Annotated in this window: 61 protein-coding genes, 2 pseudogenes and 1 riboswitch (2 of these 64 only partly in view); of the genes and pseudogenes, 16 read left to right on the top strand and 47 right to left on the bottom strand. The window is 46.6% G+C overall.

The window, feature by feature from the left end; all coding sequences use genetic code 11:
- Both QA442_RS05655 and QA442_RS05650 read right to left on the bottom strand, forming a co-directional pair.
- Window positions 1–902, bottom strand: the 5' portion of a protein-coding gene (locus QA442_RS05655) for a NupC/NupG family nucleoside CNT transporter (RefSeq protein WP_014665236.1). The gene continues 313 nt to the left of window position 1, outside the view; 902 of the gene's 1,215 nt are visible here — the first part of the coding sequence; its start codon is at window positions 900–902; its stop codon lies beyond the left edge, outside the window.
- 135 nt (window positions 903–1,037) lie between these two features.
- Window positions 1,038–1,274, bottom strand: coding sequence for a YuzB family protein (locus tag QA442_RS05650; protein WP_003222913.1), 237 nt, complete (start codon window positions 1,272–1,274; stop codon window positions 1,038–1,040).
- Between the two features lie 262 nt (window positions 1,275–1,536).
- Here QA442_RS05650 and QA442_RS05645 point away from each other — a divergent pair, with 262 nt between their 5' ends.
- On the top strand, window positions 1,537–2,604 hold the full coding sequence (locus QA442_RS05645; protein ID WP_095431826.1) for an NAD(P)/FAD-dependent oxidoreductase: 1,068 nt from the start codon (window positions 1,537–1,539) through the stop codon (window positions 2,602–2,604).
- A 223-nt stretch (window positions 2,605–2,827) separates the two neighbouring features.
- Here QA442_RS05645 and QA442_RS05640 read toward each other — a convergent pair whose 3' ends face one another.
- On the bottom strand, window positions 2,828–3,154 hold the full coding sequence (locus tag QA442_RS05640; RefSeq protein WP_095431827.1) for a YuzD family protein: 327 nt from the start codon (window positions 3,152–3,154) through the stop codon (window positions 2,828–2,830).
- 97 nt (window positions 3,155–3,251) lie between these two features.
- Between QA442_RS05640 and QA442_RS05635 the strand changes: the two genes are divergently transcribed.
- A complete protein-coding gene (locus QA442_RS05635) occupies window positions 3,252–3,587 on the top strand; it encodes a NifU family protein (protein ID WP_010886606.1) in 336 nt (111 codons plus the stop codon).
- 41 nt (window positions 3,588–3,628) lie between these two features.
- Here QA442_RS05635 and QA442_RS05630 read toward each other — a convergent pair whose 3' ends face one another.
- The 5 genes from QA442_RS05630 to cotNH form a co-directional block, all read right to left on the bottom strand.
- The gene (locus tag QA442_RS05630; protein ID WP_095431828.1) at window positions 3,629–5,602 is read right to left on the bottom strand and encodes a S9 family peptidase; all 1,974 of its coding nucleotides are present in this window, start codon (window positions 5,600–5,602) and stop codon (window positions 3,629–3,631) included.
- 108 nt (window positions 5,603–5,710) lie between these two features.
- Window positions 5,711–6,640 (bottom strand): homoserine kinase, encoded by a 930-nt coding sequence (gene thrB, locus QA442_RS05625; protein ID WP_279473826.1) that lies wholly within the window; start codon window positions 6,638–6,640, stop codon window positions 5,711–5,713.
- The gene (thrC, locus tag QA442_RS05620) at window positions 6,637–7,695 is read right to left on the bottom strand and encodes a threonine synthase (protein WP_040082516.1); all 1,059 of its coding nucleotides are present in this window, start codon (window positions 7,693–7,695) and stop codon (window positions 6,637–6,639) included. The genes thrB and thrC overlap by 4 nt, the downstream gene beginning before the upstream one ends.
- A complete protein-coding gene (locus QA442_RS05615) occupies window positions 7,695–8,996 on the bottom strand; it encodes a homoserine dehydrogenase (RefSeq protein ID WP_095431829.1) in 1,302 nt (433 codons plus the stop codon). The genes thrC and QA442_RS05615 overlap by 1 nt, the downstream gene beginning before the upstream one ends.
- 200 nt (window positions 8,997–9,196) lie before the next feature.
- Window positions 9,197–10,216 (bottom strand): spore coat-associated protein CotNH, encoded by a 1,020-nt coding sequence (gene cotNH, locus QA442_RS05610; RefSeq protein WP_014665243.1) that lies wholly within the window; start codon window positions 10,214–10,216, stop codon window positions 9,197–9,199.
- A 152-nt stretch (window positions 10,217–10,368) separates the two neighbouring features.
- Between cotNH and QA442_RS05605 the strand changes: the two genes are divergently transcribed.
- Entirely contained in the window at window positions 10,369–10,869 is a 501-nt protein-coding gene (locus QA442_RS05605; RefSeq protein WP_003243814.1) for a phosphatidylglycerophosphatase A family protein, read from the top strand.
- Window positions 10,870–10,895: 26 nt separating this feature from the next.
- Here the strand turns inward: QA442_RS05605 and nucF are convergent, their stop codons facing one another.
- From nucF to QA442_RS05590, 3 genes are read right to left on the bottom strand one after another with little or no spacing between them, the layout of a single operon-like run.
- Window positions 10,896–11,666: a 5' nucleotidase NucF gene (gene nucF / locus QA442_RS05600; RefSeq protein WP_071580815.1), complete on the bottom strand. Its 771-nt coding sequence runs from the start codon at window positions 11,664–11,666 to the stop codon at window positions 10,896–10,898.
- Window positions 11,667–11,694: 28 nt separating this feature from the next.
- Window positions 11,695–12,129 (bottom strand): DUF86 domain-containing protein, encoded by a 435-nt coding sequence (locus tag QA442_RS05595; RefSeq protein ID WP_014665245.1) that lies wholly within the window; start codon window positions 12,127–12,129, stop codon window positions 11,695–11,697.
- A gap of 23 nt (window positions 12,130–12,152) precedes the next feature.
- Window positions 12,153–12,428 carry a YutD family protein gene (locus tag QA442_RS05590; protein WP_003228682.1) on the bottom strand — a complete coding sequence of 92 codons (276 nt, stop codon included), beginning with the start codon at window positions 12,426–12,428 and terminating at the stop codon, window positions 12,153–12,155.
- A 113-nt stretch (window positions 12,429–12,541) separates the two neighbouring features.
- Here QA442_RS05590 and QA442_RS05585 point away from each other — a divergent pair, with 113 nt between their 5' ends.
- Window positions 12,542–13,174: a YhcN/YlaJ family sporulation lipoprotein gene (locus QA442_RS05585; RefSeq protein ID WP_095431830.1), complete on the top strand. Its 633-nt coding sequence runs from the start codon at window positions 12,542–12,544 to the stop codon at window positions 13,172–13,174.
- Between the two features lie 15 nt (window positions 13,175–13,189).
- Here the strand turns inward: QA442_RS05585 and lipA are convergent, their stop codons facing one another.
- Entirely contained in the window at window positions 13,190–14,086 is an 897-nt protein-coding gene (gene lipA / locus QA442_RS05580) for a lipoyl synthase (protein WP_003222888.1), read from the bottom strand.
- Window positions 14,087–14,320: 234 nt separating this feature from the next.
- Here lipA and lytH point away from each other — a divergent pair, with 234 nt between their 5' ends.
- Window positions 14,321–15,301 carry an L-Ala--D-Glu endopeptidase gene (gene lytH / locus QA442_RS05575; protein ID WP_014665248.1) on the top strand — a complete coding sequence of 327 codons (981 nt, stop codon included), beginning with the start codon at window positions 14,321–14,323 and terminating at the stop codon, window positions 15,299–15,301.
- Between the two features lie 27 nt (window positions 15,302–15,328).
- On the opposite strand, the pseudogene yunB reads toward lytH, so the two are convergent.
- From yunB to QA442_RS05540, 7 genes and pseudogenes are all read right to left on the bottom strand, one after another.
- Window positions 15,329–16,094, bottom strand: a pseudogene (gene yunB / locus QA442_RS05570) (sporulation protein YunB).
- 72 nt (window positions 16,095–16,166) lie between these two features.
- Window positions 16,167–16,472: a YunC family protein gene (locus tag QA442_RS05565; protein ID WP_015251300.1), complete on the bottom strand. Its 306-nt coding sequence runs from the start codon at window positions 16,470–16,472 to the stop codon at window positions 16,167–16,169.
- A gap of 64 nt (window positions 16,473–16,536) precedes the next feature.
- Complete coding sequence (locus tag QA442_RS05560; protein WP_071580819.1) at window positions 16,537–17,925, bottom strand: bifunctional metallophosphatase/5'-nucleotidase; 1,389 nt, start codon at window positions 17,923–17,925, stop codon at window positions 16,537–16,539.
- 19 nt (window positions 17,926–17,944) lie between these two features.
- Entirely contained in the window at window positions 17,945–18,766 is an 822-nt protein-coding gene (locus QA442_RS05555) for a sulfite exporter TauE/SafE family protein (RefSeq protein WP_014665251.1), read from the bottom strand.
- A 17-nt stretch (window positions 18,767–18,783) separates the two neighbouring features.
- Window positions 18,784–19,632: a DUF72 domain-containing protein gene (locus tag QA442_RS05550; protein WP_095432022.1), complete on the bottom strand. Its 849-nt coding sequence runs from the start codon at window positions 19,630–19,632 to the stop codon at window positions 18,784–18,786.
- Window positions 19,633–19,669: 37 nt separating this feature from the next.
- Window positions 19,670–20,017 (bottom strand): YunG family protein, encoded by a 348-nt coding sequence (locus tag QA442_RS05545; RefSeq protein WP_095431831.1) that lies wholly within the window; start codon window positions 20,015–20,017, stop codon window positions 19,670–19,672.
- 96 nt (window positions 20,018–20,113) lie between these two features.
- Entirely contained in the window at window positions 20,114–21,454 is a 1,341-nt protein-coding gene (locus QA442_RS05540) for an allantoinase (RefSeq protein ID WP_095431832.1), read from the bottom strand.
- A gap of 174 nt (window positions 21,455–21,628) precedes the next feature.
- On the opposite strand from QA442_RS05540, the gene pucR reads away from it, so the two are divergent.
- The 6 genes from pucR to QA442_RS05510 all read left to right on the top strand — a co-directional run bounded on the left by pucR (window position 21,629) and on the right by QA442_RS05510 (window position 28,402).
- Window positions 21,629–23,224: a purine catabolism transcriptional regulator PucR gene (pucR, locus tag QA442_RS05535; protein WP_014477890.1), complete on the top strand. Its 1,596-nt coding sequence runs from the start codon at window positions 21,629–21,631 to the stop codon at window positions 23,222–23,224.
- 144 nt (window positions 23,225–23,368) lie between these two features.
- Window positions 23,369–24,718 carry a uric acid permease PucJ gene (gene pucJ / locus QA442_RS05530; RefSeq protein WP_095431833.1) on the top strand — a complete coding sequence of 450 codons (1,350 nt, stop codon included), beginning with the start codon at window positions 23,369–23,371 and terminating at the stop codon, window positions 24,716–24,718.
- A gap of 4 nt (window positions 24,719–24,722) precedes the next feature.
- On the top strand, window positions 24,723–26,015 hold the full coding sequence (gene pucK, locus QA442_RS05525) for a uric acid permease PucK (RefSeq protein ID WP_095431834.1): 1,293 nt from the start codon (window positions 24,723–24,725) through the stop codon (window positions 26,013–26,015).
- A gap of 12 nt (window positions 26,016–26,027) precedes the next feature.
- Window positions 26,028–27,512 (top strand): factor-independent urate hydroxylase, encoded by a 1,485-nt coding sequence (gene pucL / locus QA442_RS05520; RefSeq protein WP_095431835.1) that lies wholly within the window; start codon window positions 26,028–26,030, stop codon window positions 27,510–27,512.
- Entirely contained in the window at window positions 27,512–27,856 is a 345-nt protein-coding gene (uraH, locus tag QA442_RS05515) for a hydroxyisourate hydrolase (RefSeq protein ID WP_095431836.1), read from the top strand. The genes pucL and uraH overlap by 1 nt, the downstream gene beginning before the upstream one ends.
- A gap of 420 nt (window positions 27,857–28,276) precedes the next feature.
- Entirely contained in the window at window positions 28,277–28,402 is a 126-nt protein-coding gene (locus tag QA442_RS05510) for a YjcZ family sporulation protein (RefSeq protein ID WP_014665279.1), read from the top strand.
- 186 nt (window positions 28,403–28,588) lie between these two features.
- Here QA442_RS05510 and pucE read toward each other — a convergent pair whose 3' ends face one another.
- The 7 genes from pucE to allC all read right to left on the bottom strand — a co-directional run bounded on the left by pucE (window position 28,589) and on the right by allC (window position 36,508).
- On the bottom strand, window positions 28,589–29,110 hold the full coding sequence (gene pucE, locus QA442_RS05505; protein ID WP_095431837.1) for a xanthine dehydrogenase subunit E: 522 nt from the start codon (window positions 29,108–29,110) through the stop codon (window positions 28,589–28,591).
- Entirely contained in the window at window positions 29,101–31,338 is a 2,238-nt protein-coding gene (gene pucD / locus QA442_RS05500; RefSeq protein ID WP_095431838.1) for a xanthine dehydrogenase subunit D, read from the bottom strand. The genes pucE and pucD overlap by 10 nt, the downstream gene beginning before the upstream one ends.
- Complete coding sequence (pucC, locus tag QA442_RS05495) at window positions 31,339–32,172, bottom strand: xanthine dehydrogenase subunit C (RefSeq protein ID WP_095431839.1); 834 nt, start codon at window positions 32,170–32,172, stop codon at window positions 31,339–31,341.
- Window positions 32,169–32,786, bottom strand: a complete 618-nt coding sequence (gene pucB / locus QA442_RS05490; RefSeq protein ID WP_095431840.1) for a xanthine dehydrogenase accessory protein PucB — start codon at window positions 32,784–32,786, stop codon at window positions 32,169–32,171. The genes pucC and pucB overlap by 4 nt, the downstream gene beginning before the upstream one ends.
- Entirely contained in the window at window positions 32,783–33,775 is a 993-nt protein-coding gene (locus QA442_RS05485; protein ID WP_095431841.1) for an XdhC family protein, read from the bottom strand. Before QA442_RS05485 ends, pucB begins: the two co-directional genes overlap by 4 nt.
- A gap of 227 nt (window positions 33,776–34,002) precedes the next feature.
- Window positions 34,003–35,253: a (S)-ureidoglycine--glyoxylate transaminase gene (pucG, locus tag QA442_RS05480; RefSeq protein WP_095431842.1), complete on the bottom strand. Its 1,251-nt coding sequence runs from the start codon at window positions 35,251–35,253 to the stop codon at window positions 34,003–34,005.
- A gap of 16 nt (window positions 35,254–35,269) precedes the next feature.
- Window positions 35,270–36,508: an allantoate deiminase gene (allC, locus tag QA442_RS05475; RefSeq protein WP_279473818.1), complete on the bottom strand. Its 1,239-nt coding sequence runs from the start codon at window positions 36,506–36,508 to the stop codon at window positions 35,270–35,272.
- A gap of 186 nt (window positions 36,509–36,694) precedes the next feature.
- Between allC and QA442_RS05470 the strand changes: the two are divergent.
- Both QA442_RS05470 and QA442_RS05465 read left to right on the top strand, forming a co-directional pair.
- Window positions 36,695–36,790 (top strand): annotated as a pseudogene (locus tag QA442_RS05470) (hypothetical protein); the annotation flags it as partial.
- A gap of 81 nt (window positions 36,791–36,871) precedes the next feature.
- Complete coding sequence (locus QA442_RS05465; RefSeq protein WP_251198667.1) at window positions 36,872–37,735, top strand: endonuclease I family protein; 864 nt, start codon at window positions 36,872–36,874, stop codon at window positions 37,733–37,735.
- A gap of 32 nt (window positions 37,736–37,767) precedes the next feature.
- Here the strand turns inward: QA442_RS05465 and QA442_RS05460 are convergent, their stop codons facing one another.
- On the bottom strand, window positions 37,768–38,871 hold the full coding sequence (locus QA442_RS05460; RefSeq protein ID WP_151257732.1) for an ABC transporter ATP-binding protein: 1,104 nt from the start codon (window positions 38,869–38,871) through the stop codon (window positions 37,768–37,770).
- A gap of 180 nt (window positions 38,872–39,051) precedes the next feature.
- Between QA442_RS05460 and frlR the strand changes: the two genes are divergently transcribed.
- Window positions 39,052–39,780 carry a transcriptional regulator FrlR gene (gene frlR / locus QA442_RS05455; protein WP_071580836.1) on the top strand — a complete coding sequence of 243 codons (729 nt, stop codon included), beginning with the start codon at window positions 39,052–39,054 and terminating at the stop codon, window positions 39,778–39,780.
- A gap of 24 nt (window positions 39,781–39,804) precedes the next feature.
- Here the strand turns inward: frlR and frlD are convergent, their stop codons facing one another.
- From frlD to QA442_RS05420, 7 genes are all read right to left on the bottom strand, one after another.
- Window positions 39,805–40,659 (bottom strand): fructosamine kinase FrlD, encoded by an 855-nt coding sequence (gene frlD / locus QA442_RS05450; RefSeq protein ID WP_279473816.1) that lies wholly within the window; start codon window positions 40,657–40,659, stop codon window positions 39,805–39,807.
- A gap of 13 nt (window positions 40,660–40,672) precedes the next feature.
- Window positions 40,673–41,575: a carbohydrate ABC transporter permease gene (locus QA442_RS05445; RefSeq protein WP_071580838.1), complete on the bottom strand. Its 903-nt coding sequence runs from the start codon at window positions 41,573–41,575 to the stop codon at window positions 40,673–40,675.
- Window positions 41,576–41,578: 3 nt separating this feature from the next.
- Complete coding sequence (locus QA442_RS05440; protein ID WP_014665294.1) at window positions 41,579–42,457, bottom strand: carbohydrate ABC transporter permease; 879 nt, start codon at window positions 42,455–42,457, stop codon at window positions 41,579–41,581.
- A gap of 57 nt (window positions 42,458–42,514) precedes the next feature.
- Complete coding sequence (locus QA442_RS05435; protein ID WP_279473815.1) at window positions 42,515–43,783, bottom strand: ABC transporter substrate-binding protein; 1,269 nt, start codon at window positions 43,781–43,783, stop codon at window positions 42,515–42,517.
- Window positions 43,784–43,863: 80 nt separating this feature from the next.
- The gene (gene frlB, locus QA442_RS05430; protein WP_014665296.1) at window positions 43,864–44,850 is read right to left on the bottom strand and encodes a fructosamine deglycase FrlB; all 987 of its coding nucleotides are present in this window, start codon (window positions 44,848–44,850) and stop codon (window positions 43,864–43,866) included.
- Window positions 44,851–45,055: 205 nt separating this feature from the next.
- Complete coding sequence (locus tag QA442_RS05425) at window positions 45,056–45,430, bottom strand: nucleotide excision repair endonuclease (RefSeq protein ID WP_069840299.1); 375 nt, start codon at window positions 45,428–45,430, stop codon at window positions 45,056–45,058.
- Window positions 45,431–45,532: 102 nt separating this feature from the next.
- Window positions 45,533–46,651 (bottom strand): NAD(P)/FAD-dependent oxidoreductase, encoded by a 1,119-nt coding sequence (locus QA442_RS05420; protein WP_014665299.1) that lies wholly within the window; start codon window positions 46,649–46,651, stop codon window positions 45,533–45,535.
- A gap of 158 nt (window positions 46,652–46,809) precedes the next feature.
- On the opposite strand from QA442_RS05420, the gene sspG reads away from it, so the two are divergent.
- Together sspG and QA442_RS05410 are read left to right on the top strand one after the other, a co-directional pair.
- On the top strand, window positions 46,810–46,956 hold the full coding sequence (sspG, locus tag QA442_RS05415; RefSeq protein WP_040081894.1) for an acid-soluble spore protein SspG: 147 nt from the start codon (window positions 46,810–46,812) through the stop codon (window positions 46,954–46,956).
- Entirely contained in the window at window positions 46,956–47,231 is a 276-nt protein-coding gene (locus QA442_RS05410) for a hypothetical protein (RefSeq protein WP_014665301.1), read from the top strand. The genes sspG and QA442_RS05410 overlap by 1 nt, the downstream gene beginning before the upstream one ends.
- Window positions 47,232–47,320: 89 nt before the next feature.
- Here the strand turns inward: QA442_RS05410 and sufB are convergent, their stop codons facing one another.
- The 13 genes from sufB to QA442_RS05345 all read right to left on the bottom strand — a co-directional run.
- The gene (gene sufB / locus QA442_RS05405) at window positions 47,321–48,718 is read right to left on the bottom strand and encodes a Fe-S cluster assembly protein SufB (protein WP_003222811.1); all 1,398 of its coding nucleotides are present in this window, start codon (window positions 48,716–48,718) and stop codon (window positions 47,321–47,323) included.
- 20 nt (window positions 48,719–48,738) lie between these two features.
- A complete protein-coding gene (sufU, locus tag QA442_RS05400) occupies window positions 48,739–49,182 on the bottom strand; it encodes a Fe-S cluster assembly sulfur transfer protein SufU (protein ID WP_003222809.1) in 444 nt (147 codons plus the stop codon).
- The gene (gene sufS / locus QA442_RS05395; protein WP_071580841.1) at window positions 49,172–50,392 is read right to left on the bottom strand and encodes a cysteine desulfurase SufS; all 1,221 of its coding nucleotides are present in this window, start codon (window positions 50,390–50,392) and stop codon (window positions 49,172–49,174) included. Before sufS ends, sufU begins: the two co-directional genes overlap by 11 nt.
- On the bottom strand, window positions 50,392–51,705 hold the full coding sequence (sufD, locus tag QA442_RS05390) for a Fe-S cluster assembly protein SufD (protein WP_014665303.1): 1,314 nt from the start codon (window positions 51,703–51,705) through the stop codon (window positions 50,392–50,394). The genes sufS and sufD overlap by 1 nt, the downstream gene beginning before the upstream one ends.
- 17 nt (window positions 51,706–51,722) lie before the next feature.
- Window positions 51,723–52,508, bottom strand: a complete 786-nt coding sequence (sufC, locus tag QA442_RS05385) for a Fe-S cluster assembly ATPase SufC (protein WP_003327022.1) — start codon at window positions 52,506–52,508, stop codon at window positions 51,723–51,725.
- 192 nt (window positions 52,509–52,700) lie between these two features.
- Window positions 52,701–52,838 carry a YuzK family famiily protein gene (locus tag QA442_RS05380; protein WP_014665305.1) on the bottom strand — a complete coding sequence of 46 codons (138 nt, stop codon included), beginning with the start codon at window positions 52,836–52,838 and terminating at the stop codon, window positions 52,701–52,703.
- Between the two features lie 193 nt (window positions 52,839–53,031).
- The gene (locus QA442_RS05375) at window positions 53,032–53,409 is read right to left on the bottom strand and encodes a carboxymuconolactone decarboxylase family protein (RefSeq protein WP_095431851.1); all 378 of its coding nucleotides are present in this window, start codon (window positions 53,407–53,409) and stop codon (window positions 53,032–53,034) included.
- Window positions 53,410–53,749: 340 nt separating this feature from the next.
- Entirely contained in the window at window positions 53,750–54,574 is an 825-nt protein-coding gene (metQ, locus tag QA442_RS05370; RefSeq protein ID WP_040081892.1) for a methionine ABC transporter substrate-binding lipoprotein MetQ, read from the bottom strand.
- Window positions 54,575–54,587: 13 nt separating this feature from the next.
- On the bottom strand, window positions 54,588–55,256 hold the full coding sequence (gene metP, locus QA442_RS05365) for a methionine ABC transporter permease MetP (protein WP_003228593.1): 669 nt from the start codon (window positions 55,254–55,256) through the stop codon (window positions 54,588–54,590).
- Window positions 55,249–56,274, bottom strand: coding sequence for a methionine ABC transporter ATP-binding protein MetN (gene metN / locus QA442_RS05360; protein WP_003242531.1), 1,026 nt, complete (start codon window positions 56,272–56,274; stop codon window positions 55,249–55,251). Before metN ends, metP begins: the two co-directional genes overlap by 8 nt.
- 105 nt (window positions 56,275–56,379) lie before the next feature.
- Window positions 56,380–56,486, bottom strand: a riboswitch (SAM riboswitch).
- A 114-nt stretch (window positions 56,487–56,600) separates the two neighbouring features.
- Entirely contained in the window at window positions 56,601–56,945 is a 345-nt protein-coding gene (locus tag QA442_RS05355; RefSeq protein ID WP_014665309.1) for an SCP2 sterol-binding domain-containing protein, read from the bottom strand.
- 106 nt (window positions 56,946–57,051) lie between these two features.
- Window positions 57,052–57,372: a thioredoxin family protein gene (locus QA442_RS05350; RefSeq protein ID WP_040081889.1), complete on the bottom strand. Its 321-nt coding sequence runs from the start codon at window positions 57,370–57,372 to the stop codon at window positions 57,052–57,054.
- Between the two features lies 1 nt (window position 57,373).
- Window positions 57,374–57,671 carry the 3' portion of a toprim domain-containing protein gene (locus QA442_RS05345; RefSeq protein WP_041521423.1) on the bottom strand. Its footprint extends 65 nt past the window's final position, so only the last 298 of its 363 coding nucleotides appear in the window; the start codon falls outside the window, past its right edge — the gene reads right to left on this strand; the stop codon is at window positions 57,374–57,376.

Raw genomic sequence — 57,671 nt, 5'->3', positions numbered from 1 at the left:
AAGGCGATAGGAGAAAACACATAGCCGAGAATGGATTCTAATGTGACGCCTTTTAAGCCGAACAAACCGAAAGCCCCGCCGAGAATACCGTTTACTACAGCGATTAACGCAACGAACGCTAGCAGCATCGCCCCAACATTTAACGCAATTTGCAGTCCTGTTGACGCTCCCTTTGCAGCTGCGTCAATGACATTGGCTGCGCCTTCGCCTTCATCCATTTTAAAGTCGCTATTTACGGTTTGCGTTTTTTCCGTTTCGGGTATAATCAATTTACCAAACACAAGTCCAGCTGGAGCAGCCATAAAGCTGGCCGCCAGCAAGTATTCAATCGGAATACCAAGAAGCGCGTACCCAAACAAGGTAGATCCCGCAACAGCCGATAGTCCGCTCGTCATAATCGTAAACAACTCAGAGCGCGTCAGCCCGGCAATCAGGGGCTTGATCACTAACGGAGATTCTGATTGTCCTACAAAAATATTGGCAGCCGCTGCCAGAGATTCCGTTTTGCTTGTTCCAAGGAGCTTCGACAATCCGCCGCCAATGACACGGAAAACGAGCTGCATGATTTTCAAATGATATAAAACTGCAATCAGTGCTGAGAAGAAAATGATAACGGGCAGTACACTTAATGCAAATGCCGGACTGTCGCCGACCTTTAAAAGCGGTCCAAAAATAAAACTGATGCCTTCATTCGCATAGTCAATCAGAAGCTGTACACGGCTTGAAAACCATAAAAAAACAGCGCGTCCCGCTTCCCATTTCAACACGATGTATCCAAACGCCACCTGTGTGCATAAACCAACAATGACGGTTCTTATCTTAATATTGCTTTTCTTTTCTGAAAATAAAAACGCGATAGCAATGATCGCAACTGCGCCCAGCAGTCCCCACAGAACATTCATGAATACTCGTACACCTCTTAAATTTTATTTAAAAAATATCTTTTATACGATAACAATAATATTTTTTGATGTCTACACATTTTTTTAGTTCTTTTGTACGACAAAATAAAAAAGGGCCTGTCCAGGCCCTTTTCTTTAAAACATTGGATTTTCTTCAATAAAGGTATATATATTCTCAACAAGCTCAGCAGGCGTTTCACCCATGACGACTTCTCCGTTTACCAGAGCGAAAAGCGATTCCATACATGTCCCGCAGTAGCTTAAGCAGCCGTATTCAAGGACATCCAGGTTGGGATCCTTCTCTAAAATCGCCCTAGCTTCCTGAGAGCCGTGAGCCAGATTGCTGACACAAAATTCAATCATTGGATTCATGCGGTTTCACCTCACATACATCCATTATCGCGAATTTTTTACGATTCGTCAAAGACAACGGACTGTTCAAAATTTATTATCGTAACATATCATTTCTTGTATAACGTTTTACTAATTTGCGCTTTCAGGCTAAATTGTAGGTTATTTTGAAACTATTATTGTGATTTTAGATCAAATTCGATATAATTCTAGATGTTATTTTACATAGTTCGTATTTTCTTCAATGTGTCTATCATACTCTTCGGATTAAAGGGGAATTCAAATGAAAAAATTGGTCTTGATCGGCGGAGGTTACGGGAACATGCGTGTTCTTCATCGCTTATTGCCAAACCAGCTGCCTGATGATGTTTCAATCACGTTAATTGACAGAAATCCTTATCACTGCTTGAAAACAGAATATTATGCCCTTGCCGCAGGCACAATTTCTGACCACCATATTAGAGTGTCATTCCCAGAGCACCCTCGCCTGGATGTCCAATACGGTGATATCACATCAATTAATATTGCACAAAAACAAGTGCTGTTCCAAAATCGTGAACCGATTTCTTACGATGACGCCGTCATCGGGCTCGGCTGTGAGGATAAATATCACAACGTGCCGGGAGCGCCTGAATTCACCTACAGCATTCAAACCATCGATCAGTCCCGTGAAACCTACCAAAAGCTGAATAACCTGAGCGCTAATGCCACCGTCGCCATTGTCGGAGCGGGCTTAAGCGGTGTTGAGCTTGCAAGTGAATTGAGAGAAAGCCGTGATGACCTGAACATTATTTTGTTCGACCGCGGTAATCTCATTTTATCAAGCTTTCCCGAGCGTTTGAGCAAATATGTGCAAAAATGGTTCGAAGAGCACGGTGTCCGCATTATTAACAGGGCAAATATCACAAAAGTAGAAGAAGGCGTTGTGTATAACCACGATGATCCGATTTCTACAGACGCCATCGTGTGGACTGCCGGCATACAGCCAAACAAAGTTGTCAGAGACTTAGATGTGGAGAAGGACGCACAAGGGCGTATTGTATTAACGCCTCATCACAATCTTCCAGGTGATGAACATCTGTATGTTGTCGGCGATTGCGCCAGCCTTCCTCATGCACCGAGCGCCCAGCTGGCAGAGGCTCAAGCAGAGCAGATTGTCCAAATCTTGCAAAAACGCTGGAATGGAGAAGCCCTGCCTGAATCAATGCCGCAGTTTAAGCTGAAAGGCGTCCTCGGTTCACTTGGAAAAAAAGCCGGCTTCGGGCTTGTTGCTGACCGTCCGCTGATCGGCCGTGTTCCGCGTATGCTAAAATCCGGCTTGCTGTGGATGTACAAACACCATAACGGTTAATGATAGAGAAGAACCGCTGATCAGGTCAGCGGTTTAAATGATTACAAACGGCTAAAACGGTTTTAGTTTTAGCCGTTTTCATCTTTTCAGCGTGTTTGAAAACCCTTGAAGTCTAGGAAAGGCGAGCATTGGAGCGGAGCGAATGTTTTCATTCGTGAGCACCAACGCACAGGCTTGACAACGAATGCGAGGGTTTGTCCACACGCTGGAACCGCTGATCAAGTCAGCGGTTTTCTATATACCCATGCTTCTCCATTTCCTCATAAACGTCTTTTAATTTTGGATTGCCTTCACCGACAATTTTGTCTTCTACGAGTACAAGCGGATAAAAATACTCGTCATTTCTGATTTTTTCCGCAAGCTCTTTCACATGTTCATTGTCTGGCGGCTCATGAATATCGATGTATTGCATCTCAAAAGGCTGATTCGGATATTTTCTTTTCAGCGCAGCCTCAAGCCACTCGTATGTATCCTTGGCTGTCGGCATATTGACACAGCTCGCACAAACGGTTTCTGCCCCGTACACGCTGAGCATGATTGGTTTCATCACTGCAAATGCCCCCTTCTCCTAGGTAAGTCCTTTCTTTAAGTATACAGAGCCAAAGAGCGTTTTTATAGAAAAAAACCGTTTTTGTGTTGAAGTCTGAATGTGCTATAATAGGGAAAGCAACTTTGCAAACCAAACAATAGATTTTTATTGTTACACTGAATATAATGGTTTTATGACGACGAAAGGAGCGAATGTCATGACTGAAGTTGAAATGAAAGAACAGGTGCAGGAAGTACTGGACAAACTTCGTCCGTTTTTACTTCGTGACGGCGGTGACTGTGAGCTTGTAGACGTAGATGAAGGTATTGTTAAGCTTCGTCTTCTAGGCGCATGCGGCAGCTGCCCAAGTTCAACAATTACGCTGAAAGCCGGAATTGAGCGCGCTCTTCTAGAAGAAGTGCCGGGTGTCGTTGAAGTAGAACAAGTCTTTTAATCAAGCAGCCAGGCTGACATTTAATCAGCCTGGCTTTTTTATTAGAGATATTGGTCAAACCATGAGCTGATATAATTCAGGCGCTTGATCCGCTGTCTTGGGTGTCCGGTGCGTGACAAATTGTGCGACGCTTTCGGAAAACGGACAAGCATCGTTTCCTTGCCCATTTTTTTCAGAGCGATAAACAGCTGCTCCGCCTGCTCGATCGGGCATCGGTCATCCCGCTCGCTATGCAGAATCAAAAGCGGTGTCTTAACGTTTGCTGCGTATTTTAAAGGAGACCGGTCCCAGAGCTTTTCTGTGTCCTCAAACATGTCATGCTCAAGCTGCCAGTCTGTAAAGAAATAGCCGATATCACTGACGCCGTGAAAGCTGATCCAATTTGATATTGAGCGCTGGGTGACGGCAGCTTTAAAGCGGTTCGTCTGCCCGACGATCCAGTTGGTCATGAAACCTCCGTAGCTTCCGCCCGTGACACCGAGCCGCTTAGGATCAATATGCGGATCTCGTTTGATAGCCTCATCCACAGCCTGCATCACATCGTCATAATCCTTTCCCCCATAATCTCCTCTGACTGCATTCACAAATTCCTGCCCGTAGCCGTGGCTTCCCCTCGGATTGATATAGACGACCGCGTATCCCTTCGCCGCCAGCACTTGAAACTCATGAAAATATGTATGCCCGTACATCATATGAGGACCGCCGTGTATGTTGAGAATAAGTGGATATGCTGTTTCACCTTCCATTTGTGCAGGCTTCATCAGCCAGCCGTTCACCGTCACACCGTCTTTTGTGACATATTGAATCTCTTCAGGTAGTGAAATCGCATGCTCACTGACAAACTTGTCATTCACGCCAGTCAGCTGTTTTTCTTCCTGTCCAAGCGGGATACTGTAAAGCTCACTCGGTCTGTCCGGCTTTGTCACACTGGCCATAAAGTGCTGTTCATCAGGTGAAAGAGAAAAGCTATTGATATACTCCTTTTCCAGACGAATCGGATACACAAGGCCTTCAATCGAAATATAATAGATTCCCGTGCTTCCTTGATCTGTGCCGATAACATAAAACCCTTGGCAGTCTTTCGTCCAAATCGGGCGCTGTTCGGCACCTCCAATCAATGAATCTCCAATCAGCGCATCCGCTAAATGAACGTCCAGCATCTCAGTCAGACATGTGAGGCGGCCTTGTTCGATATCATAGAGCCACGCCTTTGAGAGCGTTGCATTCTTATATTCCTTTTCATTTCCAAGCAAAGCAAGATACCTTCCGTCTGGTGAAAATGAACTTGATCCGAATGAGCCGCGATGAGGTGTAACCTGCTTAAGATCACCAGACGCCAGTGACATCATGTAAACATCATGCGGCTTGCTGGCATCATCCATTTCAGTTAAATTAGCTGAGAAAACAAGCCATTTGCCGTCAGGAGAAAAAGCAGGATCGCCATGATCGGCTTTGTGATTTGTCAGCTCCTTCATCTCGCCAGACTTGACGCTGACAAGCACAAGCTGGGCATACGCACCTCTCGTCAGCCCTTTGCCGTCCCGTTTATAGGAGAGACCATGAACTTCAACAGGTTCATAGCTGTCCTGCTCCAATTTTTCTTGATCATTAGCACTTTCTCCCTCTCCCAAATTGACTGTGACAAGAATCGATTCACCGTCCGGGGACCATAGCGGCTTTGACACGCCATATGGGATATCAGTCAGTTTTCTTGCTTCTCCGCCTTCAGTGCTCATGATATACAGCTGTGCTGCATCCCCTTCACGATCAGAAATAAAAGCAAGCGTGCGCCCGTCCGGAGACCATCTTGGGTCGGTGCTTCGCTTTTCTCCATGTGTCCAAGGAACAGACCCGCCTGTTTTTGTTTCATAGACCCATATATTTGATGTATACGAATCTTTCTCTTGGTTTACTTGTGACTTCACAAATGCGGCACGGGTGCCGTCTGGGGCGTATTGAGGATCGGTCACAGAGACAATCTCTGTGATGTTTTCTGCGGTTATCAGCTTTTTCATATTCATATCTCCTCCTTTTTACATGTATTTCGTTTTCCTAAATAAAAACTCCTTTATCTCCAGCAAAAAAAGCGCCCTCAGCTGAGGCTGAGAGACGCTTGGCATGATTTATACACTTTTTACTTGATATAAAGGGTTTCGCTCTATTATACTTCCCTCTTTCGGAACGGTCAAAGCGTCCACTTCACAATAAGGGAAATGAAGCGCGAGCTGTTCCTTCAGCTCTTCCCCCTTTCCTTTTTCGGTCATGACGAGAATTGTCGGGCCTGCCCCGCTGAGCGCCGTTCCATATGCGCCCTTCATCTCGGCGACGTGTTCTACTTTAGAAAGCTCAGGCACTAGCATCGCCCGGTACGGCTGATGGAATATATCCTTTTTCATCATTTTCCCGACGAGCGGCCAATCCTTGGACATGATCGCAGCAATGAGCATATTGCTGACAGCACTAGCTTTTACGGCGTCGGCATATGGAAACTCCTTCGGAAGCACGTCTCTTGCGTCTCTTGTCAGCACTTCGTAAAAAGGAATGACAACGACAACGTCAATGTCGGCATCCGGGACGCGGATCATTTGGGTCTCGTCATCCTCATGCAGGCCGATCACAAGTCCGCCAACGAGAGACGCTCCAGCATTGTCCGGGTGTCCTTCTTCTAAACTGGCTACATGCAGCTTGTCCGCTTCAGACAGCTTTAGGCCGCATAATTCATCAGCCAGTTCAATGGCCGCTACAATCGCCGCGGCGCTGCTGCCAAGGCCGCGTGCAAGAGGGATGTCGCTCCACACCTTCACATGGACAGGGGGCATTTCTTTTCCGTACAAATCTGCGGTCCGTTTAGCCACTTGATAGATCAGGTTATCTGTACCCGCCGGAATTCCGGCGACTGTTTCTGTTTCAGCTTCAAATGACCATTTGTCGCTTTCAAAGACGGTCAGCTTCAAATATCTGCTAAGCGCCATTCCGACTGAATCAAAGCCGGGGCCCAGGTTAGCCGTGCTTCCGGGAACAGTGACAGAGAACAGCATGTCGGCTTCGTTCATACACGGGCCGCTCCTTTTATATATTCAAGGATGCTTTCTTCATCAGTCGGCAATGTGACGGGCTTAATTTCGGAAATGTCGACCGCTGTGTTCGGATCTTTCAGTCCGTTTCCTGTTAACACAGCCACGACCTTGCTGCCTTTCGGAATTTCTCCGGATTTCACCTGTTTCAGCACTCCTGCGATAGACGCGCAAGAACCTGGTTCTGCAAACACGCCTTCTTCACGGGCAATCAGCTGATAGGCGTGAAGGATTTCATCATCAGTAACTTCGTCAATTTTCCCATCGGATTCCTCGGCTGCCTTTACCGCTTTGTCCCAGCTTGCCGGGTTTCCAATCCGAATGGCCGTCGCTATTGTTTCCGGATTTTCAATCACTTCATTGCGCACAATTGCCGCAGCGCCCTCCGCTTCAAAGCCGCGCATTTTTGGAAGGCCTGTGCCGTTTTTCTCATGATATTCCTTGAAGCCTTTCCAGTACGCAGTGATATTTCCCGCGTTTCCAACTGGGATCGCTAACACATCCGGCGCTTCCCCCAGCTGTTCGCACACTTCGAAGGCAGCAGTTTTTTGGCCTTCAATGCGGTAAGGGTTGACTGAGTTGACAAGGGCAATCGGTGATTTCTCACAGATGGAACGGACAATTTTAAGCGCGTCGTCAAAGTTTCCGTCAATTGCGATAATCTCGGCTCCGTACATGACTGCTTGAGCGAGCTTTCCAAACGCAATTTTTCCGTTCGGGATAATGACGATGCATTTCATGTTAGCGCGGGCTGCATAGGCTGCCGCAGCAGCGGAAGTGTTACCTGTTGACGCGCACATAATTGTGTCATTGCCTTCTTCTTTTGCCTTCGCCACAGCCATAACCATTCCGCGATCTTTAAATGATCCAGTAGGATTGACGCCCTCCGTTTTGACATGAAGCTCAATTCCGAGCTGCTCAGACAGCTTCGGCAGGTGAATAAGAGGCGTGTTTCCTTCATGTAAAGTAAGCGCCGGTGTTTGATCTGTTACAGGTAAAAATTCTTTATATTGATGGATAAGTCCTTTCCACATTAGCTCCAACCGTTCCCTTCTACACGATATGTGCTTTTGACTTCTTGAACGACTTCCAAATCATTTAGGTTTTGCAGGATATCACTGAAATCAGCTTCTGATGTATGGTGTGTGACAATTACGATTTCTGCTAACTCATCATGGCCTTTAATTGGCAGTTGAAGAATTTTCTCAAAGCTCACGCCCCGTTCTGAGAACACAGACGTAATTTTCGAGAATGAACCAACCTCATCTTTTACATGAATTCTTAAAAACTGCTGTGCGTAAATGTCAGACGGCGATTTCATGTTTTTCTCATATTGCGGTCCGACAAAGCTGTTGCCTGTTACGCCGAGGCGCATATTTTTCATGACAGCGACAAGGTCAGAAACAACGGATGTCGCTGTCGGCATGCTTCCGGCTCCCGGTCCGTAGAACATCGTCTCACCGACAGCCTCCCCGTATACATAAACGGCGTTAAACTCATTATGAACAGCAGAAAGCGGATGGTGGTCAGGAAGCAGTGTCGGCTGTACGCTGACTTCGATTTTGCTGCCGTCACGCTGGGCAATCCCGATCAGCTTCATTGTATAGCCGAGACGTTTGCTGAAGCTGATGTCCTCGTCTGTAATTTGGGAGATCCCCTTTACTTTAACGTCTTCCAGATCCACGTTCATCGAAAAGCCGAGGCGCGCCAATATCGCCATTTTCCGTGCGGCGTCAAGCCCTTCCACGTCTGAAGTCGGATCAGCTTCGGCAAAACCGAGATCCTGGGCTTCCTTGAGCACTTCCTCGTAAGGGCTTTTCTCTTTGATCATTTTTGTTAAGATAAAGTTCGTTGTGCCGTTCACAATTCCCATCATTTTTGTAATCCGGTCTGATGAGAGGCCTTCCTCTAACGTGCGCAGAATCGGAATCCCGCCGGCAACACTGGCTTCAAAGTAGATATCGCATCCATTTTCCTTCGCTTCAGCAAGCAGCTCGGAGCCGTACACAGCCATTAAGTCCTTGTTTGCTGTGACAACATGCTTTTTCGATCTCAGCGCGTCGACCAAATATTGTTTTGTCTGCTCAACTCCGCCGATCACCTCGATGATGACATCAACATCCGGGTCATCAATGACATCATATACTTCTGTCGTAAGCACTTCTTTCGGCAAATCTACTTCTCTCTTTTTCTCTACATCTTTTACAAGCACTTTTTTTATCGTAACCGGACAGCCGACCTGATGCATAAGCTTATCCTGATGATCTTGAATAATTTTAACGACACCGCTTCCCACGGTACCTAAACCTAAAAGCCCTACACGAATCGCTTTCAAAAAAACTCCACCTTTCTTTTGATTGTCCTCTTGAAAAAGACAATTGTTAACTCAACACAGACATATAAGTTACAAACATTATATAAGCCCGCTTCTGTTTTGACAAGACAGCGATAGGCTGAATTTTTCGAATGTAAACGCTTAACACATTGATATGACAAGATTCTTTATTTTCTAATTATTTTTGTCAGATTTTCTCCTCACCCTGAGCTGCCTTTGCCGAGCCAGCTGACGCGGGGAACAAACAGCTTCTGCGCCCGCATATTCATGAATTCCTGCGCTGTATTGAGAAATTGTTCATAACGCTCACAGTCATTAAGAATAAAGTCAAGCTGTTCTTCAAAATAATGCTTTTCTGATTCTGAAGACATGTAATAGCTTTCCACAATTTCAAAATAATGAAGCGGAAAAAGCAGACGGCTGTATAAAAGGCGTTTCGAAAACGAAGACAGCGGTGTGACTTGCTCGTATTCCTGCAAAAAGAGAAAGCCCTGCTGTTGAAAATCTTGTCTGTGATGCAAAAACGTATGTCTCATATATTCAGCCATATCACGGGAAGCGTGGTCAAACACCCAATCCGCCGGAATCCTGATCAGTGATTCAGGTGACCATGTATGCCTTTCCATCCGCTGATGGCATATCGTTCCTGAATCAGCGGCTTGGGGCTTGTCATCCAGCTCAGTGTCCACTAAATATTGGATCGCGTTTTCTGACAGTCCTAAATAATATGGAAATGACTCGATCATTTTTTTATCGAATGGCTCGTGAGGAGGGCTATGAACCTTTCGCTGCCAAAACACCTCCAGCTGATCAATGCGTTTTCCCCACAGATCCTTCCACTGGCCGATTCTTCCGGCTGCCTTCACCTCATACGGATACCCTCTGCCTTTTCGATGAAATTCCGCCAGCTCCGCTCCAATGGAGAACGCCCTGTTTGAATAAGGGGGGGCCGCCTTCAGCAGAGCGTACGTTTTTTCTTCATGTTCAAATGTCAGCTCGCCTTCTTTTGTAAAGATAAAAACCGAAACGTATGGGTCACTTTGTTCTTGTAAATACTGACTCATGTAATAAAGCTCCGCCAGCTCTGTATCTGAGAATTGGGAAACGGGGACTATCAGAAAGAATGAATTAGGCGTCTGAAAGCATTGATATGTGTGCTGGTACACGGAGAGCTGCCTGATGTGAATGCCGTATTTTTCTTTTATTGTACCTTTCACCATGATCACCTGCCTGTTGAATTAGGGCTCATCACATCGTAGTCATACACAGCCGGAATTATGAATACATATTTTAATCCGAACAAGGCGCAAGAAAAAGTCGTAAACTTCTCAAACATTTTGTATAAACTAGTAAAAAAGATTGGGTGAAGCTGATGTCAGAAAACGAACAATTCAGTCAGATGGAAGCTAAAGCAAGAGCACGGATGAAGGAGCGCGGCGTAGAGGTATCAGATATTGCCGAGCTTGTCTTTTTTCTGCAGAAAAAATATCATCCGGATTTGACCATTGATGAATGCACGCTGAACGTCAATCGTGTTCTCGCAAAACGCGAGGTGCAAAACGCGATTTTAACGGGCATTGAATTGGATGTTCTTGCTGAGCAGAAAAAACTGTCTGAACCGCTGCAAACGATGCTGGAAATAGATGAAAGCCTATATGGAGTAGATGAAGTTCTGGCATTTTCCATTGTAAACATTTACGGATCGATCGGGTTTACGAACTACGGTTACATCGACAAAGAAAAACCCGGAATCCTTAAACGATTAAATGATAAATCAACCGGCGAATGCCATACCTTTCTGGATGACATCGTCGGCGCGATTTCCGCCGCGGCCTCAAGCAGGCTCGCACACCGCGCGCGGCACACAGAATAAGGGCACCCTTTTGGGGCGCCCTTTTTTCAAATGTATGGAATCCATTCAGTCAGAGAGTCAATGGCGTGAGTCGGTTTTTCCATTTCGTCTGTCATATGCTCTCTTTTCGTTACGCCCGTGTGAACGAGCAGCGTATCCATACCCGCGTTAATGCCGGCCATAATATCAGTCGCGTAGTTGTCGCCGACCATGAGTGTTTCAGACACTTCTGTGCCGAGAACGCGCATCGCCTGCTCCATAATGATTGACTCCGGCTTGCCGATAAATACAGGCTGTACACCTGTAGAAACGGTTAACACAGATGTCAGTGAGCCGTTTCCAGGCAGAAGCCCTCTTTCAGTCGGGATCGCAATATCTCCGTTAGTGGAAATAAAGCGGGCACCATTTCTGATTGCCAGGCAGCCGACAGCAAATTTTTCGTATGTAATGGAACGGTCGATACCAACAACGACAAAGTCCGCGTTTTCTCCGCCAAATGTCAGGCCGTTTTCTTCAATCGCCTGGCGGATTCCTTCCTCCCCAATCACATATACAGACGCGTCTTTTTTCTGCTGGGCAATATGCTGGGCAGTAGCCATGCTTGTCGTGAAAACCTGCTCTTCTGTTGCCGGAATATCAAAAGACATCAGCTTGTCCGCCACCTGCTTCGGTGTGCGCGAAGAGTTGTTTGTCACGAAAAGATAAGGAACGCCGCGATCTTTCAGCGTTCTGACAAATTCACACGCTTCCTCGATTTTTTCCGTGCCATTGTACATCGTTCCGTCTAAATCAATTAAATACCCTTTATATGTTTTCATTTTCAACACTCCTGTGGCTTTCCAGTTGTTATTTAAACGCGGAAACAGGTCCTAGCTCTGTTTCCAAATAGCTTCTGATCCGTTTCGGGAAGTCTTGAAGGGCTGCTTGATGCGCCTTGATCAGCCTGTAAAGCTCGCCGCTGTCAGCGAGCAGGTACTGTTGAACCAATGTTTTGCGGTAGGCGATCAATTTCTTGAGCTCAGTTCCCTCTTTTTCCGTGACAACTTTTTCATCAACAAGTATGTCCATAATGTCATCATAGCTGCCCGGGTCCCGCATAATAAAACCGTCAATCATGTCATTGCCTGTATCAAGAATGCATTCGATTAACAGATGGCCTATACGCTGAAGCGCCAGTCCCCCGAATTCAGTCTGCCAGTCTGTTTGTGAGTTAAATAGCGCCAGCTGGTGCTCGAAGAACCCCAGTGTTTTCTCTATTTTGTTTCTGTCAACAAAATACATGACAGCATCCCCTTTGTGTATATTTATTTTCTGATCCGTTTCAAGACAAAATACGCACAGCCGAAATTGCAGTATTCGTAAATATATTCATCTAATGTGCTGATTTTCGTTTCGAAGGTTGCCTTTTGATTCTGGTCGTCAAAGAAGCCCTTGAGCCTAAGCTGACCGTATCCCCAGTCTCCCACAATATAATCGTATTTATTTAATATATCGGAGTAGCGGGCTTTAAAAGCCTCTTCGTTGAAGCCGTCTTTGAAATTGTGCACCAATTCAAATTCGGCATTTTGAATAAGAATCATGATTTCACCTCTTTTTCACTCATTCCTATCATAATTCATTGCCCCGTCCCCATCAATTGCTAAAGAATAAATCATGCGATTTGGCTACCCTACACATGAGGAGGGATTGATAAATGAAACGAACTGCCATCAGCCTCTGCCTGCTGACCGGACTTTTATCCGGATGCGGAGGCGCAGGATTGGATAATTCCGAGAATGTCCGCAATCAGACACAGAATCAAACCAAACCCATTCATGTGTCGGATCGCAACGAGGCTTTTAACAGGCATGATGAGAACGAACAATTTGGCTATGTCCGCTATCAAAAAGAACAATTTGACGGCGAACAGCAGAAAACGCCGGTGATGAACCGGGAAGAAACCGCTCACATGATATCAAGTTTAACGGTTCAGCTCCCCCATATTCAAGATGCTTCAACATTGGTGACTGACCGAGAAGCGCTTGTCGTATACAAAACCGATTCTAAAAACCGGGAGCTGACCGCCGATCAGGTCAAAAAAACAGCGGCTTCTGTCATACCGCGATACTATCATGTGTATATTTCCGATAATCCAAACCATATGCAGTCCATCGAAAATTACAGCAATCTCGGCTCTGGTTCCAGAGATATCAGAGAGATCATGTCGGGGACGATTCAAGAAATGAAAACCTCCCCGCAAGGAAGCCCCGTCTCAGAGAATGAAAATGCCAACGGAGAAACACACCAGGACATGAAAATCGATAGGAATGACAAAAACGCCAGATGATCTGGCGTTTTGGCATTACGCTTGTGCTTGACGCTTTTTAGATGCTTCGTTTACCTGTTCATCCGCATGGTAAGAGGAGCGGACAAGCGGACCGGCTTCGCAATGGCTGAAGCCTTTTTGCATCGCGATTTCCTTTAATTCTGCAAATTCATCAGGGTGGTAGTATTTTTGGACTTTCAAGTGTTTTTTCGTCGGCTGCAGATATTGGCCGATTGCCATAATATCCACGTTGTTCGCCAAGAGGTCGTCCATTACTTCAATAATCTCTTCTTTGGTTTCGCCGAGTCCGATCATAATACTTGATTTCGTCGGAATGTCAGGCTGCATTTCCTTCGCACGGCGCAAAAATTCCAATGAACGATCGTACGTCGCACGCGCGCGGACTCTTGGCGTCAGGCGGCGAACCGTTTCGATATTGTGATTCAGGATGTCTGGGCGTGTATCCATCAAGGTTTTTAGGTTATCGTAGTTTCCGCCCATATCAGACGGTAGCACCTCAATTGTTGTGAACGGGCTTTTTCTGCGGATTGCACGGACGGTTTCCGCGAAAATGCCTGCCCCGCCGTCTTTCTGATCGTCACGCGCCACAGCCGTAATGACCGCGTGCTTCAGATTCATAAGCGCGACTGAATCCGCTACGCGTTCCGGCTCTTGCAGGTCAAGCTCAGTTGGAAGTCCTGTTTTGACAGCGCAGAAACGGCATGCTCTTGTGCAAACAGAACCTAAAATCATAAATGTCGCTGTACGTCTGACCGCCCAGCATTCATGAATATTCGGGCATTTTGCTTCTTCGCATACGGTATGCAGGTTGTTTTCCCGCATGAGTTTTTTGAGCCCTGTATAGTTTTCATTTGTATTTAATTTGATTTTGAGCCATTCGGGCTTTCTGAGGTGTTCGTCTTTCTTTGCCAATTCCCATCATCTCCAATATCCAATATACTCAATTTCTGACACGAAACATTCTGAAAACGAGAAAGGTGCAGGTTTTATTTCTGCAACAAAAATAATGTTTTTCTAACTAAAGAAAGTCTTTTCTTTAGACACTTTAACATAGGAAAAATTTCTCGACAAGGGAAGATGATTACTGACATTTTTAAGCCGGGTTGCTGCAAACTATGTGTATTCAATATGAAAGGAGATTATTTTGTGAAAGTTTTGTTATCCGCTCTTCTTCTCCTTTTGTTTGCCTTTGAGCCTTCTGCGTCTGGAAAAAAGCTTTCAGATCCAGTGCTGTCGAAACGGATGGAATTATATCATAAAATCGAGGCTGTGACGCAGATCCCTTGGTATGCGCTCGCCGCTGTTGATCAATACGAGGAAAATGTGCGGAGCAACCGGAAAGATCTGCCCGACAAGGCAGGAATCATCAGCATCCATATACCCGATGACATCTGGAGCGGGCCTGAAAACCCAAATCCGAAAGACGATGCGCCGTTAAGCATTAAAGTGTTTGACGGAATCGGAATGGATGGCGATGGAGACGGGAAAGCAGAGGTCAGCAACGATGAAGATATTTTGTATACGTTCAGCCAATACTTGCTGTCGTACGGCACAGATGAGGACAACATCCGGATTGGGCTTTGGCATTATTACCGGCGCGATCAGACAGTGGGGATCATATCTGAATTCATGAAGCTGTTTAAAGCCTACGGCCATATTGATCTGGGCGAGCATGCATTCCCGCTTCCGATCAGAACCGATTACAGCTATCGAAGCACGTGGGGAGATGCCCGCGGCTTCGGAGGAAGACGGATTCATGAAGGTACGGATATCTTTGCTCATTACGGCCTTCCTGTCAAATCCACATGTTACGGCGTTGTCGAAATGAAGGGCTGGAACCGCTTCGGAGGATGGAGAATCGGCATCAGGGACATTAACAATACGTATCATTATTTTGCCCACCTCAATGGGTTTGCCAAAGGGATTAAAACTGGACAAATCGTTGAGCCCGGCCAAGTGATCGGATCAGTCGGAAGCTCCGGATACGGTCCTCCGGGAACCGCCGGGAAGTTCCCGCCTCATCTGCACTACGGCATGTACAAAGACAATGGAAGAACCGAATGGTCATTTGATCCATACCCGCATTTGAGGGCGTGGGAACGATATGAATACAAAAAAAAGAAGTAACAAAAAGCCGCCTCTTCGACAGGCGGCTTATTTGCTGCTTTTTTCTTTTTTTGAATCGGCACCGTCTTCTTCTTTGCTGCTCGGAAGCTGGACAGAAGGCGTGACACCCGAGCCGCCGCTTCCATTATAAAACTGCGGCACTTCGCCCTGCACTGCTTTAATCGATACAGGAACATTATTTGTGACGACAGCGGTTTTGCTAGCAAATGGAATGATGACCTTCACTTTAATTTCGACAAAGATGCTGATATCAATAAGTGCGTTATTTATGCCATAAGGCTTGATTTTGGTTTTGACATCTGTAAAAGCGTCACCGATTAAATTGAACCGAACCGGGATTTTCGGCCCGAGGTTTCCAAGAAGGCTGTTCGGTTACCTGTCCCAGCGGAATGTTGATCATAATGTTTTCACTGGCGCCGCTGTGTCCGGTATGGGTTTCCATCTCTTTCAGATGAGCCTGAAGCTGCTTTGTCACTTTTGTTTTTACACTGTTTACAACCTGTGTATTAAAATCGATTGTCGTTAAGTTTCCGTTTTCATCAGAATTCATTTGAAACATATCTTTCATATTTTCACTGTCAGACATATAGTCCTCAATCGAATCCTGGATCACCTCTGTCGCGATACGCTTTGTTTCCATCTCGCCGATGTCCATTAAAACAGGTTTGATCGAGCCATTGATCATCCAAAGGCTGACCGTTGTTGACAGGATAAAAAAGACAACTGACAGGAGCATCACGTAACGGAAAGGCAAAGGTCCTCTCTTGCGAAAAGGGCCGCGATATCTTGGCAAGAAAATCCCCCCTTACATATCACAATGTATGCTTGTAAGAGGGGACATAGTAATAGCCGGGGCCAATTTATTTTATTTCACCATTTTTAAAAGCGCTTCTCTGCCGCTCATGCCGACTTGAATGCCAAGATCTTCCGCGGCGTACGTGACGGATTCTAAAGGTGCGTCTAACAGCTGGTCAATGGTGCGGACACCAACTGCCCGCCCCGCCACGATGCCGCGCTCCTTTAATTTTTCATTCAGCAGCGCCACATCGAGCGCGCCGCACATAATGTATCCGTGATCATTGGCGACGGCCATAAAATTCGTTTTGGGAAGCTTTACTGTCACAGCTGTAAAAGGCTGTCCTTCTATCATGATCGGTGTCAGATTTACCACGTCAACCACTCCCTTCATTCATCACTTTATGATGAAGGGCACAGCTTGTTGTGGGCTGACAGCCTTATTGCGCGAGCTTCCAAGCGAGCAGATCCCGCAAAAATTCCGGCATAAAATATTCTTTTTCTGCCGCGTCGCGAATCAACGGAAACAGTTTGCCGAGCGTAAACATATCAAGCACCGCAACGGAGTATTGTTTATGTTTTTCAATATCTTCCCCGTTCAGCGTGATGCGGGTGACATGCGTGATCCCGTCATCGAGCCGTTTCGTTTCTACCTCAACACCGGCATACACCATTTTCCCCATCACTTCTCCGCGGAAGCCGAGCCCTTTGATCCGGAGCTGTTCCACCTGTTCGGAAGCGGCATGGACAATGGTTTCCTTCAGTTCTTCTCCCGTCAGGCGGACAGCCACCGGGTTGATCGGATGCGGACAGATGCGGTGCAGATCCAGTTTCGTCACAGGGCCTGCTTTCAGCGGACCGAGAATGACACCTGAATTCACCATACTGATGTCCGTCTCGCACCATTCTTTTAACGCGTACGCCAAAAGCAAAGGCAGCTCTGATTCTTCAAACCACTTCACCTCAGCATCTTGGGCAAGCTCCGCAACGGCATCGGAGAGCTTCTCCTCGGCTTCACGTTCTTTTTCATTAAGAAACGCTTTTGTTTCTGCGGATTCTCCTGTCCATTCCGCCATGTTCTGCACAGACGCTGTTTTGCTGATGATGCTTCGCTGTACACTGTCCACCGTGATTTCTACACAGCCGACATAATGCCCGTATTTCTCAGCACTGGCAAGCAATACCCCGTTCACCACTTGTCCGTCTTCAAGCAAATGATGGGTGTGCGATTCGAGAATGACATCAATCTCAGGTACCGCTTCAGCCACTGCTTGATCATCAAGAATGCCTAAATGCGACAGCAGGACGATGATATCCGCCTGCCCTTTCACTTCCTGAATGGTTTCCTTTACGCTATCAAGGGCATCTGTTACTGTCCATCCCAGCTTGTCGTAAACGGGATAATACGGCACAGTTACGCCTAAGAAAGCAATGGACATACCGTTTTTCAATGATTTGATATGGTAAGGCACCGCCCAGGACGGACGGTTTCCGTTTTTATCAAACAGGTTGGAGACGATAACAGGAAATTCAGCATGATCATATAAAGCAGCAAGCTCTTCATGCGGAAGCGTAATCCCTTCGTTATTGCCAATCGCCGCTCCATCAATGTGAAGGCGGTTTAAGAGATCGACATTGGCTTTTCCGAATGTCGCCTCTGTCACGAATTGAAAACGATCAAGATGATCGCCAATATCAAATACGAGCGTCTCTTCGCTGTCTGATTGATGCTCTTTTCTTTTCTGCTCGATATAATCTACAATTTTCGGCCAGTTTTCAAAATGGCTGTGCAAATCATTTGTATGATATAAGCGGAGCTTCTCCTTCATAATATCTCTCCCTAAACGTTCAGCTGAAAATGCCTTCATAAATGAGCTGGCAGCCGATCAAAATCAATACGATCCGCATGATCATAACGATCGTTTTCGTCTGCATTTTTCTGTTGATGGCGGCGCCAAGCTTTCCGCCGAACCAAGCGCCGGGCACAAGCGCGAGGGCGTACAGCCAATTGACGTGCCCGGAAATAATATGTGAAACAGACCCTGTCATAGAAGACAGGAAAATAATAAACATGGATGTTGCGACCGCAACCTTCGGCGGAAACAAAAATAACAGCATCATCGCCGGAACCATCAGTGATCCGCCGCCTATTCCGAAAAGCCCGCCTAAAAAACCGACAACAAAGGCAATGGCAATACCGACAGGGGCCTGATATGAGTACGTATAAGGCTCACCGGCATCATCCTGAAATGTCCGGATAATCCCTTTGTGCGCTTTGTTAATGGGCCGGGCTTTCGCTTTCAGCATTAAGGATAATGAAATCAGAATCATAAAAATGCCAAACCAAACGGAAAATGAGTTTGAATTGAACAGCTTTGACACATAAGCCCCGATTATGCTGCCGGGACCTGAACCGATAAAGAAAATGAGCCCGCTCTTATAATCAACGATTTTATATTTAATATAAGCCAAAGTTGAAGAAAGACCCGTAAAAATAATGACCAAAAGCGAAGTTCCAATCGCAACCTGCGGCGTCACATCCTGAAACAGCGGCGTCACTGTGCTTAAAAACATCAAAGACGGCACAATGACAATTCCGCCGCCAAGCCCGATCAGACTTCCTACCGTACCTGCGATTAATCCCAGGACGACCAAAATCACAAACGACATCAGTAAAAACCTCTTTTCTAAAATAAATCGAGCTGTCTCGGAGCAAGTCCGCTGTACTCGATATCAAGCAGTTCAAGCATCTGCTTGCCGTTATCCGCCGCGTCACCGCCGGAATTATTGTTGAACAGGACAAAAACATCCTTACATTGCTGCTGCAATTCATTCAGGTGCTTTTTCCAATCCTCCAGCTCCTGTTGGTTGTAGCGGTATAGGTACCTGACCTCGCGCCAGTTTTTCCCGCCGTCAGGCTTCATCCAGCCCTGCTTGTTGCGTCCGTGAAACCTGACGAGCGTTTTGTTTTCATCGGTCGCGCGCAGCACAGTCGGAACGCTGCCTTCTCCGATTTGCGGTTCATCACAAGCACTGTGAATCCAGCCTTCCGCTTTCATAAATGAAAGCGTCTGCTCATAAAACGGCGGCGAGAACCAGGAACGGTTTCTGAATTCAAGCGCACAAGGAATATCCCCCATTTGGTGCTTGCACCATCTCAAATAGGCGACATTCTCCTTCTTGCAGTCAAACCACGGCGGAAATTGAAACAGCACCATGGCGAGCTTGTTGCTATGTAAATATGGTGTTAAAGACACCTTAAACGCATCAAACATCTCCTCTTTTGAGTCAAAGGGAATTTCACCGCGCTGATGCCCTGTCATGCCCTGATATGCTTTCACGATAAATTGGAAGGTTTCGGGCGTTTCCTTGACCCACTTTTCATTATTGCGAGCCGGCTGAATCGCGTAAAAGCTCGCGTCTAATTCCACGATCGGAAAATGGGAGGAATAGGCCTGCAATTTTTTCTGGCTGGCCGTCTTCGGCGGATAGATGCTGTCATGATCCCCCCATCCCGTCAGTCCGATATAAATCACACTCATTCACCTCTCTTCCAGTTTATCACACGTGTTTTCAGGTTTCCTCGGAAATGCTGTTCATATGGCGGGAAAATGCCTCACGCAAATGCTGATATTGTTCCTCATTCGTATCTAAAAACGCCTCTTCTCTGGAGGAAGGAATGTGCTGATATTCAATAGGCGCCTGAAACTGCTCACTCGTAAAATCGTACATCACACCATGGATGCTGTTATAAAAATGCCAGCTCTCACCGACTCTTGTTTTCAGAATGGCGCCGCCGAATTGATCCTGAATCACCAATGACGTCACACCGCATTGGCCGCATGACGGGCATTCTTCCGTCCATTTAGAGCTCGTATGGCGAGACCAAGATTGCTTAAGTATGTATTTGACATGCTCCACTGCCTCCGCCTCCTTTTAAAAAAGATACCACGTTGATGAAATTTTAAAAACAAGAACGGCAGAAATCAAAAAACCCGGCGGTAAAATCCGCCGGGCTTACGAAGGAACGACCAGCGCTCCGTCAATTCCGCTGACTTTTTCCCCATCATTGTACACGCACCGGCCTTTGCTGTAAGTGGCCGAAATACGGCAGGGAAATGTATGTCCTTCGTAAATGCTTATTTTATGCTTTGCAAACATCGATTCTCTTGTGACAGTGTACGGCTCCATGCTGACGAGCACGAAATCCGCATCACACCCCGCCTCGAGCCGTCCTTTTTTCTGAAGGCCAAATCGTTTTGCAGGGGCCGCCGCTGTCCATTCTGCGATGGTTTCAAACGGAATCTGATGTTCAAGCGCCAGTTCCAGCATGCCTAATAAAGTGAACTGCCCGCCGCTGATTCCGCCCCATGATAAAAACAGATTGTCCTCCCGCTTTAAGGATGGACGGCAAGGGGAATGGTCTGAGGAAACCATGTCAATGTCCCCGGCAATGAGCGCCTCGATCAGCGTCTCTTTTGATTGCCGTGACCGGAGCGGAGGCGCGCATTTTGCAACAGAGCCCTTTTCCCGTAAATCGTCATGGCTGAACAAGACATAATGCGGGCATGTCTCGACCGAAACATCAAGCCCTTCCTGTTTCGCCTCTCTGATCAGCCGGACCGCTTTCGCCGTGCTGATATGGACAAAATGAACCGGACAGCCTGTCACCCTCGCATACTGAATCGTGCGATACACCGCTTCAGCTTCGGCTTCCTCCGGGCGGGAGGCGGCGTACGCATCCGCATCCACCTTTCCTTTATTGGCCAAAACCATCTGCAAGTAGCTTGTGATCGCGTCACTTTCCGCGTGGAGAGCGAGGATTTTTCCTGCAGCCGCGATTTCCGCCATACCTTTGAGCAATGTCCGTTCGTCAACAGAGCGGAACTCATCAGTGCCTGACTTTGATAAAAACGCTTTAAACCCGATCGCTCCCGCTTCAGCCATTGGGCGGATGTCCTCGATATGGCCAGGCACAAGACCGCCCCATAGCGTAAAATCCACGGCTGATTTTTGCCTGCCCAGCTCAGCTTTTGCGAGAAGGTGCTCTGCCGTCACGGTTGATGGAATGCAGTTGAGCGGCATATCAAAATAGGTGGTGCAGCCGCCTGCGGCCATCATTTGAGAACCTGTTTCAAATCCCTCCCAATCTTCCCTGCCCGGTTCATTAAAATGAACATGGCAGTCTATCGCACCAGGAAACACGTATGTCCCGTCTGCCTTGATGATTTCCGCCCCGCTTGCTTCGATGTCAGAACCTATCTCGGCAATGACACCGTTTTGAACTGCAATATCAGCTTCTGTAACGCCATCTGGCGTAACTGCCTTTGCACCTTTTATGACCATATCGTAAGCCATATTGATCCCCCCATGTAAGGATGACGATTTTTCATGTCAGTTTATGTCACACAACCAGTTCTATTTTCAACAGTTTACTGCTACTATGATCGTATTACATCAGCAAAACCGCTAGAATTCCTATTGAAAATTATTCATCTTAACCAATGTTTTTACAAAAAAGGAGAATGCGCTATGAATATTTTTGATGTGATGAAAATACCGGCTTTTGAAAACGCCAATTTAATCGCTGGAAAAGCAGGAGGGGAAAGGGAGGTTCAGCATGTCAACATGATGGACGCTCCGGATATCGCAGACTTTTTGCATAAGAATGAATTGCTCGTCACCACCGCCTATCACCTGAAGGATCACCCGCATCAATTATCTGAACTGATTCGGCAAATGGCAAAACGCGGCTGCGCGGGCCTCGGCATTAAAACAAAGCGCTATCTGGAAGATATCCCGAAGGAAATCATCGAACTGGCCGATTCATATGCGTTCCCGATCATTGAGCTTCCGGAACACATCCGCCTCGGCGATATTGTGAATGCCACTCTCAGCCATATTCTCGATATGCGTTCTAACGAGCTGCAGCAAGCCATTTACGCGCACAAAAAATTCACAAACCACATTATGAGCGGCAAGGGGCTGCAATCTCTGCTCAAAAAGGTGTCAGACCTCCTTCAGCTTCCCGTGCTGCTTCTAGACCAGCATGCTAAAATGCTGTCAGCGTCTCATCAAATTTCAGTTGAAACCGAAAAACTGAAAGGCACCCTGAATACCGTATCCGGGCCATTTTTCACTTGTTTCTCTACAATCTCAGATCAGAAAACATATTCTGTCCTGCCTATTTATAATCACGAAAAAAATTGCGGATATCTGCTGATACCAGACATGGTGCAGGCCGGCGACAAAGGATTGATCCTCACGATTGAACAAGCGGCCAACGTCATTTCCTTTGAACTGCTGAAGGAAAATGCGCTGAAACAGTTCAGCCGGCGGGCGCGCAATGAGTTTTTTAACAATTTTATTGAGCGGTCATTTTCTTCAGACGACGAAATCAAAAACCGGGCAAAAGAATTCAAGCTGCGCTGGGACCAAAAATACATGTGCATTGCCGGTAAACTCGATCGCAATGACGAATCAATCAGCTTTACAGAAAATCAGCTCGCTTCCGACAGCGTATTCGAATTTCTCGAAGGTGAATTATCGGCCTTCCCGTTTCCGCCTCACTTCTTTATGAAAGGAAACGTCGGCATTATTCTCATCGAGGCGACAGACAGCTGGAGTGAAATGCACGCCTCGGTGATCAGCTTTTTAGAACAGTTCCAAACACAGGTCAGCGCTCAATTTAAACGAACCGTGTCCTTTGGCATCAGCAATATCTGCCAAAAGCTCATTGATGTTCCCGACGCGTTCACAGAAGCTTCTGATGCTCTGCAATCGGGGCATTTGTCTAGAAGCACCGCATTTATCCAGGTGTATCACGCAAAAGATGTGCCTGAGCTTCTGCGCTTGCTCCCGGTTGAGGATTTGAAGAAATTTTACAACTCCACGCTTCAGAGCCTTGCTGAAAAACAGCAGGAGGATCAAAGCCTTCTTCATACGCTTTCCGTCTATTTAGAGACACACTGCCAAATTTCAGAGACGGCCAAGCGTCTGTACGTTCATCGCAATACGGTCATTTACCGCCTTGAAAAATGCGAAGAGCTGCTTGGAAAAAGCTTAAAAGATCCAGAAACAACGATGCGTTTGCGGCTTGCCTTACGTATGCAGCGGCTGATCAGCTAACGTTTGTCACATTCTCTTACAAAATCAATCATTTTTCGTCACTTTCAGCAATCACACCTGTCTTTTTCGGCTACTGTATCCAATGACACTCCTCAATCGGCACGATATCATGTTACTAAAGTTCACATACGAGGAGGGACTATGATGAAAAAAGGATCGTTTACGGTGTTTACGCTTGGCCTGCAGCATGTGCTGGCCATGTATGCAGGTGCGATTTTGGTGCCCCTGCTTGTCGGCAGGGCACTGAATGTAACAACTGAACAGCTGTCCTACCTATTGGCGATTGACCTGTTAACGTGCGGCGTCGCGACGCTTTTGCAAACCTTGCGCGGAGCATACATCGGCATCGGGCTTCCCGTCATGCTTGGCAGCTCATTTGTGGCCGTCACCCCGATGATTGCAATCGGCGCCAATTACGGCATTCACACGATTTACGGTTCTATCATCGCGGCCGGTGTGTTCATCTTTTTGTTTGCTCGTTTTTTCGGCAAACTGACTGTGTTATTTCCTCCTGTCGTAACAGGTACGGTTGTGACATTGATCGGCCTTTCACTAGTTCCGACAGGTGTGAAAAATATGGCTGGCGGCGAAAAAATAAACGGCAGCGCCAACCCCGAATACGGTTCGCTCGAAAACCTTCTTCTCTCTGTCGGTGTCCTTGTTCTGATCTTAGTCCTCAACCGCTTTCTCAAAGGATTTGCCCGAACACTGTCCGTCCTGATCGGAATCGCCGCCGGAACAGCGGCGGCAGCGATCATGGGCAAAGTCAGCTTTTCTTCTGTTACAGAAGCACCATTCTTCCAAATCCCGAAGCCTTTTTATTTCGGAGCTCCTGCGTTTGAAATTGGCCCGATCTTAACGATGCTGATCGTCGGAATCGTCATTATTGTGGAATCAACCGGCGTTTTCTACGCAATCGGAAAGATATGCGGCAGACCTTTAACTGAAAATGACCTCGTCAAAGGGTATCGCGCGGAGGGAATCGCCATTCTCATCGGCGGGCTGTTCAATGCCTTTCCTTATAATACCTTTGCGCAAAACGCCGGCTTATTGCAGCTGACGAAGGTAAAAACGAGAAACGTCGTGATTACCGCAGGCTTTATCCTTGTCTGTCTCGGACTGATTCCGAAGATTGCTGCCCTTGCTTCTGCCGTTCCTGCTGCTGTGCTTGGCGGCGCAACCGTCGTCATGTTCGGCATGGTGATTGCCTCCGGCGTCAAAATGCTCAGCACAGCGGATCTCACAAATCAATACCACCTCCTGACCATCGCATGCTCAATCGCACTCGGCATCGGCGCCAGTACCGTCCCCGGGATTTTTGCTGAATTCCCCGCTCCGATCCGGATTCTGGTCAGTGACGGCACCATCACTGGCAGCCTGACCGCTATCTTTTTGAATCTATTTTTCAGCTTGCGCGGCAAAAAAGACAAAACAGCTCAGAAAACTGAACTTCCGGTATTAGAACATACACTCGCATTAGAAAAAGAGGTGTAAAAAGATGAAGGAACAGCACAATGCCTTTCAGCTGATGATGCTGGGGCTTCAGCACATGCTCGCCATGTATGCGGGAGCCATTCTCGTTCCGCTGATCGTCGGAGCGGCGATCGGACTGAATGCGGGGCAGCTGACGTATTTAATTGCGATCGATTTGTTCATGTGCGGGGCGGCGACTCTTTTGCAGCTCTGGAGAAACCGGTATTTCGGCATCGGCCTTCCCGTTGTGCTCGGATGCACGTTTACCGCAGTCGGCCCGATGATTTCTATCGGCAGCACTTACGGTGTCCCAGCGATATATGGTGCCATTATCGCCGCAGGGCTGATTGTCGTCTTAGCCGCAGGCTTCTTCGGAAAGCTTGTCCGTTTTTTTCCGCCTGCCGTAACCGGATCAGTCGTCATGATCATCGGTATCAGCCTGATCCCGACGGCAATGAATAACCTGGCCGGAGGTGAAGGAAGCAAAGAATTCGGCTCACTGGACAACGTCCTCCTCGGGTTTGGCGTCACAGCTTTTATCTTATTGCTGTTTTATTTCTTTAAAGGTTTTATCCGTTCCATAGCGATTTTGCTCGGTATGATCGCAGGAACAGCGGCTGCATACTTCATGGGAAAGGTCAATTTCTCTGAGGTCTTGGAGGCATCTTGGCTTCATGTTCCGTCTCTGTTTTATTTCGGACCGCCTGCCTTTGAATGGCCGGCTGTTGTCACGATGCTTCTCGTTGCGCTTGTCAGTCTCGTCGAATCGACTGGTGTTTACTTTGCGCTTGCCGATATCACAAACCGCAGACTGTCGGAGAAGGATCTGGAAAAGGGCTACCGGGCGGAAGGCCTTGCGATTATGCTAGGCGGCTTATTTAACGCGTTTCCCTATACAGCCTTCTCGCAAAATGTCGGCATCGTACAGCTTTCAAAGATAAAAAGTGTCCACGTCGTCGCCACCACAGGAATCATGCTGATGGCGATCGGGCTTGTTCCAAAAGCCGCGGCACTGACTACAGTGATCCCCAACCCAGTTCTCGGCGGCGCAATGATCGTCATGTTCGGCATGGTCATTTCGTACGGGATCAAAATGCTGTCCAGCGTCGACTTCGATTCACAAGGCAACCTGTTGATTATCGCCTCTTCCGTCAGCTTGGGGCTTGGCGCTACAACTGTTCCCGCGCTGTTTTCATCACTTCCGGGCGCCGCATCAGTCTTGGCGGGAAGCGGAATCGTGATCGGCAGTTTGACAGCCATAGCACTGCACGCTTTTTTTCAAGCCAAACAGCCGAATGGCTCAGACATAAAAACGTAAAGGAAGATGCCAATGCTCACAATGGATGACCTGAACCAAATGGACACACAAACACTGACAGACACACTTGGCTCTATTTTTGAACACTCTTCATGGATTGCGGAGAGATCCGCGGCATTACGGCCGTTTTCGTCCCTTTGTGATCTTCACCGCAAAATGACGGGTATTGTAAAAGCTGCGGATCGCAAGACACAGCTTGAGGTAATCAATAAGCACCCTCGGCTCGGAACAAAGAAAACAATGAGCAGTGAGTCGATAAAAGAGCAGCAGAACGCAGGGCTCAGCAAACTGGAACAGCAGGAATACGAGGAGTTTTTCAAGCTGAACGAACACTATTATGATCGCTTCGGCTTTCCTTTTATTTTAGCGGTAAAGGGAAAGACGAAACAGGACATTCATCAAGCCCTGCTGGAAAGGCTTGAGAACGAACGGGAATCGGAGTTCCAGCAGGCCCTTATAGAAATTTACCGAATCGCCCGCTTTCGCCTGGCTGACATCATCACTGAAAAAGGAGAGACGCAAATGAAAAGAACCATGTCTTATGGCAAAGGAAATGTATTTGCATACCGAACGTTTTTAAAACCGCTCACTGGAGTGAAGCAAATCCCAGAATCATCTTTTACCGAGAGAGACAATACAGTTGTCGGCGTTGATGTGACATGCGAAATTGGCGGAGACGCTTTCCTGCCATCATTTACAGACGGAGACAACACTCTCGTCGTGGCAACGGATTCAATGAAAAACTTTATCCAGCGCCATCTCGCATCCTATGAAGGAACGACAACCGAGGGGTTCCTACAATATGTAGCTCACCAATTTTTGGATACCTATTCTCATATGGACACGATCACTCTGACTGGCGAAGACATTCCGTTTGAAGCAATGCCTGCATACGAGGAGAAAGAGCTCACCACAAGCCGCCTTGTCTTCAGAAGATCACGCAATGAACGAAGCCGCTCTGTGCTGAAAGCCGAACGCAGCGGGAATACCATCACGATTACAGAACAATACAGCGAAATCATGGATCTTCAGCTCGTTAAGGTGAGCGGCAACTCCTTCGCCGGCTTCATCCGGGACGAATATACGACTCTTCCCGAAGACGGCAACCGCCCCCTGTTTGTCTATTTAAACATCAGCTGGCAGTATGAAAACACCAATGACGCATATGCTTCTGACCCAGCCCGCTACGTCGCGGCTGAACAAGTCCGCGACTTGGCGAGCACCGTTTTTCACGAGCTCGAAACCCCTTCAATCCAACACTTAATCTATCACATCGGCTGCAGAATATTAGCGAGGTTCCCACAGCTCACTGATGTCAGCTTCCAATCACAAAATCACACATGGGACACAGTCGTTGAAGAGATCCCGGGGGCAAAAGGAAAAGTCTACACCGAACCGCGCCCGCCATTTGGCTTCCAGCGCTTTACCGTGACAAGAGAAGACGCCGAGAAAGAAAAACAGAAAACCGCTGAAACCGCAGGGAGCCTGAAAGCCTGATGGGAAAGCTGACCACCCATATTTTAGATTTAACCTGCGGCAAACCAGCGGCGAACGTCAAAATTGAATTGAAGCGGCTGGGTGAAAGTATAATGAAAGAGGTGTACACTAACAAGGACGGAAAAGTCGAAGTCCCTCTGCTGGCTGCTGAAGAGTTGGTGTCCGGAGAATATGTGATGGAATTTCATGCAGGAGACTATTTTGCGAGTAAAAACACGAACGCAGCCGATCAGCCGTTTTTAACCATCGTCACCGTCCGTTTTCACATTGCAGATCCAGATGCGCATTACCATATCCCGCTTTTGCTGTCGCCGTTTGGTTATCAGGTATATAGGGGGAGTTAACGAAAAAGCCCGCCGGTGAGGCGGGCTTTATTTGCATTTCAATAAACTTTTGATCCTTAGGACAGTACTTGAAGTGATCCCACACGTAGTGAAACAACTGCCTGAATAACCCCCTCCAGTTTTTTTCATCATAATCACCCATAGAAAAAATATCCTGAAACCCTTTCATTTATAAATCGAGGTTTCAAACTGATAAGACAGCTCTTAGCAGCCGAACTCCCTTTCCCAATCCTATAAACAGACCGCTTTTTCTCTCCAAAAATACTTTGAATACAATTGTTCGGTTTTAATAGTTTTGATCATGCGGTCTCTCTTACACCTTCAGACAAAATATTCATTTTTTCTTTTTTAGACTCAAATCTATGTCGAAAATGATCGTTTGGCATATCTTATTCTATCTCCACTAAAGGAGGTGACTTTATGGGATTCTACAATTCTGGCGGAAACTCTGGTTATTCAAGCGGTCTCGGCAGCTCCTTCGCTTTAATCGTAGTGCTATTCATTTTGTTAATCATTGTTGGAGCTTCTTTCTTTAGCGGTTATTAAGTTTGACTTTGCCTATCCTCTGCGGTATCAGCACCTCCCTGTCCGGCAGACGCCATAAGAAGTTTTTATGGCGTCTTTGCTATGTGAAGCTGGAGCTATCAATTCTACGAAATGTACCGTATGTTTTCCCACACGCTGTCTGACCGCTTTTTCATAGTAAAATGTCAGGCTAAAAAAATCCGGCTTTTAAAAGCCGGACTCCCGTCTATCTCCGTTCAACTCTTCTCTAATCCTGCAAGCAGACCGCATAATCCCGCCATACCCGGTACACCGGCACAAATTCCCCGCCAGCCCCTCTTCTATGTCTTCGTCAGCCGGATGCGGGTTTTCCTCAAACAGCGCTTTAAGGGCAATCGTCATGCCCGGGGTGCAGTAGCCGCATTGGAAGCCGCCTTCCTCTAAGAAAGCGGTTTGGCAGATATCCAGCTCTTTTTTATGAATTCCTTCAATTGTTGTAATGGAATGGCCGTCCACTTGGTAAGCCATCGTCATGCACGCATTGGCCAGCCTTCCGTCGATAAGGATAGAGCACGCTCCGCAGCGGCCGATTCCGCAGGACACCTTTGTCCCGGTCAGCTGAAATTCCTTTCTAAGCAGGTCACTTAGACGTGTCGCAGGAACGGCTGCAACCTCATACTCCTGTCCATTCACGGTCATCCGCAACTGTTCCTTTTTTACAGAAAACGGCCCGGCCTCTTTTACGTCCATTCTTTCATCCCCTTCCTGTCTATCGCGTTAAGAAGTTCTTCTCTTGAAATGGGCAGCTTATTTATCCAGCATCCGACCGCATCATGTATGGCCTTTACAATAGCTGGAGTGATGGCGATCGTTCCGATTTCGCCAACACCGCGCGGTCCATATGCATCACCCTTCATTAAGTCCTCTATTGCAATCACCTTCATGTCAGGAACATCTTTGACTCCGGGGATCAAATAGTGATCTAGATTTTCCGCGGCATAACGGCCGTCCGTCATTTTCGCTTCCTCCATCAGTGTATAGCCGAGTGCCATGGCAGCGCCGCCTTCAATTTGACCTCGATAACCCTGCGGACTGACAACCGGACCTGCTGCAATAGCATGCTCACAATCTATCACTTTGACATCGCCTGTTAACAGATCTACCTCCACCTCAACGGCAGCCGCTCCAAATGAGTAAAGAAAATGGCCGCCCACTACAGGATCAGGCGTTGTTGGAAAGTCAAATGCCGTTTCCTCTGCCAAAGGGCCTTTTTCAGCCAGCTCCTTATACGTCACCACGAGCGCCTTCGTGTTTTTTTCACGCAATCCTGCAGCGCCGAGCATAAGGTTTTCCGCTGAACAGCCATTCCATTCTGCCGCCCGTTTTTTCAACTGAGCTAGAAACGGCTTCTTCAAACGCTGGATCGCATGCCACACCATGCTTGTGCCGCGGGATGCTGTGGAGGAGCCTGACTTCGGCACTTTTGCGGTATCCCCAATAACAACGGAAATATCCTCTACGGCACAACCTAACTCCTCCATGACAATCTGTTCAATCGCTGCTAGAATCCCCTGTCCGCATTCTTCAAATCCAAACGAAGCAGTGATTTTGCCTTCACTCGAAAGAGACAAACGGCCTCCTGCCGCATCCATTCGGCCAAACCCCAGCCCGCCGCCGTGCATTGTAATTGCCGCTCCCGTGCCTCTTTGCAGATACCCGCATTTCCGGCTTGTTCTTGTAAGAATGGGAGATTTAGAAATAGTGTCCAGCACTTGCGCCGCTCCGTCAGTTGGTGCAATCCGATGCTCAAGCGGCCCCAAGTCATGCGGATTTCTGATATTTTTTCCTCTCAGCTCCAGCGGATCAATGCCGAGCATGCTGCTGAGACGATCTAGATGGGTTTCGAGTGCAAATGTGATTTGGTTGCCGCCAAAACCCCGAAATTCTCCAGCCACCCCGTTGTTCGTAAATACAGATATTCCTTCAGTCCGGATATTCGGAATACGGTACGGCCCCGCGGCGTGCTCGACAGAAAAGTCCAGAACTGCCGGTCCGAGCGTAGCATAAGCGCCTGTGTCCGCCACAATTTTCACGTCATGCGCCAATAGATTTCCTGCATGATCCGCACCCGTTTTTATCGTAATCTTCATCGGATGGCGCTTAATGCCAGAACGTACAGATTCCTTTCGTGTTTGATGAACTTTGACCGGACGTCTGCTTTTCAAGGCCAAAAGTGCAGCATACGGCTGGATATTCAGTTCATCCTTCCCTCCGAATGAGCCGCCCATCGGACTTGACACAACCCTGATCTTCTCTTCAGGAATGTCAAAAATACGGGCAAGCTGGAATCGGTCTTTATAGCCGTGCTGCGTGCCTGCATACATCGTAAAGCCTCCATCATCCTCCGGAACGGCTACGCCTCCCTCCGTTTCCATATACGTATGCATCTGCCGCGGCAGCTCATAGGTTTCTTCAAGGACTGTGTCAGATGCTCGAAAACCCTGTTCTACATCACCGTTTGAAAAAAACGCGCGGTGCAGGATATTCCCGTCCTCGTGCAGTCTATGCGCGCCCGGCTGAAGCGCTTTTTCAGGTGAATCAATGACCTCCAGTTCTTTATACTCAACGCAAATCAGCTCCAGCGCAGCCTCCGCGATTTCCTCCGTTTCCGCAGCAACTGCGGCGATCGCATCTCCGACATGCCGCACCCTGTCCTCGCATAAAACCGGCTGATCAGGGATGACAAGGCCAAATCGGTTTAAGCCGGGAACGTCTTTATGCGTGACGACGGCCCGCACGCCTTCCACTTTCTCAGCTTTCATGGTGCAAATTGACACAATCTCTGCATGAGGATAAGCACTTCTCAGCACTTTGCCATACAGCATTCCTGGAAAGCTGAGATCGGTCATATATTTCAGTTCCCCTGTGACCTTTTCCCTTCCATCCGGCCTGACTCTTGATGGTTTGTTGATGATCATTTATTCCCCTCCCTCAGCCATCAGCTCTGCCATGATGACGTTGGCAGCGGCTTTTTTTCTGTATGCCGCTGACATAAAATCATCTGCGGAAAACGGCAGCTCATGGATAAGTGTTTTGTACAGCTCATGCGGGTCCCACCCTGATGCCTTCCATTTCTCTTCGCTGTCCAATAATCTTTCAGGTGTGATATCGGCATGGCCAGCGGCGAGACGAATGCCGCCGTCTTTCAAAAAACGTCCGGCTGCAACAGCAACCGCTCCTGTAAAAGCCTGACGCCTCCCAAGCTTGCGGTAAAATACACGCTCTCCCGCCGCCCGCGGGACGATGACACGCGTGACGATAGCCGTTTCAAAGTCTCCATCCACAAGCCAAGCGCCTAACGGCAGCCTGATCTGTTCCTTTTGATACACGATAAGCTCAGCATCAAGCACAAGCAAAAGCGGAATCAAATCACCGATTTTACTCGCTATGTTTCCGCCAATTGTCGCCTGGCTGCGGATTGCAGGTGCGGCGACAGCGGAAGCAGCCTCACTGAAGCAGCTAATTGCGCTCTTGATCAAAGGGTTCTTTCTGCATTCACTCAGTGTGGTCAGCGCCCCGATCGACACGTGGGTGTCACTGACGCTTATCCCTCGCATCTCGTCAATCCCTTCAAGGCTGACAAGGTGCTGTTTCGGCAAAATTCCTTTGTCCCACTGAAGCTGAAGCAGCGTGCTTCCCGATGCGGCACATACATCCGGAGCAAGCTGCTGCAAAAGCGAATAGGCCTCATCAAGCGCTGACGGCCTCCACAATTGAATATTCATCCTTTCTTTGGTCACTTGGCCGTTCAAGCCATCGCCCTCCTTACCATGTCATATTCCTCCGGTGTATCAATATCGTCCAACTCACCGCTTCCCTTTGCCTCCAAAACCGCACCTGCTCCAAGCTGTCCGCTTTTCAGGAGCCTGCGAGCCCCTTCATCTCCCTTTAGCCCCTTTACATAAGGAAAACAAGCCGATGAGAAGTAAATTGGCGGGGTGAACGCCCCTAAAAATGATGATACGGCAAATGACTCAGGAGCCAGTTCCACAAGGGCATTGAGATGATCAATGGAAAGAAAAGGCTGGTCGGCTAACAAAATGACAACGCCGTCCGCCCCCATGCTTTCTGCTTTTCGCACCCCGCTGCTGATTGAATGCCCCTGACCCTTTTCCGCGTCTGGACAAACATGCAGGCTCCAGCGTTTTTGAAAAGGCGGTGCTTGATATGGCGATCCTATCCACTCAAGGGAGGCATGCTTTGTCCGCTCGACGACCAGCACATGATCAAGGCGGGACGACAGAGCAGTTTTCATAGAAAGTGAGCCGATGGTTTCTCCTTTTAGCGGCAAAGCCAGCTTGTTTTGGCCCATTCTTTTGCTATTGCCGGCAGCGAGAAATACCCCAATCAGATAGGGGCTTCTCATACAACCGCCACCCGTTTTCTTGTTTGAATGATTTCTGCAACTACACTTACCGCAATTTCCTCGGGACCTTCCGCACCGATGTCCAGCCCGACCGGACTGTAAAAGTGAGACGGAGGCTGTTTTCCGTTCAGCAGCCGTTTTGTACGATTTGCCGAACCCAACAGTCCAATATAATGGAGATTTTGAGAAAATAAGAAGTTGATGATCATTTGATCGTGCTGATAATGATGGGTTGCCACAACTGCTGCATCATGCGAAGAAAATTGGAATTCGCTGAGCATTTGTTCCGGAAAAGCGGTGATCAGCTGATCCGCTTTTGGAAAAAGAGAGGATGTGCAATAAGCGGGCCGCCAATCCGTCACGATAACAGAAAACCCTGTATCAGCCGCCAAATTGGCCAGCGGTACAGTATCCGGTCCCGCCCCGAACAGAATGAGACGCGGTTTCGGTTCAATTCGCTGAATAAACATGTTAGTTGGCGGATCGAAATGCGGTAAATGAAGCGTTGAAACAGTACGTTGAATATTTTGCAGAGGCGCGTCCGGCCAGTTCCCAAAATGCCCATTCTCCGTCAGAAATAAATAATGGGAGGATTCAATCTTTACAATAGAAGTGACAGCTTTGCCTGAATGAAGGCATTCCCTCACTTTTTCATAGTGGCGCCTTTTTCCCTGAGTGATTCGCTCCGCATGAACATGAATCATGCCGTTACACCCGGCTCCCATGCCCGAGGACAGATCATCCTCCGCCCGCATGTCGTAGGGAAGCAGCGCTGACGTGAGCTGATCGCCCAGCGCACTGATTCGTTGGCATAAATCTTCTTCCACGCACCCGCCGCTCAGCAAGCCAATCCGCTGGCCGCTTTTCTTAAAGAGCATAGAAGCGCCTGCTTTTCGATAAGCGGAGCCTTCAACCTGAACAATGGTCGCCAGCACAGCCTCCTCCTGTTCTTCCAGGAGCGCGTCTAACACCGTGTGGAAATTTCCCAATGCTGCATCCTCCTCTCAAAAATTGCTGTGAGAAACAACGAGTTCCGCGTGATTGTATGGGTAACTTGTATAAAGAATAGATGATGGAAGAGAAAATGACTCATGATTTGTCAGAAAATGAAACACATAGAAAGAGGATTTGTAAAAAGAGTCAAACGAAGAAAATCAAATTGGAGAAAACACGAAATGATAGCTTAAAAAGCTTGCGGAGGTCCGCAAGCTTTTCTTTACACCGCTGCCTGTCGGCCAGCGTTTTCATATACATCAAGCGCCGCTTGGAGCGCCTTTCCTGCTTCGATACCTGCATTATGCCTGAGAAGCACAGCCTCTAAACCGGCAAGCACGAATAACACATTTTCTTTTCTGCAGCTGTAGCCCATCGTGCCGATTCTCCAGATCTTCCCTGCGAGCGGGCCGAATGAGCTGGCGATTTCGATGCCGAATTGTTCGAGCAGCACTCGACGGACAGACTCGCCATCGATGCCGCCGGGAATTTCAACACAGGTGACAACAGGCATTTTGCAGCTTGCATCTCCAAACAATCTTAGCCCCATTGCCTTTATTCCTGCCGCTAATGCGGTTTCTTGATATTGATGCCGCTCAAAACGGGCCTCAAGGCCTTCTTCAAGCACCAGTCTGACACCCTCACGCAAGGCGTACAGCATCGTCGTCGCTTCTGTATGATGATTGAGCCGTCTTTCGCTCCAATAATCCTCAAGCTGGCTCAAATCAAAGTAGTTGCTTGTAATTGGCCGATTTTCCGAAAATGCTGCCCTGTCAGCTTGTGTCGCAATCCCGCGCTCCACCTTTTTGCGGGCTGCAATCACGTCCGCCACCCGCTCATTATATGTAATCGGCGCCATTCCTGATGGCACAGACAAACATTTTTGCGTCCCGCCGATGGCAGCGTCAATCTTCCATTCATCGACTTTGACCTCACAGCCCCCGATCGTTGCGACTGCATCGACGATAAACAATGCATCCTCAGTGCGGCAGGCTTCACCGATCGCTTGCAGCGGGTGAATCCGTCCTGTCGATGTTTCTCCATGCACCATCGCCACAATTTTCGGCTTCACTTTTTTTATCTCCCGTATGATGTCCTCCGGGTCAAAAACCGTTCCCCATTCGCACTCAAGCGTATGAACATTAGCCCCATACCGCTCGGCGATTTCAGTCAGCAAGTAACCGAAACGGCCGTAAATGGGAATGAGCACATCATCTTCCGGCTCTATTACGCTAGCCAGCACTGCTTCAATACCCGCCCGTGAAGTGCCGTCAATCGGGTATGCCCAGCGGTTTTTCGTTTGAAACAGCTCCCGAAGCATCTCCATCGTTTCATTCATAATACCGGTAAACGCCGGATCAAATTGGCCAACAACCGGGGTGCTCATTACTCTTAATACCCGCGGATCAACCTCAACAGGCCCCGGCGTCATAATCGTTCTTAACGGGGTGCATAATTCTCTTCTGCCTGACACAGCCATTCCTCCTTTATCAGTAAGCCAGTTTGTGTAATAAATCAGTCAGTGCGCGGACGCCGATCTCAAGCTGTCTGGCTGAGGTATATTCCTTCGGCGAGTGGCTGATGCCGCCCCGGCTTGGCACAAACAGCATACAAGCAGGATAACGCCTTCCAATCATTTGCGCGTCATGCCCAGCTCCGCTCACCATTTCCTCACAGCTGAAGCCGTTTTCTAATGCTGTTTCAAAAGCCACAGCCTTCAGCCTTTCATCCATCGGCACAGGCTCTATCCGCATATATTCATCAATCACGGCGCGAATTCCTTTTTGATGGCAAATACCATTGATCAAAGCAACCATGTCTTTATGAAACTGCTCCAGCACGTGCTGATGCTGATGGCGAATATCGATTGAAAACTGGACGCGTCCCGGTATGACATTGGCTACATTGGGCTCTGCCGTTATTTTTCCGCATGTCAGACGGAGCTCCTCCGGCTGCTCCTCCGACCGCAGCAGCAGCTCATGAATGATACGGCTGCTGGCTGCGAGCGGGTCCTTGCGCCATTTCATGGAGGTGGTTCCCGCGTGATTGCATTCCCCTTCCAGCGTGACGAGATATCGCCTCTGCCCCGCAATACTTGTCACAATGCCGAGATCCCGGCCTGACATTTCCAACGTCTGCCCCTGTTCAATATGAAGCTCAACAAAAGCGCTGATATCTGTCCGATATGCCGGCTGAAACACGCCTTTGCCAAAACCGCTCTCATGCATCGCAGTTTGCAGCGAGACTCCTGATTCGTCTCTTGGCTCTGCTCCATCCTGTAATGAAAAAACACCCGTCATATTCCCTGATCCCCAATAGGTCAGTGGAAAACGGCTGCCTTCCTCCTCACATAAGGATACCGCTTCGAGTGTTTTTTTCGGCGCTCCATAGGCCTCTTTGAGCTGCTTTATCGCAAGCATTGCCGCCAAAACACCATAGGCGCCGTCGTATTTCCCCCCGTTGATAACAGTATCGATATGTGAACCGGTTACAATGACTTCATCCGGAGACTGGGTGCCCGAAAGCCTTCCAAAAACATTCCCGACATCGTCGAATCTTGTCTCAAGCCCGAAAGAAGACATTTCTGTTTTCACGGCAAGCTGTGCGTCCATCCACTCTTTTGTGTATAAAAGCCTCGTTACGCCGCCGTCCGCGGACGCACCGTATTGGGCGAGCCATTCAATATAATCTGTGATGCTGTTTTTTACTGAATGCTTTTGCTTTTCCATGTACTCCCCCCTCTGGCCGTTATAGTGACTTCATTATAGAAGGAGGAACATGATAGTTCATTGGCATATTAACCAAAAAAACGTTTATTTTTTGGTCACAGTATCTAGCAATCAGGTTCACCCTACCTGTCAGAAAGCGTCAAACTGCCTTTCATATGTACGAGCTAGGCTTGCGGGAGAGGCGGTAAAAACAGAAATGGCGGCAGCTCGCAAAAACAGGACCTAAAGATATGCGAACAGGAGATTTCCGCCTCCTCCAAAGGAACTAATTTACAATTTTAATGAAAAATATACAAAATGACACTTCTATCCTTTATGTCAATTTTAGATAATAGACATGATCTCATAAAAGGAGGGCAAGTGATGACAAAAAAAGCATGGTTTCTGCCGCTCGTCTGTGTATTACTGATTTCCGGATGGTTTGCGCCGGCAGCTTCAGCAAGCGGGCAAACCGCATTAAGCCTTAATGACCGATTGGCGTCTTCCCCTTCAGGGACAGGTAGTCTTCTCTCATTAGCCCCCGCTGCACCCTATGCTGACACAGATACCTATTATGAAGGGGCTGAAGGCAAAACAGGAGACTCGCTAAAAAGCGCCCTGCACCGCATCATCAGCGGACACACGATGCTGTCCTACAGCGAGGTGTGGAACGCGCTGAAAGAAACCGATGAAGATCCGGCTAATCCGAATAACGTCATCCTGCTCTATACGAATGAATCGCGGTCCAAAAACCTGAACGGCGGCAATGTCGGCGATTGGAACCGCGAGCACGTCTGGGCGAAATCCCATGGCGATTTTGGTACGAGCAAGGGACCTGGTACTGATATTCATCATTTGCGCCCGGCTGATGTTCAAGTTAACAGCGCCAGAGGAAACATGGATTTTGACAATGGCGGCACTGAATATGCAAAGGCACCCGGAAATTATTATGACGGCGATTCATGGGAGCCCCGTGATGATGTGAAAGGCGATGTTGCCCGCATGCTGTTTTACATGGCTGTCCGTTACGAGGGTGATGACGGCTACCCTGACCTTGAGCTTAATGATAAGACAGGCAATGGCTCAGCTCCTTATCATGGCAAACAATCTGTCCTGCTCGAGTGGAATAAGCAGGATCCGGTTGACGACCGTGAGCGGAAAAGAAATGAAATCATTTATGAGAAATATCAACACAACCGCAACCCATTTATCGATCACCCTGAATGGGCGGATGAGATTTGGCCGTAAGAAAAAGGTGCTCCTAAAAAGGAGCACCTTTCCTAATACACAGCCTCTTCTGTTTCCGCATCGAAAAAGACGACGTGATCCATTTTCACTGTGAGCTGGATTGAATCGCCTGCTGCGATTCGCGTGTTTCCATCCAGGCGAACCGTCAGCCGCTCGCCCCCAGCCATGACATGCACAATGAGCTCTGAGCCCAGATTTTCATTCACTTCTACCTTTGCTTTAAACACTGAATCAAACACCTGTTTATTTCCTGTCATTTGTGTGATGTGCTCCGGCCGGACTCCGGCAATCATTTGCTCTCCGGCATATCCGTTTTCCTTCAGCCGCTTTGCTTTTTCTTCAGGAATATGAAGACGGATCGAAGGGTTTGTGAAAAACAGCTCGCCATGCTGCTGTTCTATAACACCTTTTAAAAAGTTCATTCCGGGAGAGCCGATGAAGCCTGCGACAAACAGATTCGCCGGGTAATGATAAATGTCATGAGGTTTCGCCACTTGCTGGATTTCCCCTTCATTCATGACGACAATCCGATCTCCCATTGTCATTGCTTCGGTCTGGTCATGCGTGACATAAATGATCGTTGCCTCTAATCGCTGGTGCAGCTTGCTGATTTCTGTCCGCATCGTCACTCTTAGTTTTGCGTCCAGATTAGAAAGCGGCTCGTCCATTAAAAAGACCTTCGGCTCCCTTACAATCGATCTCCCAAGCGCCACCCTTTGCCGCTGCCCGCCGGAGAGCGCCTTTGGTTTTCTCTTCAGCAAATGTTCAATTTCTAAAATTCTGGCTGCCGCATGAACCCGCTCGGCAATTTCCTGCTTCGCCATCTTTCTGAGCTTTAATCCAAACGCCATATTATCAAAAACCGTCATATGCGGATAAAGCGCATAGTTTTGAAATACCATCGCAATATCACGTTCTTTTGGGGGAAGATCATTGACCCGCTCCCCATCAATGAGAAGATTTCCTTCAGAAATGCTTTCTAATCCAGCCACCATCCGCAGCGTTGTTGATTTTCCGCATCCTGACGGCCCCACCAGCACCAATAGCTCCTTATCCTTTACATCTAAATCAAAGTTCTTCACGGTTAATTGTGAGTGATATGATTTTTTGACGTGTTCGAATGTTAATGAAGCCATCAGAACATTCCCCCTATCTTTTGATCGTTATTTCGTCACTGGAAACAACTTGGTCTTTCTGTTATTTTTAGAGTAATCGATTCCCATTTTTGCTATATTTCTAAAATAAAAAATGTAAATTTGTATTATAACGTCATAATACATTATAATATAAATAATAGGTTAAAAGGAGGCTACCCTTTGTTAAACAACGGAAGTTCTACACCTTTATACATTCAGCTAAAACAAATCATCACTGATGACATCAAAAAGGGCGTGTATTCCCCAACCGCCAAGCTGCCTACCGAAAGCGAACTTTGCAGCAAGTATAACGTCAGCCGCATCACCGTCAGAAAAGCCATTCTCGATTTAGTCGAAGAAGGCTATCTCATCAGGCAGCAGGGAAAGGGAACGTTCGTTAAAAGCCCTAAATTAAAACGAGAGCTGATCGCTGTAAACGGCTACTCGGAATTTATGGAATCAACCGGCAAAAAACCGAAGCACCAAGTGCTGTCCCATGACATCATTCCAGCGCCAAAGCCTATCGCCGAAAAGCTTCAAATCCATCCCGAGAGCCCTGTCGTTGAATTAAAACGGATTCTGTATAACGATGATCAGCCTCTCACCTTTGAAGTGACGCATTATCCGCTTGATTTGTTTCCCGGCATTGATACCTTTATTGCTGATGGTGTATCTATGCATGATATTTTAAAACAGCAATACAAAGTTGTACCCACGCACAATACGAAACTATTAAACGTTGTATATGCCCAGCAGGAGGAAAGCAAATATCTGGATTGTGATATCGGGGATGCGCTGTTTGAAATTGATAAAACCGCTTTTACTTCAAACGACCAGCCAATCTATTGCTCACTGTTTTTGATGCACACAAACCGTGTCACTTTTACCATCAACAGCCCCTACACATAACAGGCATAAAAAACGAGACACTGCTTATAGTATTCTCGTTTTTTCACTGCTTCCCCCGTCCTCCAAGCGATAAGGATAGCCATAGCCGAAAGCTCCGTACACACCGCATGTTTTTGCAGCCGTTTCGGCGGCCTGGCGCAAAGCGTACGTTATATCCTGCTTCACGCAAAAGGCAGTCAAAAAGCCTGCTATAAAAGAATCTCCCGCTCCAAGTGTATCTATTATATCAGTTTCCACAATCGGCTGATGATAGATTCGATCACCCGCAGACAGGATTGCACCTTGACCCCCTCGAGTCATACAAACCATTTTGGCTCCGTACCCATGAGCTGTTTTGGCAAGCTCGCCGCATTCCGACTCACTCAAATCGCTTCCTGAAAAAAACGCATATGTCACATAAGGACAGACCCTCCTCAAATAAACATCCTCCCGATTGGTTGAAAAATCAAATGAGACAGGGACAAGCCCGCACAGCTGCGGAAGATCGTTCTCAAGCCTGCTGTACACGCTCGTATGCAGCAGATCATGCCCGCTGATAAAAGATACATCTCTCTCCTGAAACGCGAGGCGAAGCCGAGACTGAATGCCGCCTTTATTTGATCTGACAAAAATACGGTCCCCCTGTTCATCAAGAGTGACAATCGCCATCCCGTTTTCTCCGTGCGCCTGGCGGATATAATCTGCATTGACCTGCTCCAGCTTGAGAACGTTCAACACATGTGCCGCGGCTTCGTCATTGCCAACGATTCCGATATAAGAAGACTCATGCCCGAGCCGCTTGGCAAGCACAGCAACGTTTAAGGCATTTCCTCCCGGGTAAAATGTTTCTTGATCCTGGTAGTAATCGACAACATTATCTCCAACCGCAATCAATTTCATAGTGCTTCCTCCTTTATCCTTTTACACTGCCGCTTGCAATCCCGCGGACAAAATATTTCTGCATCAATAAAAATAGAATAATAATCGGCGCGGCTGAAATCGTTAACCCGGCCAGCAGGACGCCCCAATCAGTCTGCAGCGCGTCTCTGAACTGCATCAGCCCAGCTGGAATGGTCCGCAAATTCTCATCATCTATGAAAATAATCGCAAACATAAACTCATTCCACGTATGGTAAGCCGTCAAAATGCCGGATGTCACTAAAATCGGCACACTCATTGGTAAGAAAATTCTGAAAAATACTCCGAAACTTGTACATCCATCTAAATAAGCCGCCTCCTCTAATTCTTTTGAAATAGAAAGAAAATAAGAGCGGATCAATATGATGGTGAATGGGATCCGGTAAGCCGCGTACGGCAGGATTAATGCCCAATACGTATTGTACAGGCCCAGCGACTGAATAATAGAATAAAGCGGCACAAGACTGACCTGCGGCGTCAGCATCAAACCGCCAAGACAAAGCACCAAAAAGAATCCTTTTCCTTTGAACTCAAACCGGGAAAGGCCGTACGCCGCCCATGCACTGATAAAGACAGTGATCACACACGTCAGCACCGTAACGATGACGCTGTTCATAAAATAAGAAGAAATCCCCTGGTTCCAGGCGGACACAAAGTTTTCCGGATGCCACGAAGACGGCAGCGACCAGCTGTGCTCAAAAATATCGTCAGAGTTTTTAAAGGCGCTCATCACCATCCATAGAAGCGGATAGGCAATCGCAATCAAATAAAGAAACAGAAAAACCCACACAGACGTTTCTCCGATGTACCATTTTCGCCTAGTCTTTCTTTTGACCTCAATGTGCTGGTCAGGCACAGGCTCCAATCTGAACGAATCTGTCTTCTTCTGAGGCAGCATCTGTTACTCCTCCTTTCCGGTTTTAAAGAACTTCATTTGCATGAGCGACAATGCGAGCGTAATGATTAACACGACAGTGGCAATCGCTGAGGCGTAGCCCATCATATCCTTTGTAAAGGCACTTTTATATAAAAACGTGCTCAGGACTTCTGACGCGTTTCCCGGCCCGCCGCCTGTCAATATGTACGGCTCATTAAATACCGTAAAGGCCCCAGTCAGCGTCATGACCACAGCAACAAAAGACATCTCTTTCGTCTGTGGAATAGTAATATGAAAAAACTGCTGAATTTTCCCCGCGCCGTCAAGCCGGGCCGCTTCATACAGTTCATCCGGTATTTTTTGGATCGACACGATGTACAGCATCGCAATATAACCGACAGATTGCCACTGGGACACAAAAATGACAGAAAGCATAGCTGTGCTGTCATCTCCGAGCCAGGCCCTCGTCAGCTGATCAAGACCGATGGCCTGAAGCAGCTGATTCAAAAGCCCTGTCTCCGGATTGTAAATAAAATCAAACAAAAGCGCGATCACCGTCATGGAGATGACAACCGGCAAAAAGAAAACGGTACGAAAAAACGGCGACCATTTTCTGACCAGCTTATCCTCAAGCACCGCCGCCAAAATCAAACCGCCAAATACCTGGCATACAATTGAGATCACTGCGTAAAGCACATTATTGGTAAGCGCCTGATAAAAGACAGGATCATGAAACAATTCAACATAGTTTTTCAAGCCGATAAACGTTTTTTCCGGAGAAAAAGAGCTCCACTGAAACAGGCTGAGGAAGACATTCTCAAAAATCGGGATATAAACGAAAAGTAAAAAAACGAGAGCGGGCACCAAAAACAAATAGGGGATTATTTTATTTTGATTGACCAAGGGTATCTCATCTCCTTTATAAAAAGAAAAGGTGCGAAGCTTCACCTTTTCTTTGATTTATTCAGCTGACGCCCTCGCCTGCTTTGCTGCTTTTTGAACGGCTTTCATCACCTGCTGCGGTGTCATGTCGCCGCCAAGCATCTGCTGGACGCTCGTTAGGTACGCATCTACGACTTCAACATCGACATCCATATCAAACCATGGCACCATTGATTTAGCGTCAACAATATGCTGAACGGCTTCACGCTGAGTGGCTGTTGAATTTTCTTCAGTAGCCGTACCTTGCACCGCACTGTATTTTCCAACATCTTTCACGAGCTTTTCGCCCATTTTTTTCGACGTCAGGAACTGCAAAAACTCCATCGCTTCCTTCGGATGTTTTGTTCTTGAGGAAATCATGAATCCTTCCGGCGCTCCCGTTAATGCTTCTGAAGATCCTTTTTGCCCGCTGATTTCAGGAAATGGGAACATCCCGAGGTTAACCGGTTCAACCAACTTGATTTCCGCTGTTTCCGCATATATCATCGCCGACTTTCCGCTCTTAAATTGCTGTCTCACATATTCATGGTCGACGGAGTTTACATGTTTATTAAAGTAAGGCGTCAGCTCTTGAAGCTTTTCAAGGGCTTTTACGTAGCCTTCATCAGTAAATTCACCCGTTTTGGCGTTATAGTCCTTTTCCCGTGTTTTTTCATCGACCATCCGCTGATTAAGCGTGCCGATATAGTGCGAGATTGTCCAAGTCGCCTTTGTTCCGAAGCTGATCGGTGTGTAGCCATGCTCTTTCAGCTTTTTTGACACCTTGATTAATTCATCCCACGTCTTCGGGGGATCAAGTTTCAGCTTTTGGAAAATGTCTTTATTATAGAAGAATGATTTAGCGTCCATTTGCCACGGCACGCCATATTGCTTGTTTTCATAAGTAAATGGTGTAATTTGCGATTGAACGAGCTGTGATGACCAATCGGTGTCATTTTTGTAGTAGGACGAGAGATCAAGTGCTTTATTGCCTCTGATAAATTTATAAGCAAACTCATCGCTCCAAGAGAAGTAAATGTCAGGAGGGCTGGTGGTTCCCAGCATAACCTTAATTTTGTCTTTATAGGAGTCATTCAAAACCGCTTCCGTTTGAATATGAATATCAGGGTGTTCTTTTTCAAATTCCTTCACAACTTCTTCAAAATAACTTTTTTCCGGCTCCTTCGGCCATCTGTGGAAAAACTTCAATGTCACCTTTCCGTCCGCTGAACTGCTTTGGCTCGAACAGCCCGCAATGGTGAACATACTGACAGCTGCAATGATCAAGAACAACAATATTTTCTTCAAAGGGTTGGCCTCCTCTGGACATTAGACTATAATGTTATATAACATTATAGTCTAATGCATAATGGTTCCTCATTTTCAGATCAATACTCAACTTTCCACATGTATCTTCTATGAGATAAAGGATGATTTCTCGCCTCTGCCAGCTCGTCTGCATAGCTTCTCAGCACACGGTTGAGAACGAGCGGAGCAAGGTAACCTTTAACTGAATCGTCAATTGCAGTGAAGTCGTAAGATGCAGCATCAAGCACAGTGAGCTTTTTGCCATACTTTTTCGAGAAGGTAAGCGCCCGCTCTTCAAGAGGCCTTGTTTCATCTAAACCGAGCAGGATGATAAACGGCACGGATTCATCAATAATTTCAAACGGTCCGTGAAAATATTCTCCGGCATGAATGGCGTGGGAATGAATCCATTGCATTTCCATGAGAATGCAGATGCTGTAGGAGTAAGCGACACCGTAGTTTGCACCGCTTGCCATTGTATAAATAATGCTTTCTTTTTCATGAGCTTTTGCAAACTGCTTTGCGTTGTCAGCTTCCTGCTTAAGGGCTTCTTCATACACAGCCTGTAATTGGTCTAAGCCTTCAATTGCCTGTTGAAATTTCGTATTGTTTTCTAAAACTTGCAGGGTTCCGAAAACGATTTGATACAGAACGCCATAGTTCGTATTGATCGCAAGCGCCTCATCACCCCAATCGTACTGGGCAACATACTGCGCTTCCTGCGCTAAAGGAGACTCCGGCTTATACGTCATCGCAATCGTAAGTGCGCCTTTGCCTCTCGCAAACGCAGCAGCTTTGACTGTTTCCGGGGTATTTCCCGAATGCGAGCACAAAATAACAAGAGACTTTTCGCCAAGCTGAACAGGGTTGCGCTGAATAAATTCATTAGAACTGTAAAGGTCGGAGTTGATTGATTTTGACTCTCTGTCAAACACATATTTACTCGGGTACATAATGGCCGAAGATCCTCCGCATGCGACAAAGAATACATGGTCAATGGTTTTCCCTTTCAAATCCTGCAAGAAAGCTTGAACCTCACGATTTACTTTTGCTGTGGCCTGACTCAAATCCTTCACTCCCCATTTTTATTATATAACGTTATATAACATTATATATTGTTATATTAAAGTCCACAGCCAGGATTGTCAATATTATTTTCTGAAATTTCTCAATAATTGTAGACTAGACCTATAAGTGAAAAAATGCCCAAATGAAAAGCCAGAACTTCATTTAAGCTCTGGCTTCGCTGTTCAATCCGCAGACTGACGTCTCTTATTTAAAAAATACCTTGTCCACATTGTACTTCGATTGCTGTGTATTGATGATATAGGTTTCGTAAATGTCTCTTTCCATTGGATCATCGACTACACATACTTCAATTTTATATACTTCGTCTCTGTGATGTTTGATCGGTGAGACATTGTCTTCAAAATGCTTCTTAATTCTCTGTCTTAACTTTCTGGCTTTACCGACAAACAGCAGCTCGTCATGAATGTTATAAAACATAAAGATGCCGCCTTTATCCCGTGGGATCTGGTGAAAGTCGATGAAGCCGTATATCGCCTTTATTTTCGGCTCGTTATCATTAGCTGACTGCTGTCGTTCAGTGATGGTGACATTCGGTGCGGGGATATCAATTTTTATCAAAATCAGTTCACGTCCTCTTTTTCATTAAAGATAAATGCTAACACATACAGAAAAGAAAAGCCAGAACAGCTTTATACTATTTGTTTGTCATGCTCTTACTTATTATGCAAGTGCTCCGGCTGGATCATAAGGGCTAAGGTCTAATTCTGTCTGCTTTCCGAGAACTAGCTTTGCGAGCTCTGCACCCAAGAACGGCCCCATCGTCAGGCCAGAAGCACCCAAACCATTAGCAGCGTACAGGCCTTGAACATTCGGCACGGCCCCTATGACCGGCAGAAATCCCGGTGTAAACGGCCTGAAGCCCACTCTTGTTTCAATGGCAGCGGCATCAGCAAGGCCCGGTGCAACGCCTAACGCTTTGCTCAATACTTCATGCTGGCCTCCGGCTGTCACACGCAGATCATCAAGACCGGCATCGTTTTCGTGTGTGGCGCCGGCTACAATTCTGCCGTTATCAAACGAAAGAATGTACTGATCACTCGGCGGCATCACAACCGGCCAGAATCCTGTATCTGCATCTGTCATTTCAAAATGCATAATCTGCGCTTTCTGAAAAGACACTTGAAAATGAATGCCAAGAGGCTTCATGATTTCATTGGCCCATGCCCCCGCCGCCACAATCACCGCGTCTGCCGCAAACTGCTTTGTATCTGTTCGCACGCCGGTGACTGTTCCGTTTTCAAAAAGCAGGGATGCATTTCCTTTGATGATCTCTGCGCCGCGTTTCTCCGCAGCGCTTAAAAGCGACCGGCACAGCGCTCTTCCATTCACGCGGGCGGCCCCGCTGATATGAACCGATTCATAGCCATCAGCCAAAATCGGAAACAGTTTTTTCGTCTCGCTCGCGGATAAGCGGGTAATCTCACCGATCTCTGGCGCATCCTCCCGCCTCTTATACGCCCGCTCCTCCATCTTATCGAGCTTCGCCGGATCAGTATGAATGCTGATCGCACCGACACGCTTATATCCTGTATCCGTTTCACCGTCCTCTTCCAATTGATGGATTAAATCCGTATAGTACCGTGCTCCTCCCTTAGCTAGCTGGTACCAATCCTGATTACGGCGCTGTGAGAGCCAAGGACAGACGATCCCCGCCGCCGCATCAGTCGCTTGTCCCGGCTCTTTCCGGTCAATGACAGTAACTTGAGCGCCAGATTTTGCGAGATGATAAGCCGTCGAAGCGCCGAGAATTCCTGCGCCGACAATGATGTATGATTTCATATGCAAACACCTTTTCTATTATGATGTCTATTCATTTTACCAAATCAAATGCTTTCCTTCGACCTTTTGCCCTAATGTGGAAAAACCGCGAAGTTCGTCCAATCTCTTTACTCTCCTATCGAATATTCTGTCACTATCAATAGAGAAAGGATGATACCATGAGCGAAAATCGTCATGAAAATGAGGAAAACAGACGCGATGCGGCAGTCGCAAAAGTCCAAAACAGCGGTAATGCAAAAGTCGTGGTCAGCGTGAACACAGACCAGGATCAGGCACAGGCTCAGACACAAGACGGAGAAGACTAATGAACGAAAATATCATTCCTATCAACAGACATGCACAAGAGATACCCACTACTGAATCTGCTATCAAAAACAGCGGCAACTCAGAGGTCCATATCGACATTCACATTGATACAATGCCAATTGCTTTTGCTATATTATGCTCCGCATTAGCCGCAAAGCAGATGACAAAAGAGGAATTCGATATGGCTTATACTCAATTGCGAGAGATGAACAGAGAAAATAACAGCAGATCATCTGTAAAACAAATTATCAACCAGGAAATAGAAGAAGAGTAAAAAACCGCGGGTCCTGCGGCCAGCGGTTTTTCTTCTTCATACAAAAAGGACGCGACTGAAAACCAGTCACGTCCTTTTTTGTGAAACAATTAACCGATAGAACCTTCCATTTCGAACTTAATCAAACGGTTCATTTCAACTGCGTATTCCATTGGAAGCTCTTTTGTGAATGGCTCGATGAAGCCCATTACGATCATTTCAGTTGCTTCTTCTTCAGAAATACCGCGGCTCATCAAGTAGAAGAGCTGCTCTTCAGATACTTTAGACACTTTCGCTTCGTGCTCCAATGAAATGTTATCATTTAAGATTTCATTGTAAGGAATTGTGTCTGAAGTTGATTTGTTATCCATAATGAGCGTATCGCACTCGATGTTAGAGCGGGCGCCTTCCGCTTTGCGTCCAAAGTGGACGATTCCGCGGTACGTTACTTTTCCGCCCTGTTTTGAAATCGATTTTGATACGATTGTAGATGATGTGTTTGGTGCAAGGTGAATCATTTTCGCACCTGCATCCTGATGCTGGCCTTTACCCGCAAGAGCGATAGAAAGCGTCATACCACGCGCGCCTTCGCCTTTTAAGATACAAGCCGGATATTTCATTGTCAGCTTAGAACCGATGTTGCCGTCGATCCATTCCATTGTTGCGTTTTCTTCACAGACTGTACGCTTTGTGACAAGGTTATAAACGTTGTTTGCCCAGTTTTGGATCGTTGTATAACGGCAGTAGCCGCCTTTTTTGACGATGATCTCAACAACCGCACTGTGAAGTGAGTTTGTTGTGTAAACAGGCGCAGTACAGCCTTCAACGTAATGAACGCTTGCTTCTTCGTCAACAATAATCAGTGTACGTTCGAACTGGCCCATGTTTTCAGAGTTGATACGGAAGTAAGCTTGAAGCGGCGTTTCTACCTTCACGCCTTTAGGCACGTAGATGAAAGATCCGCCGGACCAAACAGCTGAGTTAAGCGCCGCAAACTTGTTATCAGTCGGCGGGATTACTTTTGCCCAGTGCTCACGGAAAATATCTTCATTCTCTTTCAGTGCACTGTCAGTGTCTTTAAAGACGATGCCTTGCGCTTCAAGATCTTCTTTCATGTTGTGGTATACAACCTCAGATTCGTACTGAGCAGAAACACCCGCAAGGTATTTTTGTTCAGCTTCAGGAATACCAAGCTTGTCGAATGTTTGCTTAATTTCATCAGGAACTTCATCCCAAGAACGCTCTGAACGCTCAGACGGTTTTACGTAGTACGTAATTTCGTCAAAGTTCAGTGAGTTTAAATCTCCGCCCCATTGAGGCATCGGCATGTTGTAGAAATGCTCAAGTGATTTCAAGCGGAAATCAAGCATCCATTGAGGCTCTTCTTTCATGCGAGAAATTTCTTCTACGATTTCTTTTGTCAATCCGCGCTCTGAACGGAAAATGGAAACGTCCTTGTCGTGAAAACCATACTTGTATTCACCAATATCAGGCATTTTTTTAGCCATCCATTTTCACTCCAATCCTTTTAATTGCCGCCTTCTTCTTTTGCGACTCCTTTTTCAAGTGCTTTCCATGACAGGGTTGCACATTTGATACGGGCAGGGAATTTTGAAACGCCTTGAAGGGCTTCAATATCCCCGAGATCTATAGAATCATCATACTCTTTCCCTTGCATCATATCCGAGAAAATCTTAGACATGGAAAGGGCAGTTTCAATATCTTTCCCTTTAATCGCTTGAGTCATCATCGAAGCGGATGCCATTGAAATGGAACAGCCTTCCCCTTCAAATTTCGCATCTTCCACGATGTCTCCGTCAAGCTTCATTGTCAGCCTGATTCGGTCGCCGCATGTCGGGTTGTTCATATCCACGACGATGCTGTCATTTAAAACCCCTTTATTGCGCGGGTTTTTGTAATGATCCATAATCACCTGTCTGTACAATGTATCTAAGTTTGCATTAAAAGACATTTGTAAAATACTCCTTTGTCTTTTGAAGAGCTTCCACAAGCTTATCAATCTCTTCCTCTGTATTATACAGATAAAAGCTTGCTCTTGCAGTAGCAGTTACATCCAGCCATTTCATCAGCGGCTGCGCGCAATGGTGGCCGGCTCTGACTGCGATTCCCTCCGCATCAAGCACAGTCGCCACATCGTGCGGATGAACATCATCAAGGTTAAATGTAACAAGCCCGGCACGCTCTTTTGGCCCGTAAACCGTTACGCCGTCAAGCTGGCGGAAGCGTTCAAGCGCATAAGCTGCAAGCTTGTGCTCATGGCGGGAAATCTCATCAAGACCGATTTCTTCGAGAAAATCAATGGCGGCACCGAGACCGATTGCTCCTGCAATAATCGGCGTGCCCGCTTCGAATTTCCACGGAAGCTCTTTCCAAGTTGATTCATAAAGCCCGACAAAGTCGATCATTTCACCGCCGAATTCGGCAGGCTCCATGTTTTCCAGCAGGGCTTTCTTTCCGTACAGCACACCAATACCGGTAGGCCCGCACATTTTATGGGAAGAAAGCGCAAAGAAGTCGCAATCGAGATCCTGCACGTCAATTTTCATGTGAGGCGTGCTTTGTGCACCGTCCACCACAATAATAGCCCCATTATCATGGGCAATTTTCGCCATGTCTTTAATCGGGTTGATCGTGCCGAGAACGTTAGATACATGAGACACTGCAACAATTTTTGTGTTGCTTGTGACCGTTTCTCTGACGTCTTCTAAAGAAATCGTTCCGTCTTCCTGCAGCGGAATATATTTTAATGTGGCGCCAGTCGCTTTGACAGCCTGCTGCCACGGAATGATATTCGCATGATGCTCCATGTAGGTGATGACCACTTCATCACCAGGTTTCAGGTTGGCGCGCGCATAGCTTAACGCCACCATATTCAGTGATGTGGTCGTGCCTTTTGTGAAAATAATCTCAGCCATTGACTTCGCGTTAATAAACTTGCGGACTTTTTCACGCGCTCCTTCATAACCGTCTGTCGCTCTGGTTCCAAGTGTATGGACGCCCCGGTGAACATTGGAATTGTATTGGTTATAATACTTATCCAGTGTTTCAATGACAGCACGCGGCTTCTGGGAAGTCGCCGCGCTGTCGAGATAAACGAGATCATGTCCGTTCACTTGCTGATGAAGGATCGGGAACTGTTCACGAATATCTGTGATATTCATTACTTCACTTTCCTTTCGATAACAGAAACCAATTGTTTCTTAACGCCTTCAATCGGAAGTTCATTTACTACCGGTGCAAGGAATCCGTAAATGACTAAGCGTTCTGCTTCTTCTTTCGGAATACCGCGGCTCATCAGGTAGTAAAGCTGAATAGGGTCCACACGGCCGACAGATGCCGCATGTCCTGCAGTTACATCGTCTTCGTCAATTAAAAGAATAGGGTTGGCGTCTCCGCGTGCTTTTTCGCTGAGCATCAGCACACGTGATTCCTGCTCCGCATTCGCTTTAGAAGCGCCATGTTCGATTTTGCCGATTCCGTTAAAGATAGAAGAAGCAGAATCTTTCATTACACCGTGCTTCAAGATATAGCCTTCAGAAGCTTTACCGAAATGGATGATTTGTGTTGTAAAGTTTTCTGTTTGCTCTCCTCTTCCGACAACAACCGTTTTCGTATCGCCGTATGTGCCGTCACCGTAAAGGTTTGTTGTGTTTTCGGAAATCGTGTCGCCGTCGTTCATCAGGCCGAGAGCCCATTCGATTTTGCTGTCGCGTCCGCGAGCAGCGCCGCGGCGGTTCACATAAGTTGTCACACCGCTTGACAGATTATCCACCGCACCGTATGTCACGCTGGCATTATCACCTGTGATGACCTCACTGATAATATTGAAGACAGCGTCTTTCGGGTTTACAGTGCTGATATAGTTTTCTACATATGTGACAGAGCTGTGGTCTTCAGCCACAATCAGCACGTGGTTGAATAGAGCTGTATCATTGCTTTCGTGGACATAAACAGCCTGAACCGGCGTCTCCACCTCAACATTTTTCGGAACATAAAGGAATGCTCCTCCGTTAACAAGAGCCGCGTGAAGTGCAGTTAACTTATGCTCATCAACCTTCACGCCGTCCTTCATAAAGTATTTCTCCACCAAGTCGCTGTGCTCGCGAGCAGCAGTCAGAATATCAGTGAAGATAACGCCTTTGTCTTTCAATTCTTGAGAAAGTGAAAGGTATGCCGGCGTCTGGTCACGCTGTACGTATAATGTTTTATCTTCGTTTTCAACGTCGATCAGCGCTTTTGCTTCATCAGTCAAATCTTCTAATGAAGAAAGCGGTTCGTTATCAACTGTATGCTTCGCGAAATTCGTGAAGTTCCAGTTTGTGATTTTAGTTTTGTCAGGCTTCGGCATCGGCAGATCCTCAGCTTGTTCAAGAGCCTGTAAGCGCAGGTTTTTCAGCCAGGCAGGTTCTTGATGCTTTTCGGAAAAGCTTTTGAGATACTCCTGATCTACGGATAGTTTTGTATCTAGTGTCATATTAATCCCCCTAACGCTTACGCTTCTTGGCCAACAGTTTCGTCTTCAATGCCAAGTTCTTGTTTGATCCAGTCATAACCTTCTGCTTCAAGACGCTGTGCAAGCTCTGCACCGCCGGATTTGACAACGCGGCCTTGCATCATAACGTGAACAACATCCGGAGTGATGTAGTTTAACAGGCGCTGATAGTGAGTGATCATCAGGCAGCCGAAGTTTTCGCTGCGCATTCTGTTGATCCCTTTAGATACAACTTTCAAAGCGTCAATATCAAGACCTGAGTCGATTTCATCAAGGATGGCGATTTTCGGTTCAATCATCATTAATTGAAGAATTTCGTTGCGTTTTTTCTCCCCGCCTGAGAAGCCTTCGTTAAGATAGCGCTGAGCCATTTCAGGGTCCATTTCAAGGAACTCCATGTTTTCGTCCATTTTGCGGATGAATTTCATAAGAGAAATTTCATCGCCTTCTTCTCTGCGCGCGTTGATTGCTGAGCGAAGGAAGTCGGCATTTGTCACACCGCTGATTTCACTTGGGTACTGCATCGCAAGGAATAAGCCTGCCTGCGCACGCTCGTCCACTTCCATCTCCAGTACATCTTTGCCGTCAAGCGTGATGCTGCCTTTTGTTACTTCATATTTAGGATGCCCCATAATAGCAGCTGATAAAGTGGATTTACCAGTTCCGTTCGGGCCCATTACTGCGTGGAATTCTCCACCTTTTATTTCAAGGTTTACACCCTTTAAGATCTCTTTCCCTTCGATTTCAACGTGAAGATCTTTGATCGTTAATGTTGAAGCAGCCATATCTATACCTCCAAAATATATAATCATTATTCTCATTTTATTCTCATTCTAATTTTATAACAAATGAAAAGTAAATACAACTTTTTATCGTGCCTCGCACATTCCTCAAGTTTAACAAAGATCGGCACTTTATTAAAGCGATTGAAAAAGAAAAAGAGTGGATTCCCACCCTTTTTTAAAAGATTGATTTTCTCAATAAGCTCCTGCAGAAATCCGCTTGCTTTTTTGATAATCAAGCTCTCTCTGCCGCTCTACTTTCATTCTTGTTTCCAGCCGGCGTCCGTATTCCTCGTATCCAATTCCGTGTGACAGCTGCATCGCTTTTTCCATTTCTGACGTATAATCGAGGTTCAGTCTGTCCTGGCTGCTGCAAATAATGAATCAATCCCTTCATATATTTGCTTTCTATTGTATCAGTGCTGCGTTTGATGCCGCAAAAAGGATATGGCTTGAAATAGCGGCAGATGAGACGAAAGCATCCATTCAGATCAAATGAGAATGGTTTTTCGGAATATTCCTTCTCTTAATGCGTGGTGTTTCCGAATTCCTCAATGCACTGCTGGACAACTGTCACGCCTTGACTGAAGGCCGCGCCGCCTCCAAATGCCGCTGCCACACTGACGGCTTCGAGAATGTTTTCTTCTGTCGCTCCCTGATCAAGACAGCCTTTTGTATGATAGATCATGCAATATTCGTCCTGAGCATTGATCGCGATTCCGAGGGCGATCAGCTGTTTTTCTCTTTCAGTCAGAGAATTCCCGGCAAAGCACTGTTCAGTAAACTCGTTAAATTTCCTTCCCATCAGCGGCATCTTTTGTTCAAATGTGCCTAAACCATGTTTATATTGTTTTAGCGCGTCCTTCATGCTTCCTCTGTCTTGATTCAAAGAAAATCCCTCCATCTGTTTAACATTCCTTTTTATTATGAGCAGCTTTTGGGAAAATACGCGAAAAAACCCCGGATTTCTCACCCGGGGGTTTCACCGTGTCAGCAAACCTTCGCATTCGTTGTCAGACTTGCGCGTTGGTGCTCAATGCGAAGTGGATCAACGGCTAAATTCTCAGGCGTCCTGCCTAAACGCCGTCGTCATCACATCCTGTGAATGTCCGCTCCTATGCTCGTCCTTCCTAGACTTCAAGGGTTTTCACTCACGCTGAAAAGAGGACAAAGCCCTAAAACGAATATCGTTTTAGGGCTTTGTCAATAATTGAACCCCGGATTTCTCATCCGGGGTTTCAGACTTATTCAGATACAGGAAGCACAGCTCCGTCGTATTTTTTCTCGATGAAGTCTTTGATCTTTTTAGAGTGAAGAACTTCCATCAGCGCTTTGATTTTTGCAGAATCTTCTTCGCCTTTTCTCACTGCGACGATGTTAGCATATGGGTTGTTTTTCGTTGATTCTACTTCAATTGCATCTTTTTTAGGATTTAATTTATTTTGAATCGCATAGTTTACATTGATGAAGGCCGCGTCTCCTTCTTTGTTTTCATATGCTTTTGCCGTTAATTCAGGCGCTACTTTTTTAAATTCAAGGTTTTTCGGGTTTTTCTTAATGTCTTTCAATGTTGCGTCAACGGTTTCCACTTTAGAATCAAGAGTGATTAATCCAGCGTTTTCAAGCATTGCAAGCATACGGCCTTGTTCAGCAACGTTGTTTGTCAGAATGATTGTCGCACCGTCTGGAAGGTCTTTCAGTGATTTGTATGTTTTAGAGTAAATACCAAATGGCTCTAAGTGAACAGCGCCGGCATTCACAAGTTTGTAATCTGTGTTTTCTTTCATTTCTTGCTCAAGGTAAGGAATGTGCTGGAAGTAGTTCGCGTCCACTTCTTTATCAGCTAAAGCTTTATTGTACATTTTGTAATCACTAAGCACTTTCACTTTCAGCGTATAGCCTTTTTCTTTCAGCAATGGTTCAGCTTCTTTTAAAATTTCCGCATGCGGTGTTTTCGTTGCTGCAACGACAATTTCTTTCTTGCCGGATTCAGCGCCGTTATTCGAACCGCAGGCAGCCATAACTCCTGCAAATACAAGCAGTAATGCACCCAAAAATAGCTTTTTCAATGTAAATCCTCCCTTATCGTTTGTCTATAATATTTGTTATTAAATCACCGATGATTTGAATAATAAATACGATGATTAAAATAAACACAGTAGCAACGAAGGTAACATCAGCGTTATTAGACTGATATCCTTCTACGTACGCAAGGTTTCCAAGGCCTCCTGAACCAATGGCTCCGGCAATTGCCGTTGAGCCGATCAAAGCGATGGCTGTAACCGTAATGCCAGAAATAAGAGCCGGCATTGATTCCGGAATCAGCACTTTGAAAATGATCGTAGACGTTTTCGCGCCCATTGATTTAGCGGCTTCAATCACACCTTTATCCACCTCACGCAGCGCGATTTCAACAAGACGTGCGTAAAACGGTGCCGAGCCGATGACCAGCGCCGGCAATGCGGCGTTTGGCCCTAAGATCGTGCCGACTAAAAACTTCGTAAACCCTAATAGTAAAATAATTAAAATAAGGAACGGAATCGATCTGAATATGTTAACAACGGCAGCAATCACAGAGTTGACCGCTTTATTCTGCCAGAGGCTTCCTTTGCTCGTCAGAAAGAGCAGCAAGCCGAGGATGACCCCGATGACAAAAGCAAACAGTAAAGAAATCAGCGTCATATAAAGTGTTTCATATGTCGCGTTCCATAATTCAGTTAAATCAACGTTCGGGAAGTATTTTTCAAACATTCGTGATCACCTCTGCTTTCACCTGTTTGTCATTAATGAACCGGATCACGTTTTGCACTTCTTCCTCGTCTCCGTCAATGTGGATGAACAGTGAACCGTAAGCTCCATCCTTCGTCTGCGAAATTTTCCCTTGCAGAATATTGACGCTGACATTGAAGTTTCTGATCATCTCTGTAATCAGAGGCTGTTCAGCTGACTCACCGACAAATGTGAGCTGAACCATTTTTCCTGATGCTGTGTCATCAAGAAGGTGCTGAAGCGTCTCTTTCGTTTCTTCTGGCTCTGTCACCTGTTGAACAAATCGTTTTGTCATTTGTTCCTTTGGATTTTTGAAGACGTCGAGAACCTCGCCTTCTTCGACCACCTTACCGTTTTCCATGACGGCGACTCTGTTGCAGATTTTGCGGATGACATGCATTTCGTGCGTAATTAGCACAATCGTCAAACCGAGTCTTTCATTAATATCGGACAATAGATCCAGAATTGAATCTGTCGTTTGCGGATCTAATGCTGATGTCGCTTCGTCACAAAGGAGAACCTTCGGATTGTTTGCAAGCGCTCTGGCAATTCCGACACGCTGCTTCTGACCGCCGCTCAGCTGGGATGGATATGATTTTTCTTTTCCTTCTAAACCTACCAGTTTAATCAGTTCATTGGCGCGCTTGATCCGCTCGCTCTTTTTCACCCCGGCAATTTCTAAAGGAAACATGATATTATCTCTGACAGTCCGCGACCAAAGCAAATTGAAATGCTGGAAAATCATACTGATCTCATGGCGTGCTTTTCTTAAACCGCGTCCATTTACTTCATTAATCTTTGTTCCCGCCACTTCCACGGTTCCTGAGGTTGGTTTCTCAAGGCCGTTCAGCAGACGGATTAAGGAACTCTTACCAGCTCCGCTATATCCTATAATTCCAAAAATCTCACCTTTTTTAATGGAAAGCGAGACATTTTGGACAGCATTGACATCTCCATGTTTCGACTTGTAAACTTTTGAAACATCCTGAAGATTGATCAAAGCAATCACCTGCCTTAACACTATTCTAAGAAATCTTCCGGTTTTTTCTGCAAAAGAAAAGCCTTTCTGCACACTTGAGCAGAAAGGCTTATATAAAATGCCTTTCTCTCATCTTTCAAAGCTGAACGCTTCGTGTGAATTGGCACCATTTCAACAGCGTTGATGGTTGCCGGGCTTCATAGGGCACTTCCCTCCACCTCTCTTGATAAGAGAAATATATAGTCTTTTTCGTCCGGAAATTCTTAATGTAGAATAGCACGGCGAATGATTAAATGTCAATAAAATAAATGATGACAACTTTTACTATTATAATAATTTATTATTTTTCAATTCTTTGAAATCCTCTGAAAAAATCCATTTGTCAGCCAGAGAATGGCTTCTAGCTTTAACAGGGCCCTGAATGACCCCTTTACTTTGAGGCTTCCGCTCTGAATCAAGTGCTGAAGGGAAATATCTCCGTGCAATAAATCAATAATTTCCGTTTGGTTTCCGTAAAAGGTCAGGTTGGACGTTTGGGGCGGAGAAACTTTTTTCATTTCTCCCTGTTCGTTTATTGAGACGGTTAAGGCTTCTGCTTCTCCTTGAAAGGTAATGAGCAATGTTGAGGCATTCAAAAGGGGTTTTAAAAACAGATGCTGATACTCATCTTCTAAAACTTCCGCTTTCTCCATATGTACAACCTCCTATTTGTTGGTCATACATACACATTTCTCTCTCTGTCGCAAGAACCCCTTTATAAAACGAACGACAATTTCGTTGGATATGCTGAGAAATATGTCATAATTGGGATGCGGAAGATGATTTTTGTTTGATCAGCTCATATAAATAAGAAACGGAATGAAACGCATATCCTCTTTCGACCACCTTTCCGCCTTTAAACAGCAGAAAACAAGGGACGCTTTCAATTTGATATGCTTTTGCAAATGTCGGAGAGTAATTGACATTGTTTTGATAGAAGGCGACATCAGGCAGCATTTCTTTCACCACTGTCAGCATTTTGCTTGCAAGCTGGCAGGTGCCGCAAAACGGAGTATATAAATATAGAAGGTACACATCATCTTCAATGTGATCAAGTTCGTGTTCTTGGAGTTCTTTCATGCTATACACCTCGGGACTTTCTTTCAAGAAAAATAGTATGGACATTCAGATTCGCACGCAGCAATACAGAGGCGACATGGTGCCTGGGCGCAGCCGCTACTTCCTTATAGGCTCTGTCGATATGGAGATGGCAGGCTTCATTAAATTCACGCTTCAGCTGTTTTCTCAATTTCTCGCCTGATTCATCAGCATCAACTAATATATAGACGTCTTTATCATAAAGCTCGTCAGCCAATTCCTCAAGCTTCAGCTGGCTGATTGTTCCGTTTGTGCAGATAATGCGCACCGGTTCATTCAGG

This window comes from Bacillus stercoris (genome assembly GCF_029772985.1).
GTDB classification, from domain to species: Bacteria; Bacillota; Bacilli; order Bacillales; family Bacillaceae; genus Bacillus; species Bacillus stercoris.
The sequence above is the reverse complement of the archived record's forward strand: the minus strand, read 5'-3'. Positions and strand labels throughout refer to the sequence as shown.

Excerpts from the sequence above, each read along its gene's own strand:
- cotNH (WP_014665243.1), bottom strand. The coding sequence starts at position 10,216 with ATGGTGAAAGGTACAATAAAAGAAAAATACGGCATTCACATCAGGCAG.
- QA442_RS05605 (WP_003243814.1), top strand. The coding sequence starts at position 10,369 with ATGTCAGAAAACGAACAATTCAGTCAGATGGAAGCTAAAGCAAGAGCA.
- QA442_RS05540 (WP_095431832.1), bottom strand. The coding sequence starts at position 21,454 with ATGGCTTACGATATGGTCATAAAAGGTGCAAAGGCAGTTACGCCAGAT.
- frlD (WP_279473816.1), bottom strand. The coding sequence starts at position 40,659 with ATGAAATTGATTGCGGTTGGAGATAATGTTGTCGATTACTACCAGGAT.
- QA442_RS05585 (WP_095431830.1), top strand. The coding sequence starts at position 12,542 with ATGAAACGAACTGCCATCAGCCTCTGCCTGCTGACCGGACTTTTATCC.
- QA442_RS05375 (WP_095431851.1), bottom strand. The coding sequence starts at position 53,409 with ATGGAGGGATTTTCTTTGAATCAAGACAGAGGAAGCATGAAGGACGCG.
- QA442_RS05445 (WP_071580838.1), bottom strand. The coding sequence starts at position 41,575 with ATGCTGCCTCAGAAGAAGACAGATTCGTTCAGATTGGAGCCTGTGCCT.
- pucD (WP_095431838.1), bottom strand. The coding sequence starts at position 31,338 with ATGATCATCAACAAACCATCAAGAGTCAGGCCGGATGGAAGGGAAAAG.
- metP (WP_003228593.1), bottom strand. The coding sequence starts at position 55,256 with ATGTTTGAAAAATACTTCCCGAACGTTGATTTAACTGAATTATGGAAC.
- pucJ (WP_095431833.1), top strand. The coding sequence starts at position 23,369 with ATGAAAAAAGGATCGTTTACGGTGTTTACGCTTGGCCTGCAGCATGTG.
- pucE (WP_095431837.1), bottom strand. The coding sequence starts at position 29,110 with ATGGACGTAAAAGAGGCCGGGCCGTTTTCTGTAAAAAAGGAACAGTTG.
- thrC (WP_040082516.1), bottom strand. The coding sequence starts at position 7,695 with ATGTGGAAAGGACTTATCCATCAATATAAAGAATTTTTACCTGTAACA.
- QA442_RS05560 (WP_071580819.1), bottom strand. The coding sequence starts at position 17,925 with ATGAAGGAGAAGCTCCGCTTATATCATACAAATGATTTGCACAGCCAT.
- QA442_RS05510 (WP_014665279.1), top strand. The coding sequence starts at position 28,277 with ATGGGATTCTACAATTCTGGCGGAAACTCTGGTTATTCAAGCGGTCTC.
- QA442_RS05410 (WP_014665301.1), top strand. The coding sequence starts at position 46,956 with ATGAACGAAAATATCATTCCTATCAACAGACATGCACAAGAGATACCC.
- sufU (WP_003222809.1), bottom strand. The coding sequence starts at position 49,182 with ATGTCTTTTAATGCAAACTTAGATACATTGTACAGACAGGTGATTATG.
- sufS (WP_071580841.1), bottom strand. The coding sequence starts at position 50,392 with ATGAATATCACAGATATTCGTGAACAGTTCCCGATCCTTCATCAGCAA.
- QA442_RS05645 (WP_095431826.1), top strand. The coding sequence starts at position 1,537 with ATGAAAAAATTGGTCTTGATCGGCGGAGGTTACGGGAACATGCGTGTT.
- QA442_RS05350 (WP_040081889.1), bottom strand. The coding sequence starts at position 57,372 with ATGAAAGAACTCCAAGAACACGAACTTGATCACATTGAAGATGATGTG.
- QA442_RS05595 (WP_014665245.1), bottom strand. The coding sequence starts at position 12,129 with ATGTATTTTGTTGACAGAAACAAAATAGAGAAAACACTGGGGTTCTTC.
- QA442_RS05380 (WP_014665305.1), bottom strand. The coding sequence starts at position 52,838 with ATGGAAAAAGCGATGCAGCTGTCACACGGAATTGGATACGAGGAATAC.
- pucR (WP_014477890.1), top strand. The coding sequence starts at position 21,629 with ATGAATATTTTTGATGTGATGAAAATACCGGCTTTTGAAAACGCCAAT.
- QA442_RS05555 (WP_014665251.1), bottom strand. The coding sequence starts at position 18,766 with ATGTCGTTTGTGATTTTGGTCGTCCTGGGATTAATCGCAGGTACGGTA.
- QA442_RS05650 (WP_003222913.1), bottom strand. The coding sequence starts at position 1,274 with ATGAATCCAATGATTGAATTTTGTGTCAGCAATCTGGCTCACGGCTCT.
- nucF (WP_071580815.1), bottom strand. The coding sequence starts at position 11,666 with ATGAAAACATATAAAGGGTATTTAATTGATTTAGACGGAACGATGTAC.
- QA442_RS05460 (WP_151257732.1), bottom strand. The coding sequence starts at position 38,871 with ATGGCTTCATTAACATTCGAACACGTCAAAAAATCATATCACTCACAA.
- allC (WP_279473818.1), bottom strand. The coding sequence starts at position 36,508 with ATGGAAAAGCAAAAGCATTCAGTAAAAAACAGCATCACAGATTATATT.
- pucB (WP_095431840.1), bottom strand. The coding sequence starts at position 32,786 with ATGAGAAGCCCCTATCTGATTGGGGTATTTCTCGCTGCCGGCAATAGC.
- pucK (WP_095431834.1), top strand. The coding sequence starts at position 24,723 with ATGAAGGAACAGCACAATGCCTTTCAGCTGATGATGCTGGGGCTTCAG.
- pucL (WP_095431835.1), top strand. The coding sequence starts at position 26,028 with ATGCTCACAATGGATGACCTGAACCAAATGGACACACAAACACTGACA.
- QA442_RS05420 (WP_014665299.1), bottom strand. The coding sequence starts at position 46,651 with ATGAAATCATACATCATTGTCGGCGCAGGAATTCTCGGCGCTTCGACG.
- QA442_RS05355 (WP_014665309.1), bottom strand. The coding sequence starts at position 56,945 with ATGGAGAAAGCGGAAGTTTTAGAAGATGAGTATCAGCATCTGTTTTTA.
- sspG (WP_040081894.1), top strand. The coding sequence starts at position 46,810 with ATGAGCGAAAATCGTCATGAAAATGAGGAAAACAGACGCGATGCGGCA.
- thrB (WP_279473826.1), bottom strand. The coding sequence starts at position 6,640 with ATGAACGAAGCCGACATGCTGTTCTCTGTCACTGTTCCCGGAAGCACG.
- QA442_RS05630 (WP_095431828.1), bottom strand. The coding sequence starts at position 5,602 with ATGAAAAAGCTGATAACCGCAGAAAACATCACAGAGATTGTCTCTGTG.
- sufD (WP_014665303.1), bottom strand. The coding sequence starts at position 51,705 with ATGACACTAGATACAAAACTATCCGTAGATCAGGAGTATCTCAAAAGC.
- QA442_RS05465 (WP_251198667.1), top strand. The coding sequence starts at position 36,872 with ATGACAAAAAAAGCATGGTTTCTGCCGCTCGTCTGTGTATTACTGATT.
- QA442_RS05590 (WP_003228682.1), bottom strand. The coding sequence starts at position 12,428 with ATGATTCTTATTCAAAATGCCGAATTTGAATTGGTGCACAATTTCAAA.
- uraH (WP_095431836.1), top strand. The coding sequence starts at position 27,512 with ATGGGAAAGCTGACCACCCATATTTTAGATTTAACCTGCGGCAAACCA.
- sufC (WP_003327022.1), bottom strand. The coding sequence starts at position 52,508 with ATGGCTGCTTCAACATTAACGATCAAAGATCTTCACGTTGAAATCGAA.
- QA442_RS05635 (WP_010886606.1), top strand. The coding sequence starts at position 3,252 with ATGTGCTATAATAGGGAAAGCAACTTTGCAAACCAAACAATAGATTTT.
- sufB (WP_003222811.1), bottom strand. The coding sequence starts at position 48,718 with ATGGCTAAAAAAATGCCTGATATTGGTGAATACAAGTATGGTTTTCAC.